47 protein-coding genes and 1 pseudogene (2 of these 48 running past the window's edge) are annotated in these 56,393 nt (G+C 72.3%); 28 read left to right on the top strand and 20 right to left on the bottom strand.

The genetic code is table 11. The features are described from left to right. The 3 genes in view from ACRAKF_RS33100 to ACRAKF_RS33090 are tightly spaced (at most 47 nt apart) and all read left to right on the top strand, a layout consistent with a single transcriptional unit that may run on beyond the window. Window positions 1-848, top strand: partial view of an AMP-binding protein gene (locus tag ACRAKF_RS33100; protein ID WP_447041542.1) — the end only. It extends 874 nt beyond the left edge of the window; only the last 848 of its 1,722 coding nucleotides appear in the window; its start codon lies beyond the left edge, outside the window; its stop codon occupies window positions 846-848. A 24-nt stretch (window positions 849-872) separates the two neighbouring features. Beyond that, window positions 873-3,032 carry an MMPL family transporter gene (locus tag ACRAKF_RS33095; protein WP_447041541.1) on the top strand — a complete coding sequence of 720 codons (2,160 nt, stop codon included), beginning with the start codon at window positions 873-875 and terminating at the stop codon, window positions 3,030-3,032. Window positions 3,033-3,079: 47 nt separating this feature from the next. Further along, window positions 3,080-4,063 carry a class I SAM-dependent methyltransferase gene (locus ACRAKF_RS33090; protein ID WP_447041540.1) on the top strand — a complete coding sequence of 328 codons (984 nt, stop codon included), beginning with the start codon at window positions 3,080-3,082 and terminating at the stop codon, window positions 4,061-4,063. A gap of 26 nt (window positions 4,064-4,089) precedes the next feature. Here ACRAKF_RS33090 and ACRAKF_RS33085 read toward each other — a convergent pair whose 3' ends face one another. Beyond that, entirely contained in the window at window positions 4,090-5,106 is a 1,017-nt protein-coding gene (locus ACRAKF_RS33085; protein WP_447042286.1) for a multicopper oxidase domain-containing protein, read from the bottom strand. A 244-nt stretch (window positions 5,107-5,350) separates the two neighbouring features. Between ACRAKF_RS33085 and ACRAKF_RS33080 the strand changes: the two genes are divergently transcribed. Continuing rightward, a complete protein-coding gene (locus ACRAKF_RS33080; protein ID WP_447041539.1) occupies window positions 5,351-7,876 on the top strand; it encodes a ThuA domain-containing protein in 2,526 nt (841 codons plus the stop codon). A gap of 104 nt (window positions 7,877-7,980) precedes the next feature. Next, a complete protein-coding gene (locus tag ACRAKF_RS33075; protein WP_447041538.1) occupies window positions 7,981-10,131 on the top strand; it encodes an OmpL47-type beta-barrel domain-containing protein in 2,151 nt (716 codons plus the stop codon). An 85-nt stretch (window positions 10,132-10,216) separates the two neighbouring features. Here ACRAKF_RS33075 and ACRAKF_RS33070 read toward each other — a convergent pair whose 3' ends face one another. Then, on the bottom strand, window positions 10,217-10,558 hold the full coding sequence (locus ACRAKF_RS33070) for a hypothetical protein (protein WP_447041537.1): 342 nt from the start codon (window positions 10,556-10,558) through the stop codon (window positions 10,217-10,219). A 101-nt stretch (window positions 10,559-10,659) separates the two neighbouring features. Between ACRAKF_RS33070 and legP the strand changes: the two genes are divergently transcribed. Further along, window positions 10,660-12,522 carry a Dot/Icm T4SS effector Zinc-dependent metalloprotease LegP gene (legP, locus tag ACRAKF_RS33065; protein WP_447041536.1) on the top strand — a complete coding sequence of 621 codons (1,863 nt, stop codon included), beginning with the start codon at window positions 10,660-10,662 and terminating at the stop codon, window positions 12,520-12,522. Between the two features lie 26 nt (window positions 12,523-12,548). Here legP and ligD read toward each other — a convergent pair whose 3' ends face one another. Beyond that, a complete protein-coding gene (gene ligD / locus ACRAKF_RS33060) occupies window positions 12,549-13,580 on the bottom strand; it encodes a non-homologous end-joining DNA ligase (RefSeq protein ID WP_447041534.1) in 1,032 nt (343 codons plus the stop codon). 73 nt (window positions 13,581-13,653) lie between these two features. On the opposite strand from ligD, the gene ACRAKF_RS33055 reads away from it, so the two are divergent. The 3 genes from ACRAKF_RS33055 (at window position 13,654) to ACRAKF_RS33045 (ending at window position 17,638) form a co-directional block, all read left to right on the top strand. Further along, window positions 13,654-14,733, top strand: coding sequence for an ATP-dependent DNA ligase (locus tag ACRAKF_RS33055; RefSeq protein WP_447041532.1), 1,080 nt, complete (start codon window positions 13,654-13,656; stop codon window positions 14,731-14,733). 151 nt (window positions 14,734-14,884) lie between these two features. Then, window positions 14,885-16,675 carry a hydroxysqualene dehydroxylase gene (locus tag ACRAKF_RS33050; RefSeq protein ID WP_447041531.1) on the top strand — a complete coding sequence of 597 codons (1,791 nt, stop codon included), beginning with the start codon at window positions 14,885-14,887 and terminating at the stop codon, window positions 16,673-16,675. Between the two features lie 30 nt (window positions 16,676-16,705). Further along, the gene (locus tag ACRAKF_RS33045; protein WP_447041530.1) at window positions 16,706-17,638 is read left to right on the top strand and encodes a DUF3048 domain-containing protein; all 933 of its coding nucleotides are present in this window, start codon (window positions 16,706-16,708) and stop codon (window positions 17,636-17,638) included. A 15-nt stretch (window positions 17,639-17,653) separates the two neighbouring features. Here the strand turns inward: ACRAKF_RS33045 and ACRAKF_RS33040 are convergent, their stop codons facing one another. Then, window positions 17,654-18,118 carry a MarR family winged helix-turn-helix transcriptional regulator gene (locus ACRAKF_RS33040; protein WP_447041529.1) on the bottom strand — a complete coding sequence of 155 codons (465 nt, stop codon included), beginning with the start codon at window positions 18,116-18,118 and terminating at the stop codon, window positions 17,654-17,656. Window positions 18,119-18,308: 190 nt separating this feature from the next. On the opposite strand from ACRAKF_RS33040, the gene ACRAKF_RS33035 reads away from it, so the two are divergent. From ACRAKF_RS33035 to pcaD, 6 genes and pseudogenes are all read left to right on the top strand, one after another. After that, window positions 18,309-19,064 carry a CoA transferase subunit A gene (locus tag ACRAKF_RS33035; protein ID WP_447041527.1) on the top strand — a complete coding sequence of 252 codons (756 nt, stop codon included), beginning with the start codon at window positions 18,309-18,311 and terminating at the stop codon, window positions 19,062-19,064. Beyond that, window positions 19,064-19,711 (top strand): CoA transferase subunit B, encoded by a 648-nt coding sequence (locus tag ACRAKF_RS33030; RefSeq protein ID WP_447041526.1) that lies wholly within the window; start codon window positions 19,064-19,066, stop codon window positions 19,709-19,711. Before ACRAKF_RS33035 ends, ACRAKF_RS33030 begins: the two co-directional genes overlap by 1 nt. A gap of 94 nt (window positions 19,712-19,805) precedes the next feature. After that, window positions 19,806-20,591, top strand: coding sequence for a protocatechuate 3,4-dioxygenase subunit beta (pcaH, locus tag ACRAKF_RS33025; protein WP_447041525.1), 786 nt, complete (start codon window positions 19,806-19,808; stop codon window positions 20,589-20,591). After that, a complete protein-coding gene (gene pcaG / locus ACRAKF_RS33020; protein ID WP_447041523.1) occupies window positions 20,591-21,178 on the top strand; it encodes a protocatechuate 3,4-dioxygenase subunit alpha in 588 nt (195 codons plus the stop codon). Before pcaH ends, pcaG begins: the two co-directional genes overlap by 1 nt. Beyond that, window positions 21,175-22,521, top strand: a complete 1,347-nt coding sequence (gene pcaB, locus ACRAKF_RS33015) for a 3-carboxy-cis,cis-muconate cycloisomerase (RefSeq protein WP_447041521.1) — start codon at window positions 21,175-21,177, stop codon at window positions 22,519-22,521. Before pcaG ends, pcaB begins: the two co-directional genes overlap by 4 nt. Next, window positions 22,518-23,300 (top strand): annotated as a pseudogene (gene pcaD / locus ACRAKF_RS33010) (3-oxoadipate enol-lactonase); the annotation flags it as partial. The gene pcaB and the pseudogene pcaD, both read left to right, overlap by 4 nt. 28 nt (window positions 23,301-23,328) lie before the next feature. Here pcaD and ACRAKF_RS33005 read toward each other — a convergent pair. The 4 genes from ACRAKF_RS33005 to ACRAKF_RS32990 form a co-directional block, all read right to left on the bottom strand. Continuing rightward, complete coding sequence (locus ACRAKF_RS33005) at window positions 23,329-24,255, bottom strand: RNA polymerase sigma-70 factor (RefSeq protein WP_447041520.1); 927 nt, start codon at window positions 24,253-24,255, stop codon at window positions 23,329-23,331. Window positions 24,256-24,323: 68 nt separating this feature from the next. Continuing rightward, entirely contained in the window at window positions 24,324-24,797 is a 474-nt protein-coding gene (locus ACRAKF_RS33000) for a carboxymuconolactone decarboxylase family protein (protein ID WP_447041519.1), read from the bottom strand. 110 nt (window positions 24,798-24,907) lie between these two features. Further along, the gene (locus tag ACRAKF_RS32995) at window positions 24,908-25,840 is read right to left on the bottom strand and encodes an SDR family oxidoreductase (RefSeq protein WP_447041518.1); all 933 of its coding nucleotides are present in this window, start codon (window positions 25,838-25,840) and stop codon (window positions 24,908-24,910) included. Beyond that, window positions 25,837-26,625 carry an SDR family oxidoreductase gene (locus tag ACRAKF_RS32990; protein ID WP_447041516.1) on the bottom strand — a complete coding sequence of 263 codons (789 nt, stop codon included), beginning with the start codon at window positions 26,623-26,625 and terminating at the stop codon, window positions 25,837-25,839. Before ACRAKF_RS32990 ends, ACRAKF_RS32995 begins: the two co-directional genes overlap by 4 nt. Window positions 26,626-26,693: 68 nt before the next feature. Here ACRAKF_RS32990 and ACRAKF_RS32985 point away from each other — a divergent pair, with 68 nt between their 5' ends. From ACRAKF_RS32985 to ACRAKF_RS32970, 4 genes are read left to right on the top strand one after another with little or no spacing between them, the layout of a single operon-like run. Next, complete coding sequence (locus ACRAKF_RS32985) at window positions 26,694-27,449, top strand: enoyl-CoA hydratase family protein (protein WP_447041515.1); 756 nt, start codon at window positions 26,694-26,696, stop codon at window positions 27,447-27,449. Beyond that, window positions 27,446-28,366: a CoA transferase subunit A gene (locus ACRAKF_RS32980; RefSeq protein WP_447041513.1), complete on the top strand. Its 921-nt coding sequence runs from the start codon at window positions 27,446-27,448 to the stop codon at window positions 28,364-28,366. The genes ACRAKF_RS32985 and ACRAKF_RS32980 overlap by 4 nt, the downstream gene beginning before the upstream one ends. Beyond that, complete coding sequence (locus ACRAKF_RS32975; protein ID WP_447041511.1) at window positions 28,363-29,142, top strand: CoA-transferase subunit beta; 780 nt, start codon at window positions 28,363-28,365, stop codon at window positions 29,140-29,142. The genes ACRAKF_RS32980 and ACRAKF_RS32975 overlap by 4 nt, the downstream gene beginning before the upstream one ends. 17 nt (window positions 29,143-29,159) lie before the next feature. Next, window positions 29,160-30,233: an NAD(P)H-dependent flavin oxidoreductase gene (locus ACRAKF_RS32970; RefSeq protein ID WP_447042285.1), complete on the top strand. Its 1,074-nt coding sequence runs from the start codon at window positions 29,160-29,162 to the stop codon at window positions 30,231-30,233. Between the two features lie 40 nt (window positions 30,234-30,273). Here the strand turns inward: ACRAKF_RS32970 and ACRAKF_RS32965 are convergent, their stop codons facing one another. From ACRAKF_RS32965 to ACRAKF_RS32950, 4 genes are all read right to left on the bottom strand, one after another. Further along, on the bottom strand, window positions 30,274-32,922 hold the full coding sequence (locus ACRAKF_RS32965) for an ATP-binding protein (protein ID WP_447041509.1): 2,649 nt from the start codon (window positions 32,920-32,922) through the stop codon (window positions 30,274-30,276). A 146-nt stretch (window positions 32,923-33,068) separates the two neighbouring features. Further along, window positions 33,069-34,226, bottom strand: a complete 1,158-nt coding sequence (locus ACRAKF_RS32960; protein ID WP_447041508.1) for an acetyl-CoA C-acetyltransferase — start codon at window positions 34,224-34,226, stop codon at window positions 33,069-33,071. 47 nt (window positions 34,227-34,273) lie between these two features. Beyond that, window positions 34,274-34,861 carry a TetR/AcrR family transcriptional regulator gene (locus tag ACRAKF_RS32955; RefSeq protein WP_447042284.1) on the bottom strand — a complete coding sequence of 196 codons (588 nt, stop codon included), beginning with the start codon at window positions 34,859-34,861 and terminating at the stop codon, window positions 34,274-34,276. Window positions 34,862-34,999: 138 nt separating this feature from the next. Next, complete coding sequence (locus ACRAKF_RS32950; protein WP_447041507.1) at window positions 35,000-35,803, bottom strand: SDR family oxidoreductase; 804 nt, start codon at window positions 35,801-35,803, stop codon at window positions 35,000-35,002. 152 nt (window positions 35,804-35,955) lie between these two features. On the opposite strand from ACRAKF_RS32950, the gene ACRAKF_RS32945 reads away from it, so the two are divergent. From ACRAKF_RS32945 to ACRAKF_RS32930, 4 genes are all read left to right on the top strand, one after another. Further along, on the top strand, window positions 35,956-37,242 hold the full coding sequence (locus ACRAKF_RS32945; RefSeq protein ID WP_447041506.1) for an acyl-CoA dehydrogenase family protein: 1,287 nt from the start codon (window positions 35,956-35,958) through the stop codon (window positions 37,240-37,242). After that, window positions 37,242-38,228, top strand: coding sequence for an acyl-CoA dehydrogenase family protein (locus ACRAKF_RS32940; RefSeq protein ID WP_447041504.1), 987 nt, complete (start codon window positions 37,242-37,244; stop codon window positions 38,226-38,228). Before ACRAKF_RS32945 ends, ACRAKF_RS32940 begins: the two co-directional genes overlap by 1 nt. A gap of 213 nt (window positions 38,229-38,441) precedes the next feature. Continuing rightward, a complete protein-coding gene (locus tag ACRAKF_RS32935) occupies window positions 38,442-39,626 on the top strand; it encodes an anhydro-N-acetylmuramic acid kinase (protein ID WP_447041503.1) in 1,185 nt (394 codons plus the stop codon). 142 nt (window positions 39,627-39,768) lie between these two features. Continuing rightward, window positions 39,769-40,773, top strand: a complete 1,005-nt coding sequence (locus ACRAKF_RS32930; RefSeq protein ID WP_447041501.1) for a DUF2510 domain-containing protein — start codon at window positions 39,769-39,771, stop codon at window positions 40,771-40,773. A gap of 182 nt (window positions 40,774-40,955) precedes the next feature. On the opposite strand, the gene ACRAKF_RS32925 is transcribed toward ACRAKF_RS32930, so the two are convergent. Further along, entirely contained in the window at window positions 40,956-41,540 is a 585-nt protein-coding gene (locus tag ACRAKF_RS32925; RefSeq protein ID WP_447041500.1) for a TetR/AcrR family transcriptional regulator C-terminal ligand-binding domain-containing protein, read from the bottom strand. 161 nt (window positions 41,541-41,701) lie between these two features. Between ACRAKF_RS32925 and ACRAKF_RS32920 the strand changes: the two genes are divergently transcribed. Further along, window positions 41,702-42,613, top strand: coding sequence for a phosphatase PAP2 family protein (locus ACRAKF_RS32920; RefSeq protein WP_447041499.1), 912 nt, complete (start codon window positions 41,702-41,704; stop codon window positions 42,611-42,613). Then, window positions 42,610-43,536: a DMT family transporter gene (locus ACRAKF_RS32915; RefSeq protein WP_447041498.1), complete on the top strand. Its 927-nt coding sequence runs from the start codon at window positions 42,610-42,612 to the stop codon at window positions 43,534-43,536. The genes ACRAKF_RS32920 and ACRAKF_RS32915 overlap by 4 nt, the downstream gene beginning before the upstream one ends. A 77-nt stretch (window positions 43,537-43,613) precedes the next feature. On the opposite strand, the gene ACRAKF_RS32910 is transcribed toward ACRAKF_RS32915, so the two are convergent. From ACRAKF_RS32910 to ACRAKF_RS32900, 3 genes are all read right to left on the bottom strand, one after another. Then, window positions 43,614-44,435: a phospholipid scramblase-related protein gene (locus ACRAKF_RS32910; RefSeq protein WP_447041496.1), complete on the bottom strand. Its 822-nt coding sequence runs from the start codon at window positions 44,433-44,435 to the stop codon at window positions 43,614-43,616. Between the two features lie 62 nt (window positions 44,436-44,497). Beyond that, window positions 44,498-47,080: a valine--tRNA ligase gene (valS, locus tag ACRAKF_RS32905; protein WP_447041494.1), complete on the bottom strand. Its 2,583-nt coding sequence runs from the start codon at window positions 47,078-47,080 to the stop codon at window positions 44,498-44,500. A 107-nt stretch (window positions 47,081-47,187) separates the two neighbouring features. Then, on the bottom strand, window positions 47,188-49,245 hold the full coding sequence (locus ACRAKF_RS32900; RefSeq protein WP_447041492.1) for a phosphocholine-specific phospholipase C: 2,058 nt from the start codon (window positions 49,243-49,245) through the stop codon (window positions 47,188-47,190). A gap of 349 nt (window positions 49,246-49,594) precedes the next feature. Between ACRAKF_RS32900 and ACRAKF_RS32895 the strand changes: the two genes are divergently transcribed. Then, entirely contained in the window at window positions 49,595-50,809 is a 1,215-nt protein-coding gene (locus ACRAKF_RS32895; RefSeq protein WP_447041490.1) for a serine hydrolase domain-containing protein, read from the top strand. 40 nt (window positions 50,810-50,849) lie between these two features. Here ACRAKF_RS32895 and ACRAKF_RS32890 read toward each other — a convergent pair whose 3' ends face one another. Both ACRAKF_RS32890 and ACRAKF_RS32885 read right to left on the bottom strand, forming a co-directional pair. After that, window positions 50,850-51,239, bottom strand: coding sequence for a (2Fe-2S) ferredoxin domain-containing protein (locus tag ACRAKF_RS32890; protein ID WP_447041489.1), 390 nt, complete (start codon window positions 51,237-51,239; stop codon window positions 50,850-50,852). 50 nt (window positions 51,240-51,289) lie between these two features. After that, entirely contained in the window at window positions 51,290-52,633 is a 1,344-nt protein-coding gene (locus ACRAKF_RS32885; RefSeq protein WP_447041487.1) for a 6-phospho-beta-glucosidase, read from the bottom strand. A 95-nt stretch (window positions 52,634-52,728) separates the two neighbouring features. Between ACRAKF_RS32885 and ACRAKF_RS32880 the strand changes: the two genes are divergently transcribed. Further along, entirely contained in the window at window positions 52,729-53,589 is an 861-nt protein-coding gene (locus tag ACRAKF_RS32880) for a hypothetical protein (protein WP_447041486.1), read from the top strand. An 84-nt stretch (window positions 53,590-53,673) separates the two neighbouring features. Further along, window positions 53,674-54,969, top strand: coding sequence for an MFS transporter (locus tag ACRAKF_RS32875; protein WP_447041485.1), 1,296 nt, complete (start codon window positions 53,674-53,676; stop codon window positions 54,967-54,969). A gap of 21 nt (window positions 54,970-54,990) precedes the next feature. On the opposite strand, the gene ACRAKF_RS32870 is transcribed toward ACRAKF_RS32875, so the two are convergent. Together ACRAKF_RS32870 and ACRAKF_RS32865 are read right to left on the bottom strand one after the other, a co-directional pair. Further along, window positions 54,991-55,476 (bottom strand): thioesterase family protein, encoded by a 486-nt coding sequence (locus tag ACRAKF_RS32870; protein ID WP_447041483.1) that lies wholly within the window; start codon window positions 55,474-55,476, stop codon window positions 54,991-54,993. Continuing rightward, window positions 55,473-56,393, bottom strand: the 3' portion of a protein-coding gene (locus ACRAKF_RS32865; protein ID WP_447041482.1) for a 3-hydroxyacyl-CoA dehydrogenase NAD-binding domain-containing protein. Its footprint extends 45 nt past the window's final position; the window shows 921 of its 966 coding nt (coding positions 46-966); the start codon falls outside the window, past its right edge; it ends in the stop codon at window positions 55,473-55,475. The genes ACRAKF_RS32870 and ACRAKF_RS32865 overlap by 4 nt, the downstream gene beginning before the upstream one ends.

Genomic DNA, 56,393 nt, shown 5'->3' with positions numbered 1-56,393 from the left:
GCTTCCACCGCACCTACACCCCCTACGGGCTCGGCGACGGCAGCCTGATCTGTAGCTACGGCATGGCCGAGTCGACGCTGGCCAGCTCCATGTGGGTGCCGGGCGAGACACCGCGCTACGTGGTCGTCGACCCCGTCGGCCTGGAGAGCGGCACCTCACTGCGGCTCCTCGGCGAGGGGCTGCTCGGCGAGGAGCCACCCGCGGGCGGAGGCATCCCGGTGTTCTCCGTGGGGCGGGCGCTGGACGGGCTGACGGCCACGCTGGTCGACGAGGAGGGCGGGCCGGTCGAGGAGGAGGGCGTCCTCGGCGAGATCATCCTGCGCGGGACGAGCGTGTCCGTCGGCCGTCTCGATCCCGTGACCGGCGTCCCCGAGCCCTTCCCCGGAGGGCTGCTGCCCACCGGTGACCTGGGCTTCCTCCACCGTGGCGAACTGTTCGTCCTGGAGCGCCGCAAGCACGTGATCATCCGGCAGGGCCGCAACCACCTCGCCACGCTCCTGGAGGAGCAGGTCTCCCGCATCCTGGACCATCCCGCCCACGAGATCATCGTCCTGGAAGCGGACATCCACGATCCGGCCGGCGAGATCGTCGCCCTCCTCGAACACGACCGGGGCGGCCGTGAAGTGGCCGCGGAGCAGGCGGCGGCGCTGCGCCTGCTCGACCTGCCGATCGACACCGTCCTGTTCGCGCGCCGCCGCGTGATACCCCGTACGACCAGCGGCAAGAAGCGCTACCACACCACCCGTCAGCGGCTGGCCGACGGGACCCTGAAGGCCGACCGGACGGTACGGACCCTTCCCGCGCCGACGGCGCCGACGGTCCCGCGAGAGCCGTCGTACCGGACATGACGTACACGAGATGAGGACGTTCCCTTGCCCGACGCACCCCGTGGCCCCTCCCCCCTGTACCGCTGGGGCGGGCTCATGGCCCGGCACCGCGTTCCGGTGCTCGCCGCCTGGCTCTGCCTGCTGATCGCGTCGGCGCTGTTCTATCCGAGCGTGGAGTCACGGCTGGCCGCTCCCGACTACACGGTGCAGAGCTCCGAGTCCGGGAAGGCGCAGCGGCTCATGGAGCGGCACTTCCCGGAGTCGGGGGCGGAGCACGGCGTGGTCGTGTTCCGCTCGGCGCGGCTGACCGCCGACGACCCGGCCTACCGGCGATCGGTCGCCCACGTCCTCGCCGCGCTGCCCCCGGACACGGCACGGCCGACCGGGCCCTACGACGCCGGGGGACAGGTATCGCCGGACGGCCATGCCGCGGTGGCGACGTTCCCGATGACGGGCAGCCTCTCCGACCGCTCCGACCAGGCCGCGGAGGTCCAGCGCCACATCCGGGACGCGGCCGAGGGCCGGCCGGTGGAGGCGTATCTGACCGGGCCCTCGGCGCTCACCGACGACCTCTCCGACGTCGAACTGCGCGACCAGTCCGTCGCCGAGGCCATCGGCATCCCGGTCGCGCTGCTCGCCCTGCTGCTCTCGTTCGGTGTGCTCGTCTCCGCCCTGGTGCCGGTGGCGATGGCGGTGAGCGCGGTGCTTGTGTGCACGGCGCTGCTCGGGTTGCTGGCGGAGCCGCTGAGCCTGGACCGGTTCGTGACGGTCGTCGCGACCATCATCGGCATCGGGATCGGGATCGACTACGCGCTGTTCGTGATCAGCCGGTTCCGCGAGGAGCTGGCCCGGCGCGGGGACGACCGGGCGGCGGTGCACACGTCGGTGTCGGTCGCCCTGCGCACCTCGGGCAGGACCGTGCTGACGGCGGGTCTGATCGTCGCGGTCGCGCTCTGCTCGATGGTGCTCATCCGGGGCCACATCTTCATGGAGATCGCGGTGGCGTCGGGGCTGATGGTCGTCTGCTGCCTCGTCACCTCCCTCACCGCGCTGCCCGCGCTGCTCGCCGTCCTTGGCCCGCGGGTGAACAAGGGCAGGCTGCCGCGCCGGCTGCGGAGGGTGGCACAGGACAGCACCCGGTGGGCGCGGTGGGCGTCGACCGTGCTGCGCCACCCCTACCGCCTCGGCGTGCCGGCGCTGTGCGTGCTGGTGTTGCTCGCGACCCCGCTGGCCTCGGTCAAACTGGGCGTCGACTGGGGGCTCGCCTCCCTGACCGGCACCCCGTCGGGCAAGGGGCAGCAGATCGTCGCCTCGTCCTTCGGTCCGGGCGCGGTGGGCCCGGTGCAGGTCGTCGCCTGCGGGCCGGCCGCCGATGCGGGGGTACGCCGGGTGGCGGCCGACGTCAGGGACGACGAGCAGGTCGCGCGGTTGCTGCCCGCCGAACGGTCGGCGGACTGCGCGAGCGTGCAGATCGTCACGACGGAGCGCGTCGACTCGCCCGAGGCCAGCACGTTCGTCCGCGACCTGAGGTCGGGGCCGGTGGACGACGCCTTCGCCGGTTCCGGCACCGAGGTGCGCGTCGGCGGGCTCAGCGCGGAGTACGTCGACCTGGCCGACGAGACCTCGGGCAAGCTGCCGCTGGTCGTACTGGTCATCCTCGTGCTGTCGTTCTGCTATCTGCTGGTGGTCTTCCGCAGCGTGCTGGTGCCGCTCAAGGCGGTGCTGCTGAACCTGGTGGCGACGGCGGCCGCGCTCGGCACCACCACCGTGGTCTTCCAGTTCGGCTGGGGCGAGCAGATCTTCGGCTTCACCAGCTCGGGCACGCTCCAGGCGTACCTTCCCGTCGCCCTGTTCGCGGTGCTGTTCGGGCTGTCCATGGACTACGAGATCTTCCTCGTCAGCCGGATCATGGAGGAGCGGGCGCGCACCGGCAGCGACATGGAGGCCGTCCCTGCGGGACTGGCGCGCACGGCCCTTCAGATCACCACGGCCGCCGCCATCATGGTGATCGTCTTCGGCAGCCTGCTCTTCGCCCGCGTCCTCGAACTGAAGCAGTTCGGTTTCGGCCTGGCCTTCGCGATCCTGCTCGACGCCACCGTCGTACGGCTGCTGCTCGTCCCCGCGGTGATGGCCGTCGCGGGCGGCGCCAACTGGTGGCTGCCCGCCCGTCTCGAACGGCGGCTGCCGACCGTGTGGAAGGAATGACCGTCGCCGGGCCCGCCCGGCGCGCTCCCTATCGAGAGGTGGACAGCATGTCCCGTTCCAACGGCTATCGCGGCGTCTCCCGCACGGCCGCGGCCAAGCACTACGACGTCTCCGACGCGTTCTTCCGCATCTGGCTCGGCCCGAGTCTGGCGTACGCCGCCGCACTGTGGGACGGCGACGACGACACGCTGGAGAAGGCCCAGCTCCGCAAGACCGACTACCTCCTCGACCAGGCGGGCGTGCGGCCGGGCAGCCGGGTGCTCGACGTGGGCTGCGGCTACGGCGGGGAGATGCGGCGGATGGTCGAGGAGTACGACGTCGAGTCCGTCATGGGCATCACGCTGAGCAAGGCCGCGGTCGACTGGACGCGGAACCTGGCGATCCCCCGTACCGACGTGCGGTTCGAGAATTGGGCGGACCACCGGCCCGCCCAGCCGTACGACGCGATCATCAGCGTGGAGGCGATGGAGCACTTCGCCCGACCCGGGATGTCCGGCCGGGCCAAGATCCGCGGCTACCGGGAGTTCTTCACGCGCGCCCGCGACTGGCTCGCGCCGGAGGGCCGCCTCGTCGTGCAGACGATCACGTGGGGGCACCGCTTCCCGATGGACCCGGAGCTGCTGCGCGGCCTGTATCTGGCGAGCCGCGTCTACCCCGAATGCAACCCCTCCTACCTGAGTGAACTACAGGCGGCCAGTGACGGCCTGTTCGACCTGACCGCGCTGCGCAACGACTTCGGCCATTACGGACGTACGCTGCAAAGCTGGCTGGCCAACCTGGACGCGGAGCACGACCGTGCGGTGGAGCTGGTCGGACGGCAGCGTGCGGACGACTTCCGGACGTGCATGACGACCGCCGTACGCGTCTTCCAGGAAGGGTGGTTCTATCTGCACCGGCTGACGTTCCGCCCGGTGCCTCGCCCGGTCGGCCCGGCCCGCCACTTCCTGGTGAACAACGTCATCGGCCGCGAGTCCCTGCCGACCCCGAAGTTCCTGCGCCGCCCGCCCGGCAAGGGGCAGCCGAGCCAGTGATGCCCCCCCCGGCCGCCCCGTCTCCCCTAGTGGTGATGCCCGGACGCCTCGTCCCCGCCGGAACCCTTCGTCTCCCCCGCGGCCTTGCCCGCGTGATGCGGCTCGTAGTCCGGGATCGTGCCGTCCTTCTTCTTCACCAGGAACAGGCCCGCCATCCCCATGTCCGAGTGGCTCTGGACGTGGCAGTGGTACATCCAGGCCCCGGCCCCCACGCCCTCGCCCGCGATGACCTGGAAGCCGAAGGAGTCACCCGGCCCGGTGATCTTGTCGTCGAGGATCTGGCTGGGGTCGTCGGGGCCCGTCAGCATGCCGGTGCGGTTGTCGGCCCAGCGGTGACCGTGCACGTGGAACGTGTGGTAGTACTCGCCGTGGGTGATCGACACGAACTCGACCCGGTCGCCCACCGTGGCCTCGAAGTTCGGGCTGTCGTGGCCCGACTTGTTGTTGATCGTCATGTCGTTGAAGACGATCGTGAAGGTCTTGTCGGGCAGCAGATCGCCCTTGCGCCGCACGATCAGCGCCCCGTAGAGGCCCTTGCGCACACCGCCCGTTCCGTGGTCCGTGCCGACCACGTGGTCGTGGTAGTGCCAGTAGCCCGCGGTCCCGGGCCGCCACGTGCCGTCCTTGCGGCGCCCCGGGGCGTGCGTGCGCCAGGTGTAGGTGCGCTTGCCGCCCGGCTCGACATGGCTGCCGGTGTGGCGGGTGCCGTCGCTGGAGATCTCGTAGTCCATGCCGTGGACGTGCAGGCTGGCGTCGACGTCGGTGGCGTTCTCGAACTCGATGTGCAGGGTGTCGCCCTCGTTGAGCTCGATGAGCGGGCCGGGGATCGACGCCTTGCCCTTCTCCAGGCCGTACCCCAACTGCCCGTCGGGGAGCTTCTCGGCGTACATCGTGATGCGCTTGACGTCGCCGCCGGCGGGGGCGGTCCTCGGCACCTCGGCGGTGCTCGCCTCGGGCGCGTTCACCAGAGACAACGATGTCACCCCGGCCGCCGCGACCGCGCCGCCCGCGAGCATCTTCTTGTTGAAGCTCCGCCTGTCCATGCGGAACGTGGCCGAGCGGAATCTGTCCATGCCGCGTCCACCCATGCTGAACTCCCCACTGCCCTACGGAGACTGACGGGGCGCGGGAGGCCCCGGGGACGGCCATACGGTAACCACCACACCTTCGTTTATCCACACTCAGGACAAAGTTGGTGCTATCCCGGTCATACCTATTGGCGAGCCGCGAAAAGAGGTCTAGCTTCGTCGGCGCTGTTGCTGTGACCGACGAGGGGTGGGTGTACTCATGCGGCTCTCACCGCATCAAGGGCCCTTGGCCGTACGAGGATTGGGCAGAGCACGACGCAGACCGAAACGCTCGCGCCGGGCCTGGGCGGCCGCGCTGCTCTCAGGAGCCATGGTCACCGGGGCACTCTCGGCACAGGCCGCCTCCGCGCGGCCGTACCCGGAACCGCCCATGACAACGATGTCCCTTCCGTCGCCGCCCGGCGGCGCCAACGTCAAGGTGCTCGTCTTCCACGGTTCGGCGGCGGGCGGCGACGAGTCTCCCGTCGTCAACGCCGGCATCGAGGCCATCGAGAAGATCGGCCTCACGGGCCCCGAGGCCCAGCGGTTCACGATCGTGGCGACGGACGACGCGTCCGTCTTCACCAACGAGAAGAAGCTCGGCAGGTTCAACGCCGTCGCGTTCCTCACCGGCGGCGGCGACGTCCTGGATGCCGAGCAGGAGGCGGGCCTCGAGGCCTACATGGAGGCCGGCGGCGGCTTCCTCGGCATCCATGACGCGGCCCGCGCCGAGCCGTACTCCTCGTGGTTCACCGGGCTGATCGGCGCCCGTCCCGCGGACGCGAGCCCCACGAACGTCCAGCGCGCCACCGTCGAGGTGGGTGACCGCGAGAACCCGGCCACCAAGGACCTGCCGCTGGAGTGGAAGCGCCCCGACCGGTGGCTGAACTGGTCGAAGAACCCCTCGGGGGACGTGCATACGGTCGCCCGCGTACGGGAGTCGACCTACCAGCCGGGTGCGGGCAAGAACGGCTGGGACCACCCGGTGTCGTGGTGCCGTGACTACGACGGCGGCCGCTCCTTCTACACCGGCATGGGCGGCACCGCGGCGTCGTACGACGAGACGGACTTCCGCGGCCATCTGCGCGGCGCCCTGCTGTGGACCACCCGCATCGCACGGGCCGACTGCCAGTCGACGATCAACGCCAACTACCGGGCGGAGCGCCTCACCCAGGCCAACCAGCCGGGCAAGAACGACCAGATCGGCGAACCGCACGGCCTGGTCACCGCGCCCGACGGCAAGGTCTTCCACATCGGTCGCGGCGGCGCGGACTCCTCGCAGCCGGTGGTCACCGACTGGAACGACCCCGACGTCGGCAAGGGCACGGGCGAGATCCACGTCTACGACCCCAAGACCAAGAAGTCGACGCTCGCGGGGGCGCTCACCGTCTTCGGCAACAAGGGCGGCGGCGACGAGCTGATCAAGGTCGAGGAGGGGCTCCTCGGCATCGAGCTCGACCCGAAGTTCGAGCAGAACGGGTGGGTGTACCTGCACTACACGCCCCACTCGAAGATCAACCGCGAGACGCACATGGCCGAGCGGTACGTCTCCCGGTTCACGCTCGACCGCAGCACGGACAAGCTGGACATGGGCAGCGAGAAGGTGCTGCTCAAGTGGCCGGTGCAGATCCACAGCTGCTGCCACTCGGGCGGCGGGATGGCCTGGGACTCCAAGAACAACCTCTACATCGCGACGGGTGACAACAACTCCTCGCAGTTCTCGGACGGTTACTCGGGCAACAACCCGCAGCCGAACTTCAAGGGTGTCTCGTTCGCCGACGCGCGCCGCACCGCCGGCAACACCAACAACCTCAACGGCAAGATCCTGCGCATCCACCCGGAGGCCGACGGGACGTACACGCTCCCCGACGGCAACCTCTTCACCGGCAAGGAGCAGGCCGAGGGCGGCGGCAAGACGCGCGGCGAGATCTATGTGATGGGCGTCAGGAACCCGGCGCGCATCTCCATCGACAAGAAGACCGACACGCTGTACGCGGGCTGGGTCGGCCCGGACGCCGGCGCGCCGTCGACGACGTGGGGCCCGGCCAAGTACGACACGTTCGCGGCGATCACCCACGCCTCCAACCGCGGCTGGCCGTACTGCATGGGCAACAACCAGCCCTACCGCGACCGCAACCTGCCGGACCCGACGAAGCCGCTGGGCTGGTACGACTGCAAGAACCTCAAGAACGAGTCGCCGAACAACGACGGCCTGGTGAACATCCCGCCGGCCGAGCCGAACAACATCTGGTACTCCCCGCAGGGCGGCGGCGTCGACTACCCGCGCGACGCCAAGGGCGTGCCGAGCTACAAGACGTCGGAGCAGAAGACGCTCCTGCCGTGGCTCAAGGGCGGCGGCCAGGCCACGATGAACGGCCCGGTCTACCGCTACGACGCGGCGAGCACGAGCGCCGACAAGTGGCCCTCGTACTGGGACGGCAAGTGGTTCGTCGGTGACTTCTACGACGCCGACCAGCCCCGGCACGCCGTGGTGACCGACCCGAAGACGGCCGGTGGCGGCGGCCTCCCGGTGCACGCCGAATCGCTGAAGAAGATCATTCCGATCGGCAACGACGGCATCAAGAACCTCATGGACTGGAAGTTCGCGCCGGACGGTTCGCTGTACGTCCTGGACTACGGCCGCGGCTTCTTCACCTCGGACTCCAAGTCGGCGCTGTGGCGCGTGACCTACAAGGGCAAGGCGGCGACCCCGGCCGCCGGCGACCTGGCCAGGAAGGCGGGATGATGCGTACTCCGACGCGGCGGACCACGCGGACCGTACGGTCCGCACGGTCCCTACGATCCACCCGGAAACGAAGACTGTATACGGCGCTGTTCGCTTCGCTCCTGATGGTGCTCGGCCTCACCTCGACGGCGGCCGTGGCGCGCCCCGACAACACCGGGCTCTCCACGCGGGCGCAGACCCTCACGTGGACCGCCGACAACGACATCGCCAAGTACAAGACGGCGCCCACGACGGCCGTGGCGGGCCCGACGACGATCGTCTTCGAGAACAGCGAGGCGACCGGCAACACGACCGGCATGCCGCACACGCTGACGTTCGACGTCTCCGACCCGGAGTACAACAACGACGTCCCGCTGAACATCCTCGCCAACCCCGCCGACGACCAGGGCGGCAAGCACACCGCCGAGGTCACGCTCTCCCCGGGCCGCTACCGCTACCACTGCACGATCCCGGGCCACGCGTCGATGCAGGGCATCCTGGTGGTGACCGAGGGCGGCGGCGAGGACACGACCGCTCCCGAGGTCTCCGCGAAGGTCGAGGGGCAGACCAACGCCGACGGCGCCTACGTCGGTTCGGCGTCGGTGGCGCTGACCGCGACGGACGAGGGCTCCGGCGTCGACAAGATCGAGTACGCGGTCGGCGCGGACGGCACCTGGCAGCCGTACACCGCGCCCGTGGTCGTCGACCAGGTCGGCAGCCACAAGGTCCGCTACCGGGCCTCCGACAAGGCGGGCAACGTCGCGGCCGAGAAGTCCACCGACTTCAAGGTGGTCGCACCGGACACGGACGACAAGACGCCCCCGGAGACCTCGGCCACGGTGACGGGCGAGAAGAACGACCAGGGGCAGTACCTCGCGATGGCGACGGTCACGGTGACGGCGTCCGACACGGGTTCCGGTGTCAACAAGATCGAGTACGCGGTCGGTGACGGCGCCTGGACCACGTACGGCGCCCCGGTCATGGTGCACGAGACGGGCACCCACAAAGTCCGCTACCGCGCCTCCGACAAGGCGGGCAACCAGGCGGCGGAGAAGTCCGTCGAGTTCACCGTGGTCGCCCCGCCGGTGCAGGACAAGACGCCGCCCCAGACGTCGGCGAAGGTCGAAGGGACCAAGAACTCCGACGGCGCCTACATCGGCAGGGCGAAGGTGACGGTCACCGCGACCGACGCCGACTCGGGCGTCGACAAGGTCGAGTACTCGCTGGACGGCGGTCCCTACCTCGCGTACGAGGCACCGGTCACCGTCGACCGCGCGGGCCGGCACACGGTGGCGTACCGCGCGAGCGACAAGGCGGGCAACACCGCGGCGGCCAAGGATGTCTCGTTCACCGTCGCGCAGGGCGGCGGAGTGCCCGCCCCGAACTGCCCGGAGTTCGACGAGCGGTTGACGGTCATCGTCGGCACCGTCGACACGGGCGTCCCCAACCGGGTCACCAACAGCCGCTGCCGCATCAACGAGCTGATCGAGGACGAGAAGGAGTGGACGTCCCACGCCCTCTTCCTGAAGCACGTCAAGACCGTCACCGACAAGCTCAAGAAGGACGGTGAGATCGACAAGCGCGAGTACAACAAGATCAACCGCGCCGCCAAGGAGTCCGGCATCGGCACGCCGGGCCAGACGGACGGCTACCGCAAGATCTTCGACGGCACCCAGGCGTCCCTGGACAAGTGGGAGCAGGTCGGCGGCGGCAAGTTCGGCCTCAACGAGGACGGCTCGATCACCAGCAGCACCAGCGTCGACGGCATGGGCATGCTCTGGTTCCCCGAGCGCAAGTACGGCGACTTCTCGCTGAAGCTCCAGTGGCGGGACGACGCCCCGGGCAACGGCAACGCCAACGGCGGTGTCTTCGTGCGCTTCCCGCAGGTCCACGACCACCCGGAGGAGTCACGTCCGGAGTGGGTCGCCATCAAGTACGGGCACGAGATCCAGGCGCTCGACAGGCCTGACGGCGACATGTACAAGACGGGGTCGATCTACGGCTTCGACCGGGTGGGTCTCGCCGGCGCCGGCGTGACCCCGAAGGGCACGTGGAACGACTACGAGGTCCGGGTGGTGGACCAGCACTACTCGGTCTACCGCAACGGTGTCCTGATCAACGAGTTCGACAACACGGGCGGCCAGGCCTTCACGCCGCCGCGCGGCGACGACCCGGGCACGGACGGGCGGCGCTACTCGTCCGGCTATGTCGGCGTCCAGGTGCACGGGGTCACGGACGTGATCTCGTACCGCGACATCAGGGTCAAGGAGCTCTAGGCCCGGGATTCCTGCACCGCTTCGGCGCCCTCGCCCCCACCCCGGGGCGGGGGCGCTGTTGCGTTCGCGGTGGACTCCGTGCCGTTCAGCCGGCCGGCCTCACCTCCACCGCGATCGTGTCGGGGCCGCCGTGGGCCGCCACCGGGTTGCCGCGCACCGAGACGAAGTCCTCCGGGGCCACCGATCCCGAGCCGTCGACGTCGGCGTGGACGCGGACGGTGTAGCGCGCCCGCGGGTCCGGCGGCGGGACCTCCAGCGTCAGCCGGGGGGCCGCGGTGAGATCGACGCCGCTCTCCGCCGTGCGGGAGACCACCCGGGCGGGCGCGTCCGCCGCGGTGATCTCCTCGACCCGTGCGCGCAGGGTCACGGTCCCTCGCGGCGGCGGTGTGCCCGGCGCGATACGGACAGCGATTTCTACGTACCGCATACGCTCGCCCATCCCTTGTTGGTCGTGCCGTACCCCACTATTTTCCGCAAAATAGCGCCCTTTACGGCAGGGCGGGAAGTAAGAACCGAGGGGAGACACGGATGGCTGCTTCCGAGTCGCGAGTTGCGGGTGAGGGACACGGGGAGTTCCGCTCCTCCCGGGACAAGAAAACCGGTCTGATCGACGGCATCAGCTTCCAGACGAAACCCGTGCAGTACGTGGACATCGACGGTCTCGCCGTATTCGAGGGCGACATCGTGCTCGGGACGGTCGCGGAGGTCGAGCGCCGTACCGTTGAATTGCAGGCGGAGTCCGAGGGAAAGGCGCCGCAGTCGGCGGTCGTCATTTCCGGGAAACAGTTCCGCTGGCCGAACGCGCTCGTGCCCTTCGAGATCGACGGCGGCCTGCCGAACCAGCAGCGCGTGACCGACGCGATCGCGCACTGGCACTCCCGCACCCGGATGCGCTTCGTGCGGCGCACCCCGGCGAACCAGGCGCAGTTCCCCGACTTCGTGCGCTTCGTGCCGGGCGGCGGCTGCTCGTCGTTCGTGGGTCGGCAGGGCGGGGCGCAGAACCTCACGCTGGCCGCCGGCTGCTCGACGGGCAACTGCATCCATGAGATCGGGCACGCGATCGGCCTGTGGCACGAGCAGAGCCGTGCGGACCGCGACCAGTTCGTCACGATCGTCTGGGCCAACATCACGCAGGGCTTCGAGCACAACTTCGACCAGCACATCACGGACGGCGACGACGTGGGGCCGTACGACTACGGCTCGATCATGCACTACCCGCGGAGCGCCTTCTCGGGCAACGGCCAGGACACGATCGTGCCGACCGTGCAGGGCGTCACCATCGGCCAGCGCAGCGGTCTCAGCACGGACGACGTCGCCGCCGTGCACGCGATGTACGGACCTTCGCCCGCCTCGGGGCCCGTGGTGTCGTGGGAGTCGGACCGCCTCGACGTCTTCGGCATCGGCACCGACTCCGCGCTCTTCCACAAGTGGTGGGACGGCAAGGCGTGGGGGCCGGACATCAAGGGCTGGGAATCCCTCGGCGGCGTCTGCAAGAGCCCGCCGACGGCGCTCGCGTGGGCGCACGACCGGCTGGACCTCTTCGTGGTGGGCACGGACTCGGCGCTTTTCCACAAGTGGTGGAACGGGAACGCGTGGGGCCCCGGCGTCAAGGACTGGGAATCCCTCGGCGGAACGTGCGCCGGCGCACCGGAAGCGATTTCCTGGGGCCCGGACCGGCTCGATCTCTTCGTGACCGGAACCGATTCGGCGACGTACCACAAATGGTGGAACGGAAGTGCATGGGGGCCGAGCGTCAAAGGCTGGGAATCCCTCGGCGGTATTTCCATGAGCAAGCCGAAAGCGGTGTCCTGGGGCGCGAACCGGCTCGACCTCTTCGTGGTCGGTACGGATTCCGCACTCCACCACAAGTGGTGGGACGGAAACGCGTGGGGCCCCAGCGTCAAGGGCTGGGAATCCCTCGGCGGCATCTGCATGAGTGAGCCCGTCGCCGTCTCCTGGGGCCAGAACAGGCTGGACCTCTTCGTGATCGGCACGGACTCCGCGCTCCACCACAAATGGTGGGACGGAAACGCGTGGGGCCCCAGCGTCAAGGGCTGGGAATCCCTCGGCGGAGTGTGCGCGGGCACGCCGGCCGCCGTCTCCTGGGGCGCGGACCGCCTGGACCTCTTCGTCATCGGGACCGACTCCGCGCTGCACCACAAGTGGTGGGACGGCACGGCGTGGGGCCCGAGCGTGAAGGGCTTCGAGTCGCTCGGGGGCATCTGCACGAGCTCGCCGAACGCGGTCGCCTGGGAGCAGAACCGGCTCGACGTGTTCGTGCGCGGCACGGACTCCGCGCTCCACCACAAGTGGTGGGACGGCAAGGCGTGGGGGCCGAGCGTGAAGGGCTTCGAGTCGCTCGGCGGGGTCCTGACCCGCTTCACGGACTGAGCCTCACACGGTGAGCACCGGCCGGGTCAGTCGTCGTGTCTGGCCCGGCTCGGCTGTACCCGCTTGGGTTCGCCCGGCATCTTCGGGTACTCCGGCGGATACGGCAGATCGCCGAGGCCGTGCTCGCGCTCGTCCTTGTTCGCGAGGTCGAGCAGGGCGTCGAGCGAATGGGCCTGGTCGTCCATGCCGGCGTGGACGTCGCCGGCCTCGGCGAACCGCGCCGGCATCGTGGCGATGTCGAAGTCCTCGGGGCGGGCGTCCTCGACCTCCTCCCACCGCAGCGGCGCCGAGACCGGGGCGTGCGGGCGGGCGCGGACCGAGTAGGCGGAGGCGATGGTGCGGTCCCTGGCCGTCTGGTTGTAGTCCACGAAGATCTTCGCGCCGCGCTCCTCCTTCCACCAGGCGGTGGTGACCGCGTCCGGCATCCGGCGCTCCAGCTCCCGCCCGACGGCGATGGCGGCGCGCCGCACCTGGGTGAAGGTCCAGCGCGGCTCGATCGGCACGAAGACATGCAGTCCACGCCCACCGGAGGTCTTGGGCCAGCCCACGAGTCCGCCGAACTCGTCGAGGACGGTCCGCAGTTCGTGCGCGGCCCGCACCGCGTCGGCGTAGTCGGTGCCGGGCTGCGGGTCGAGGTCGATGCGGAGCTCGTCGGGGTGGTCGAGGTCGCCGCGCCGGACCGGCCAGGGGTGGAAGGTGAGGGCGTTGTACTGGACGGCCCAGATGACGGCGGCCAGCTCGGTCGGGCACATCTCGTCGGCGGTACGGCCGCTGGGGAAGGCGATGGTGGCGGTGGGAATCCACTCGGGGTGGTTCTTGGGAACCCGCTTCTGGTAGAAGAACTCCCCGGCGGCTCCCTCCGGGTAGCGCTGGAGGGTCGTGGGGCGGTTCCGCAGCGCGCGCAGGATGCCGGGGCCGACGGCCACGAAGTACCGGGCGACGTCCAGCTTGGTGAACCCGCGCTCGGCGAAGACGACGCGATCGGGACTGGAGAGCCGCACTTTCCGCTCCCCGGTGTCGATCTCCACGGCCGCGCTCCTGCCCTTCGCTTCACCCATGGGGCCACGCTAAGCGGGGCGGACATTCACCGCACACCGGGCGGTATGCGTGGACCCCTCGTACGTTTGGACCATGGATCTGCCGGTGATGCCGCCCGTGAAACCCATGCTCGCCAAGCCCGTGGCGAAGATTCCGCCGGGCATGCAGTACGAGGCCAAGTGGGACGGGTTCCGCGCCATCGTGTTCCGGGACGGGGACGAGCTGGAGGTCGGCAGCCGGACAGGGAAGCCGCTGACCCGCTACTTCCCCGAGCTGGTGGCGGCTCTGCGGGAGCGGCTGCCCGCGCGCTGCGTCCTGGACGGCGAGGTCGTGATCGCGCGGGAGGGGCACCTCGACTTCGACGCGCTCAGCGAGCGCATCCACCCGGCGGCCTCGCGCGTCGCGACGCTCGCCGAGCGCACGCCCGCCTCCTTCGTCGCCTTCGACCTGCTGGCGCTGGGGGACGAGGGCCTGCTCGACACGCGGATGGCAGACCGCCGCGCCCGCCTCGTCGGGGCACTGGACGGGGTGACGCCGCCGGTCCACGTGGCGCCGGCGACCACCGACATCGACGTGGCGCGGCGCTGGTTCGACCAGTTCGAGGGCGCGGGCCTGGACGGCGTCATCGCCAAGCCGCTCGACCTGCGCTACCGCCAGAACGAACGCTCCATGTTCAAGATCAAACATGAGCGCACGGCGGACTGCGTGGTCGCCGGTTACCGCTTCCACAAGAGCGGGCCCGTCGTCGGCTCGCTCCTTCTCGGACTGTACGACGACACCGGCACCCTCCAGCACGTGGGCGTCGCCGCCGCGTTCTCCATGACGCGGCGGGCGGAGCTGATCGACGAGCTGGAGCCGCTGCGGATGGAGTCCGCCGGGGACCACCCCTGGGCGGCCTGGGGCGATGAGGCGGCCCACGAGCAGGCGCGGATGCCGGGGGCGCCGAGCCGCTGGACGGGGAAGAAGGACCTGTCGTGGGTGCCGCTGCGCCCGGAGCGGGTCTGCGAGGTCGCGTACGACCACATGGAGAACGGGCGGCGCTTCCGTCACACGGCGAGGTTCCGCGCCTGGCGCCCCGACCGTGACGCGGAGAGCTGCACGTACGCCCAGTTGGAGGAGCCCCTCTCCTACTCCCTCACCGACGTGCTCGGCGGTCCCGAGAGCCACCGCTGAGCCCACCGGCCGCTTCGCGCCCCGCGGCCACCCCCGGCACCGTAATCACGCCAATGTGCGACCACGCGTCCCCGTGCCTTCCGCCCCGTCGGGCCCGACCGTATGCTCCACCGCCGGACACATCAGTTACCGATGGTAAGGGGGACGGGGCATGGGGCACAGCGGTGCCGGGGGAAGCACGAGGCGGGGGTTCGTCGCGGGGGCCGCGGCGGTCGGCGGGGCCGTGGCTCTGGGCGTGGGGCCCGGCGCGGCGCCCGCGGCGGCGAAGGCGGGCGCCGCGGAGGCGAAGCAGTCCGTGGCCGTGCTCGGCGGCGGGGTCGCGGGGCTCACGGCCGCCCATGAACTGGCCGAGCGCGGCTTCGACGTCACGGTCTACGAACGCAGGGCGCTCGGCGGCAAGGCCCGCAGCATGGACGTGCCGGACAGCGCGAGGGGCGGGCGGAAACCGCTGCCCGGCGAGCACGGCTTCCGCTTCATTCCCGGGATCTATCACAACCTTCCGGACACCATGCGGCGCATCCCCTTCCCCGGGAACGCCCACGGCGTCTGGGACAACCTCGTCGCCCCGCGCGAGATGTCGTTCGCGCGCACAGGCCGCGAGGATCTGCGGATGCCCATTCCGTGGCCGGGTTCCGAGCCGGAGCGGCTCACCCTGGACGACATCGCGCGGGCCCTGACCGCCCTGCTCGACACGGCCTTCCATCTGCCGGGCCACGAGATCGCGTACTTCGTGAACCGCGCCCTGGTCTTCCTCACGAGCTGCGACGAGCGCAGGGACAACGACTGGGAGTCGACGCCCTGGTGGGACTTCGTGCGGGCCGAGCGGATGTCGAAGGACTACCAGCGCATCCTGGCGATCGGCGTCACCCGCAACATCGTGGCGACCAAGGCCGAGGTGGCGAGCACCCGCACCGTCGGCACGCTCGGCGAGGCCTTCGTCCTCAACGCGCTCGGCCAGGGCGCGGACGGCCCGCCGGACCGGCTGCTCAACGCCCCCACGAACGAGGCCTGGATCGATCCGTGGGTGGAGCTTCTGACGTCTCTCGGGGTGCGGTTCCGGATCGGCTGGACCGTGCGCGAGCTGGGGTTCGGCGGCGGCCGGATCACCAAGGCCGTCATCGAGGACCCGGACGGCGTACGGCGTGACGTCACCGCCGACCACTACGTCCAGGCCATGCCGGTGGAGCACGCGCGCAGGACGTGGGGCGCCGCCCTGAAGGCGGCGGACCCGCAGCTCGCGCGCTGCGACAAGCTCCAGACGGACTGGATGACCGGCATCCAGTTCTATCTGACCGAGCGGCCGCCGGTGGTGAAGGGCCACTTCAACTGCATCGACTCGCCCTGGTCACTGACCGGCATCGCGCAGGCGGGCCACTGGCCGGGCCGTGACTTCGCCGCCGACTACGGCGACGGCGTCGCGGTCGAGTGCCTGTCGGTGGACATCTCCGAGTGGGACAAGCCGGGCATGCTCTACGGCAGGACGGCCAAGCAGTGCACCAGGGACGAGGTCGCCAAGGAGGTGTGGGCGCAGCTCAAGGCCGCGCTGAACGAGACGGGCAAGACGGTGCTGAGCGACGGCAAGCTGCACTCGTGGTTCCTCGACCCGGGCGTCGACGGCCTCGGCACGCCGCACCCCACCAACGAGGACGAACTCCTCATCCACCCCGTCGGCACCTTCCACAACCGCCCCTCGGCGGCGACGAGGATCCCCAACCTCTTCCTCGCCGGCGACTACGTCTCCGTCGACATCGACCTCGCGACGATGGAGGGCGCCAACGCCGCGGCGCGCCAGGCGGTCAACGCCCTTCTGCGGCAGTCCGGTTCGGACCAGAAGCCGTGCACGGTGACGCCGCTGTTCCGGCCCCCGGCGCTCGAGCTCGCCAAGCGTCACGACCGCACCCGCCACCGGCTGGGTCTGCGCAACGCGCTCGACCTGGGCTGAGACCGGCACCGTATGGGGTAAGACGTACGCATGAGACGGTGGGCGCGGACGCGGGCAGGGGCCGGGGCGGTGGCGCTCGTCGCCCTGGCCGTCGGATGCACGGTGCAGACCAACGGGAACGGGGCGGCTCCGGGTGCCCCGGGAAGCGGTGGCTCCGTGCTCGCCGTGAAGATCGACAACGTAGGCGCGGCGCGCCCGCAGACCGGCATCGACGCCGCCGACCTCGTCTACGTGGAGCAGGTGGAGGGCGGGCTCACCCGGCTGATGGCGGTGTTCGCCTCCGAGCTGCCCGCCGTGGTCGGCCCGGTGCGCAGCGCGCGCGAGACCGACCTCGAACTCCTGCGGCAGTTCGACCGTCCCGCGCTCGCCTTCTCCGGGGCGCAGTCGAAGCTCCTGCCGTTGATCGACGGCTCGCCCCTGCGGGCCCTGCCGCCGGGCAAGGCGACCGGTGGCGCCTACTACCGGGATCGCGGCAGGGCCGCGCCGCACAACCTCTTCGTACGGCCGAAGGCCCTGGACACCGACGCGCGGGCGGGAGCGCTGGAGAGCACCGGGTTCCGGTTCGGCCCCCGCCCTTCGGGGGGTACGCCGGAGACCCGGCGGACGGTGCGGTTCCCCGCGGCGCGCTTCACGTTCGACTGGGTGGAGTACGAGGGGCGCTGGCGCGTGGCCATGGACGGGACACGCGCGCGTACGTCCGGCGGCGAGGAGCTGCGCCCGTCCACGGTGGTCGTGCAGTACGTGAAGGTGCGTCCTTCCCGCTTCCACGACCGCTCGGGAAACGTCTCCCCGTTCACCGAGACGGTGGGCGAGGGCAAGGCGCGCGTCCTGCGGGACGGGCGTGGCTACGAAGCGCGCTGGCAGCGTCCGTCGGCCGGGCAGGGCACACGGTTCACGACGCCCGGCGGCGAACCGCTGCCGTTCGCCAAGGGTCAGGTGTGGGTCGTGTACGCGAAGGCCTGAGCGCTCAGGCCTTCGTCAGCGGCTCTCCCTCAGCGGCTCTCCGGGGTGGCGCAGGTCCTCCGCCGCGTCCGCGACGCGGCGGATCAGGTCGAAGAAGACGATCTGCTCGCCGGCGGAGAGCGGGCCGAGGAACACCTGGTTCATCCGGGCCGTGCGCACGGTCAGCCTGGCGTGCGTGCGCCTGCCGTCGTCGGTGAGCCGCAGCAGATAGCGGCGGCCGTCCTGCGGGTCGCGGACCTTGTCGAGCAGCTCGCGGCGGATCAGCCGGCTGATGACCTCGGCGATGGTGGAGCGGTCGAGGCCCACCCGCTCCCCCACGGTGCGCTGGTCGAGGCCGGGCTCGGCGACGAGGGCGTTGAGCACCGCGAACTGCGGCGAGGTGATCTCCTCGGAGACCATCGTGTTCCACAGGAGGTAATGCGCCTGTTGCAGGCGCCGGGCCAGGTGCCCGGGGTGGGTGGTGAGATCCACCGCGGCCATGGGTCCTCCGCTTCCGCGTCCATATTCATCCGCGTCGTCCATATTCATCGGTGCACTGAACGATACCCGCACTTCCGGCGGGTCGACCCCCCTCTTGTCAGGGAGTTCGCGCTCTCCTATCCTCACCGAAATAGTCAGTGCCCTGATTAATTTCCTGAGGGACCGGGGCCGGAAGAGAGGGGCCGCGCGGATGGACAAGGTGGTGGCCACGGCCGCCGAAGCGGTGGCCGACGCCCGTGACGGGGCGTCGTTCGCCGTCGGCGGCTTCGGCCTCAGCGGCGTGGCGAACGAACTGATACGGGCGCTGCACGCCGCCGGGGTCTCGGACCTGCGGGTGGTGTCCAACAACTGCGGGGCCATGGACTCGGGCCTCGCGGTGCTCCTGGCGGCGGGCCGCATCGCCCGCGTCACCGGCTCCTACATCGGGGCCAACAAGGAGTTCGCCCGGCAGTACCTCGGCGGTGAGCTGGAGGTCGAGATGATCCCGCAGGGCACGCTCGCCGAACGGCTGCGGGCGGGCGGCGCGGGCATCCCCGCGTTCTACACCCCGGCCGGCGTGGGCACCCAGGTCGCCGAGGGCGGTCTGCCGTGGCGCTACGACGGCGAGGGCGGCGTCGCGCTGGCGTCCCCGGCCAAGGAGACACGGGAGTTCGACGGCGCCGAGTACGTCCTGGAGCACGGCATCCGCACCGACTTCGCGCTGGTCCGCGCGGCCAGGGGCGACCGGCACGGCAACCTCGTCTTCCACAGGGCGGCCCGCAACTTCAACCCCCTCGCCGCGATGGCGGGCCGCGTCACCGTCGCGGAGGTGGAGGAGCTGGTCGAGCCCGGCGGGATCGACCCGGACGCGGTGCATCTGCCCGGCATCTTCGTGCAGCGCGTCGTCGCGCTCACCCCGGAGCAGGCGGCGGACAAGCGGATCGAGAAGCGGACGGTGAGCGGCTGATGTCCTGGACCCGTGAGCAGATGGCCGCCCGCGCCGCGCGCGAGCTGAGGGACGGCCAGTACGTGAACCTCGGCATCGGACTGCCGACGCTCATCCCCAACCACCTCCCGCCGGACGTGCACGTCGTCCTGGAGTCGGAGAACGGCATCCTCGGAGTGGGGCCCTACCCGGACGAGTCCGAGGTCGACCCGGATCTGATCAACGCGGGCAAGGAGACCGTGACCGTGCTGCCCGGCGCCTCCTACTTCGACTCCGCGCTCTCCTTCGGGATGATCCGCGGCGGCCACATCGACGTGGCCGTGCTCGGCGCCATGCAGGTCTCCGCGCGCGGGGACCTCGCCAACTGGGCCGTGCCCGGCAAGATGATCACCGGCATCGGCGGGGCGATGGACCTGGTGCACGGCGCCCGCAACGTCATCGTCGTCATGACCCACACCGCCAAGGACGGCTCCCCGAAGATCCTCGAAGAGTGCGCGCTGCCGCTGACCGGCAAGGGCTGCGTCGACCGGATCATCACCGACCTCGGCGTCCTCGACGTCACCGAGCAGGGGCTGCGGCTCGTCGAACTGGCCCCCTCCGTCACGGTCGACGAGCTGACCTCGCGGACCGCCGCCGAGATCCGCGTCCCGGAGGGGTTCCTGTCATGAGCCCGCGCGACGTCCACAAGGCCGACGCCGTCCGCATGGCCGACGCCGGCCGCATGCCGCACCTCCTCCGCCACGCCTCAGGGAGCCGCACGAGATGACGATGACCACCTCCACCCCCCAGCCCCTTCCCGAAGGGCTCACCCAGGGCGCGATAGACGCCGAGGTCGCCGAGGCGCAGGCCGCTTCGGTGCCGGGGGCGCACCATCCGCCCCGTGACTACCCGCCCTACCGCAGCAGCCACTTCCGCCACCCGAAGCAGCCGCTGGTGCCGCTGCGGGACCCCGAGGCGGTGGAGCTGAGCGGTCCCGCGTTCGGCGTCACCGACGTGACCGCCCTGGACCGCGACCTGACGCGGCAGCACCCGGGCGAACCGCTCGGCGAGCGGATCACCGTCGGCGGCCGGGTCCTCGACCGCGCCGGGCGCCCCGTGCGCGGCCAGCTCGTCGAACTCTGGCAGGCCAACGCCTCGGGGCGCTACGCGCACCAGCTCGACCAGCATCCGGCGCCGCTCGACCCGAACTTCACGGGCTTCGGCCGGTGTCTGACCGACGACGAGGGACGGTACTCCTTCACGACCGTCAAACCGGGCGCCTACCCGTGGCGCAACCACGTCAACGCCTGGCGGCCCGCACACCTCCACTTCTCGCTCTTCGGCACGGCGTTCACCCAGCGCCTCGTCACTCAGATGTACTTCCCGGGTGACCCGCTCCTGCCCTACGACCCGGTCCTGCGCTCGGTGACCGACGCCGCCGCGCGGGAGCGCCTCGTCTGCGCCTACGACCACGACCTGTCCGTCCCCGAGTGGTCGCTCGGCCACCGCTGGGACATCGTCCTTGACGGCCCCTGTGCGACCCTCTTCGAGGAAGGCGACCCCCACTGATGACCTCCCCGCCGACGACGCCGTCCGCCGCGACCGCGAACGCCCCCACACCGTCCCAGACCGTCGGACCCTTCTACGGCTACGCGCTGCCCTTCCCCGGCGGCGGCGACGTCGCGCCCGCGGGGCACCCGGAGACCATCACGCTGCACGGGTACGTGTACGACGGCGCGGGGCAGCCGGTGCCCGACGCCCTGATCGAGACGTGGCAGCCCGGTCCTGACGGCTGCCGGTCGGGCGCGCCGGGATCGCTGCGGCACGACCCCGTCACCGGGCGGGTCGTCGGCCGTGACGGCGTCGCGTTCACCGGCTTCGGCCGGGTGCCGACCGACGCGGACGGCCACTGGGCGGTACGGACGCTGCCGCCGGGAGGCGTCTCGTACATCTCGCTCGCCGTGTTCGCGCGGGGGCTGCTGCATCACCTGTACACGCGCGCGTACCTGGTGGACGAGCCGGGTGACGCGCTCCTGTCCGCCCTGGACGGACAGCGGCGTGCCACGCTCATCGCCGGGGCCGGACCGGATCGTACGTACCGCTTCGACATCCGTCTCCAAGGGCCCGGCGAAACGGTCTTCCTGGAGTTCTCATGAGCGGGTTGTTCTCCCCCGGATGGGCGGGCTCGGCAGCCGAGGAGGCGACCGGCGACGACGCCTTCCTGCGGGCCCTGCTCGACGCGGAGGCGGCCCTGACGCGCGCTCAGGCCGCGGTGGGCCTGGCCCCCCGCGAGGCCGCCGCGGCGATCACGTCGGCCGCCTCCGACACGGCCCGCTTCGACACCCGCTCGATCGCCCTGCGCGCGCGGGCGGGCGGAAACCCGGTGATCCCCCTGGTGGCCGACCTGACGGCGGCGGTACCCGCGGAGGCCGCGCCGCACGTCCACCGGGGCGCGACGAGCCAGGACATCCTCGACACGGCGCTGATGCTGGTGTCCACGCGGACCCTGGCCCCGCTCCTCGCCGACCTGACCCGCACGGAACGCGCCCTGGCCCGCCTCGCGGCGGAGCACCGCGACACGGTCCTGCCGGGCCGCACGCTCACCCAGCACGCGGTGCCGACGACGCTCGGGCTGAAGGCGGCGGGCTGGCGGTCACTGGTGCTGGACGCAAGGGACCGGTTGACGCGGGCACGGGAGGGGCTGCCGGTGCAGTTGGGGGGAGCGGCGGGGACGCTGGCCGCGTTCCGGGCGTACGCATCGCCCAAGGCGCCGTCGGCCGCGCGGGACGGGGACATCGGGCAGGCGCTGATCGCCGCCTACGCCCGTGAACTGCCGCTCGCCGAGCCGCCGTTGCCCTGGCACACGCTGCGTACCCCCGTGGCCGACCTCGCCGCCGCCCTCGCCGTCGCCGCCGGGGCGCTCGGCAAGGCCGCGGTCGATGTCCTCACGCTCTCCCGTACCGAGATCGCCGAGGTCTCCGAAGGCTCGGGGGGCGGTTCGTCCGCCATGCCGCACAAGGCCAACCCCGTGCGCGCCACGCTCATCGCCGCCGCCGCGCGCCGCGCGCCCGGCCTCGCGGCCACCCTGCTCGGCTCGCTGGTCGCCGAGGACGAGCGGCCCCCGGGTGCCTGGCACGCCGAGTGGGAGCCACTGCGTGACCTGCTCCGCCTGGTGGGCGGCGCGGCCCGCGACGCGGCCGAGCTCGCCGAGGGGCTGCGCGTCCACCCGGAGACCATGCGCGCGCACCTGGACCTGACGGACGGGCTGATCGTGTCGGAACGGATCGTGGCCGCGCTCACGCCACGGGTCGGCAGGGCGCGGGCGAAGGAGCTGGTGACGGACGCGGCCCGGCGCGCACGGGCCGGCGGACGGCCGCTCGCGGCGGTCCTGGGAGACGAGCCCGCCCTGACCGGCGTCGACCTCGCCGAACTCACCGACCCCACCCACTACACCGGCTCCGCCGGCCCCCTGACCGACCGTGCCCTGGAGCGACGTTGACCCGCGAGAACCTGCCGCATCACACCGTCGAGGGCGCCGACACCGCGCCCCCACTGCTGCTCGGCCCCTCCCTCGGCACATCGAGCCGGCTCTGGGACGGTGTCGCGCCCGCACTGTCCGCCGCCCATCGCGTCGTGCGGTGGGACCTGCCCGGCCATGGCCGCTCCCCCGCCGGGCTGATCGGGCCCGGCGCGACCGTCGCCGACCTCGCCGGGCTCGTGCTCGGCCTCGCCGACTCGCTCGGCATCGACCGCTTCGCGTACGCGGGGGTGTCGATCGGTGGCGCCGTCGGGCTGCACCTCGCGGTCCATCACCCCGAGCGGGTGACGGGCCTCGCCGCGATCTGCTCCTCCGCGCACTTCGGCGGCCGTGAGCCGTGGGAGCGGCGGGCGGCGGCCGTGCGCCGCGTGGGCCTCGCCGAGCTGGCGGACGCGGCCCCCGGGCGCTGGTTCACGCCCGGGTTCACCGTGCCCGCCCTGGTGGCGGACCACCGGGCCGCCGATGCGGGCGCGTACGCCGCGTGCTGCGACGCCCTGGCCGCGTACGACCTGCGGGAGTCCCTGGCGGCGATCAGCGCGCCGACCCTGGTGATCGCCGGGCGCGAGGACCCGGCGACCCCGCCCTCCCACGCCCGGGAGATCGCCGACGCGGTGCCCGGCGCGTCCCTCGTGGAGCTCGCGGGGGCCTCTCACCTGGCGCCCGCCGAGCGCCCGGACGCCGTGACCGCCGCCCTGCGCGCACACTTCGCGGGGCCCTCGGCGCTCGCGGAGGAGGAGCGGGTGCTCGCGGAGGAGGAGCGGCAGTAGGTCACTTCGGGGGCGTCCGGCCCGCCTTCCTCAGCTCGTGGTGGAGGGCCCACGCGTCCGCCACCGGCCCCATGTGCCCGAGCTTGTCGGGGTTGATCACCATGCGGATCGCCTGGATCCGGCCCTCGACCACGTCGAGCGCCCACGTGTGCAGGACCCTGCCGTCCCGGTCGCGGAAGACCGCGCCCGGCTGGCCGTTGACCTCGTGCGGCGCGAAGGTGATGTCGATCCAGGCCATCCGGGGTATGACGGCGGCGAGCAGCCGCGCCACGTTCTCCGTGCCGAGGACGGACCTGGCGAGCTGCGGCGCCTTGCCGCCGCCGTCGCCGACCAGCGACACGTCGGCGGCGAGCAGTTCCCGCAGCCCGTCGACGTCGCCCTCGCGCAGGGCGTCGAAGAACCGCGCCGACAGGGCCTCCCGCTCCTCGCGGTCCGCCTCGAAACGCGGGCGCCCTGCCCGCATGTGCCCCCGCGCCCGCACCAGGAGCTGCCGGCACGCCGGCTCCGAACGCCCCACCGCCGCGGCCACCTCGTCGAACCCGAAGCCGAACACCTCCCGCAGCACGAACACCGCCCGCTCCAGCGGGCTGAGCCGCTCCATGAGCAGCAGCGCGGCCATGGAGACGGAGTCCGCCAGCTCCGCCGAGCGCGCGGGGTCCTCGTACGGGTCGCTGAGCAGCGGCTCGGGGAACCAGGGGCCCACGTACTGCTCACGCCGCGCCCGCGCGGAGCGCAGCACGTCGATCGAGACGCGTGTCACCGCCGCCGACAGGAACGCCTTGGTCGACACGGGCCGGGTCGGCGAGGCGTCGAAGCGCAGCCAGGTCTCCTGGACGGCGTCCTCGGCCTCGGCGACGCTGCCGAGGACGCGGTAGGCGATGGAGAAGAGCAGCGGCCGCAGCTCCTCGAACTCCTCGATCTTGCTCACGCGTGTTCCCTTTCTCCCCGTGGCCCGGGGCCCCTTGGCGGGCCCCGGGCCGGTCGCCGCCGTCGCGGTCAGTGCACCTGTCCGACCACGTAGTCGCCCGCGGGCCGCCGGGCGATGACGTTGAGCCGGTTGGCCATGTTCATCATGGAGATCAGCACGACGAGGGTGGACAACTGCTCCTGGTCGTAGTGCCGGGCGGCGTTCTCCCAGGCCTCGTCGCCCACGCCACCGGACCCGTCCGCGACCCGGGTGCCCGCCTCCGCGAGCTCCAGCGCGGCACGCTCGGCCTCGGTGAAGACCGTGGCCTCGCGCCACGCCACCACCAGGTTCAGCCGCAGGGCGGTCTCTCCCGCGGCGGCGGCCTCCTTGGTGTGCATGTCGATGCAGGCGGCGCAGCCGTTGATCTGGCTGACGCGCAGCGCCACCAGTTCCTGGGTGGCGTCGGGCAGCGGTGACTCCTTGAGCGCCTTGTGGCACGCCATGAAGTGCTTGAAGATCTTGCCGGCGGTGGGGCTGGCGAAGTAGTCGAGTCGCGCGTCCATGGTGGTGCTCCTTGTGGTTCGTCCGTTGGCTACACCCCCGAGACGAGGCAGCCCGGCCCCCTGTGACACGGACGGACGTGAGCTGGATCACGCGTTCTCGTGTGCGGGCCTCAACGCGCCCCGTACACCGGCAGCGGCACCGGCGCGTCGGCGAGGAGTCCCAGCGCCGTCTCGCCCGCCTCGGCCGGCGTCCAGCGGGCGCCCTTGTCGGCGGTCGGGCCCGGGCGCCAGCCCTCCATGACGGTGATGCGGCCGGCCTCGACCTCGAAGACCCGTCCGGTGACGCCCGCGGACGCGGTGGAGCAGAGCCACACGACGAGCGGTGACACGTTCTCCGGTGCCATCGCGTCGAATCCGCCGTCCCGGGGCGCGGCCATGGTGGCGGCGAACGTCTGCTCGGTCATGCGGGTACGGGCGGCCGGGGCGATGGCGTTGACGCGCACTCCGTAGGGGGCCAGTTCGGCGGCGGCCACCAGGGTGAGGCCGAGGATCCCGGCCTTGGCCGCGCTGTAGTTGCCCTGGCCGACGCTGCCGAGCAGCCCCGCTCCCGAGCTGGTGTTGACCACGCACGCGTGCGGCACGCGCCCGGCCTTGGCCTCGGCCCGCCAGTGCGCCGCCGCGTGCTTCAGGGGAAGGAAGTGGCCCTTGAGGTGGACGCGCAGCACGGCGTCCCAGTCGTCCTCGTCGAGATTGACCACCATCCGGTCGCGCAGGAACCCCGCGTTGTTGACGAGCGCGTCGAGCCTGCCGTACGTGTCGAGGGCGGCCCGCACCAGCGAGGCGGCGCCCTCGGACGTGGCGATGTCACCGCCGTGCGCGACCGCTTCGCCGCCGGCCGCGCGGATCTCGTCGACCACGTCGTGGGCGGGGCCCTGGTTCTCTCCCCGGCCGCCGGGGCCTTGCGAGCCGTCGGCCCGTACCCCGAGGTCGTTGACGACGACACGGGCGCCCTCGGCGGCGTGGGCGAGGGCGTGCGCGCGGCCGAGGCCACGCCCCGCGCCCGTGACGGCCACGACGCGGCCCTCGCAGATTCCGGGCGTCATGAAACGGCTCCTCCGTACGTCTGGTGGTGGGCGGACGCGGCGTCCAGGAACGCGGGGCGCTCTCCGCCGCCGTGCAGGTGGAGCGCGGCGCCGCTGATGTATTTCGCACGGTCCGAGGCGAGGAACACGCAGGCGTCGCCGACGTCGGAGGGCTCGGCGAGGCGGCCCAGCGGCACGGTGCGGGCGACCCGCGCGACGCCCTCCTCGTCGCCGTAGTGGACGTGGGCGCTCTCGGTGCGGGCGAGGCCGAGCACGACCGTGTTGACGCGCACGGCCGGGGCCCATTCGACCGCCATGGTCCGCGCGAGGTTCTCCAGGCCGGCCTTCGCGGCGCCGTAGGCCCCGCTGCCGGGCGAGGGGCGGGTGCCGCTGACGCTGCCGATCATCGTGACGCTGCCGCCGGTGTCCTGGGCGCGCATCACCTCGTGGGCCGCGAGCGAGGCGTGGAGCGGGGCGAGCAGGTTCAGTTCGACGATCTTCGCCTGGCGGGCGGGGTCCGTGTCGGCGAGCAGGCCGTAGGGCGTGCCGCCCGCGTTGTTCACCAGGGCGTCCAGCGTGCCGTGGTCGGCGGCGACTTCGGCGAAGAAGGTGTGGGCGGCGGCCGCGTCGCGCAGGTCGAGCGGCCGGAACTGCGCGGTGGCGCCCGCGACTTCGACCGGCCGCTCGGGCGGCCTGCGCGCGCAGACGACGACGCGGGCGCCGGTGGCGAGGAAACTCCGGGCGATACCGGCGCCGACGCCGCGGGTGCCGCCGGTGACGACGACCACCTGTCGGGTGTCAGTCATCGCTGCTACCTTTCCAGCTAACAAATGTTTGGTTGAAGGCGTGTGGGTGAAAGGTAGCGGATCCTCTGATGTCTGTCTCCACCTCCGTCCCCGACGAGGGCGTGGCCGTCGTGACGGTCGACTATCCGCCGGTCAACGCCCTGCCGGTGCGGGGCTGGTATGAGCTGGCCGACGCGGTGCGCACCGCCGGGCGCGACCCCGTCGTCCGCTGCGTCGTGCTGACCGCCGAGGGGCGGGGGTTCAACGCGGGCGTGGACATCAAGGAGCTGCGGCGCGACAGCGGCCACGGCGCGCTGATCGGCGCCAACCGCGGCTGTTACGCGGCGTTCTCGGCGGTGTACGAGTGCGAGGTGCCCGTCGTCGCCGCCGTGCACGGCTTCTGCCTGGGCGGCGGCATAGGCCTCGTGGGCAACGCGGACGCGATCGTGGCGAGCGAGGACGCCACGTTCGGCCTGCCCGAGCTGGACCGGGGAGCGCTCGGCGCGGCCACCCACCTGGCCCGCCTGGTCCCGCAGCACCTGATGCGCGCCCTGTACTACACCGCGCGCACCGCGACCGCCGCCGAGCTGCACGCGCACGGTTCCGTCTGGCGGGTCGTCCGGCGCGCCGGTCTGCGCGAGGCCGCGCTCGATCTGGCCCGGGAGATCGCCCGCAAGGACGGCACCCTGCTGCGCTTCGCCAAGGCCGCTATCAACGGCATCGACCCGGTCGACGTGCACCGCAGCTACCGCTTCGAGCAGGGCTTCACCTTCGAGGCGAATCTCAGCGGCCTGGCCGACCGCGTCCGCGAGGACTTCGGCACGCGAGGGGAGGACGGGGCATGAGCGACAGGACGGCGGGAGCCGCCACGGGAGCCGCCGGGCGGGCCGCACCGGTCCGAGCGGACAAGACCATGACACCCGACGGGATCGTGGGGCGCCTGGCGAGCGGGATGACCCTCGGCATCGGCGGCTGGGGTTCGCGCCGCAAGCCGATGGCCCTGGTGAGGGCCCTGCTGCGGTCCGACGTCACGGATTTGACCCTCGTCTCGTACGGCGGCCCGGACGTCGGCCTGCTCGCCGCCGCGGGCCGCGTCCGCAAGCTCGTCACGGCCTTCACCACACTCGACTCGATCCCCCTGGAGCCGCATTTCCGGGCGGCACGCGAGCGTGGCGCCTTCGCACTCGTCGAGCTGGACGAGGCGATGTTCATGCAGGGCCTCACCGCGGGCGCCCAGCGCCTGCCGTTCCTGCCGGTCCGCGCGGGCCTCGGCTCCGACGTCCTGCGCGTCAACCCCGGCCTGCGTAAGGTCACTTCGCCCTACGAGGACGGCGAGGAGCTGGTGGCGGTGCCCGCCCTGCGGATGGACGCGGCCCTGGTGCACATGAACCGCGCCGACCGCTTCGGCAATGGTCAGTACCTCGGCCCCGACCCGTACTTCGACGACCTGTTCTGCGAGGCCGCCGACACCGCGTACGTGTCGTGCGAGCGGATCGTCGACTCCGCCGAGCTCACCGCGCACGCGGCGCCACAGACGCTGCTGGTCTCCCGGCACTCGGTGACGGGCGTGACCGAGACGCCCAAGGGCGCCCACTTCACGTCCTGCGCGCCCGACTACGCCCGGGACGAGCCCTTCCAGAGGGCCTACGCCACCGCGGCGGCGGAGCCCGGAGCCTGGGCGGCCTTCCGCGACCGCTTCCTCACCGGCACCGAGCGGGACTATCACCTGGCCGTCCAGGCGTGGCACAAGGAGCAGCGATGACACGCACCGGTCCGGCGGACGAGCGGACGACGACCCGCGCGGAGTACTGCGTGATCGCCTGCGCCGAGGCCTGGCGGGGCGACGGCGAGATCCTCGCCTCCCCCATGGGCACGGTCCCCTCCGTCGCCGCCCGCCTCGCCAAGCTGACCTTCTCCCCCGAGCTGCTGCTCACGGACGGCGAGGCCCTGCTCATCGGCGACGTCCCCGCCATCGGCGCCGCGTCGGGCGTGACGGAGGGCTGGCTGCCGTACCGCAGGCATCTGACGATGGTGATGGGCGGCCGGCGGCACGTGATGATGGGGGCGAGCCAGATCGACCGCTTCGGCAACCAGAACATCTCGTGCATCGGCGACTGGGAGCGGCCCGCACGGCAGTTGCTCGGGGTGCGCGGGGCCCCGGCCAACACCATCAACAACCCCGTGAGCTACTGGATACCGAAGCACTCGCCCCGGGTCTTCGTGGCGAAGGTCGACATGATCAGCGGCGTCGGGTACGACAGCGCCGCCGCCGCGGGGCCCGCCGCCTCCCGCTTCCACGAGCTGCGCCGCGTCGTCTCCGACCTCGGTGTCTTCGACTTCGCCACGCCCGATCACTCGATGCGGCTCGTGTCCCTGCATCCGGGGGTGACGCTCGACCGGGTGCGCGAGGCCACCGGGTTCGCCCTGGCCGTGCCCGACGACGTCCCGTACACCCGCGAGCCGACCGGCGACGAACTGCGGCTGATACGCGACGTGGTGGACCCGCGGGGGCTGCGCGAGCGCGAGGTGCGGGCGTGACGGCGGGCCCGCCGGCCATCGAGACACCGCTGACCAGGCTCGTCGGGGTGCGCCACCCCATCGTGCAGACCGGCATGGGCTGGGTGGCGGGGCCGCGCCTGGTCTCGGCCGCGGCCAACGCCGGGGCGCTCGGCATCCTGGCCTCCGCGACCATGTCGGTCGAGCGGTTGCGCGAGGCGGTGCGGGAGGTCACGTCCCGTACGGAGGCGCCCTTCGGGGTCAATCTGCGGGCCGACGCGGGTGACGCGCGGGACCGGGTCCGGGTGATCGTCGACGAGGGGGTGCGGGTCGCGTCCTTCGCGCTCGCGCCGTCCAGGGAGCTGATCGCCGAACTGAAGGACGCGGGGGTGGTGGTGATCCCCTCGGTCGGCGCGCGACGCCATGCCGAGAAGGTGGCGGCGTGGGGCGCGGACGCGGTGATCGTGCAGGGCGGCGAGGGCGGCGGCCACACCGGTGAGGTCGCCACGACGGTGCTGCTGCCGCAGGTGGTCGACGCGGTGGACATACCGGTGGTCGCGGCCGGCGGGTTCCGCGACGGCCGCGGCCTGGTCGCCGCGCTCGCCTTCGGGGCGGCGGGAGTGGCCATGGGCACGCGCTTCCTGCTCACCTCGGACTCGACGGTGCCGGCCGCCGTCAAGGCCCGCTATCTGGCGGCCTCCGTCAGGGACGTCACGGTCACCACGCGCGTGGACGGCCTCCCGCACCGCATGCTGCGGACGGAGCTGGTGGCGGCCCTGGAGAGGTCGGGCCGGGCCGCGTCCCTGGCCCGCGCGGTGCGCCACGCGGCGGCGTTCCGCAGGGTCTCGGGCCTGAGCTGGTCCCGGATGGCCCGCGACGGCCTGGCGATGCGACACGGCAGGGAGCTGACGTGGAGCCAGGTGCTGCTGGCGGCCAACACGCCGATGATGCTCAGGTCCGCGATGGTGGACGGCCGCCCCGACCTCGGGATCATGGCCTCGGGCCAGGTGGCGGGAACGATCGACGACGTCCCGTCGTGCGCGGAGCTGCTGGAGAGACTGATGCGGGAGGCGAACGAGGTACTGGGGCGGTTGGGCAAGGGGGGTGGGGCTGAGGGTGGGGGTGTGGGGTGAAATGGCCGGCCAGGGTTCGAGGCGCCCACGCCGGCGGACGTTACTGGCGGACCAGCGCCAAGTGGTCCAGAGCCCGGTCCACCAGGCCGTCCGCCCCGCAGGTGCGGGCCAGCGTGAGGCCTCGCTCCAGTTCCGGGGCCGACTCCGCCGCGATGCCGTACTCCACGCGGGCCACCGCGTGTTCGTACGCGCAGGGTGAGGCCTCCAGGTAGGTGGCCGCCTTGCGGTACAGCGCCACCGAGCGCGGGCCGCTCTCCAGGGCCGCCGCGCACCGCAGGGCCTCGCCGATCGCGGTGTCCGTGCCGAACCGCTCGGCCTGCATGCGCGCGTCGGCGACGAGGCGCGTCGCCCGCTTCGGGTCCGCGTGCGCCAGGGCGCGGGCGAGGTCGAACGCCCACGGCGCGAGCACGGTGTTGTACTGGCCGCGCGCGGTCAACGCCTTGGCCGTGGCCTCCAGTTCATTGAGCCCCTCCTCCGTGCGGCCGAGGGCGAGCAGCAGCCTGCCGCGCACCGACATGGCGTCGGGCACGTAGATCGTGGAGGCGGAGGGCGGCGCGAAGCCGTACCGGTCGGCGATCGCCCCGGCCTCCTCCACGTGCCCGCGCGCGAGGAGCGTGTCGATGAGCATGCTGGCCGCCTCCCAGTGCATGGGAAGGCCCTCCCCGACACGGTCGGCGAGGCGCAGGCTCTCGCGCAGCGAACGCTCGGCGTCGGTGAGCCGTCCGCGCCTGCGGTACACATAGCCGAGGAAGGCGTGCGAGAGCGCGAGGTGACCGCCGCTCCAGCCGGCGCACTCATAGGCCCGCACGGCTTCGGTGAACAGGCTCTCCGCCCGGTCGAGACGGTCGCAGAAGGCGTAGGACCCGGCGAGCATCAGGCGGAGTTCGAAGCTCCACTCGGTGTCGGTCCAGCCGAGCCCCGGCGCGAGGCGGCCGTTGACGAGGGCGCGGTCGCAGAGCTCGACGACCATCTCCGCGTTCTCCCCGCGGGTCATCGCGTCGAAGGCGCGCAGGATCAGCAGGGCACGCTCGGAGTTGTCCCGGCCCGAGAGCGGCCCCGCCAGTGCGGCGAGCCGCCGGGAACGCCCCGGCGAGTCCTCCTCGCCCGCGTGGATGCCCTCCCACATGTAGTGCACGGCTTGCAGGCGCAGCCGCGCGGGCCCCGGTTCGAGCCGGCTCTCCTCATCGGCGATGGCCCGAAGGCCCTCTTCGAGCTGGTCGTTGTGGACCAGGGCCTGGGAGAGGCGGCAGACCGCGTCGACGCGCAGCTCCTGGTCGAGGCCGCGCATGGAGAGCGCCTCGCGCAGGTGGGCGATGGTGGTGGAGGGCGAGGTCAGCAGGGTGGCGCACCCCAGTTCGTACAGCACGCGCGCGTGGATCTCGGGCAGCGGCGGTTCCCGCAGGGCCCGCTCCAGGCAGCGCCGGGCCGCGTCGGGCGCGCCCACCGCGAGGTGTTCGGCGGCGGCCTGGCGCATCTGCTCGACCAGTTCGGGGTCGTCGTCCGGGTGGACTTCGAGCAGGTGCCGGGAGGCCGCGGCGGCGCCGAGCCCGGACTGCGCGACGACGGAGGCGGCCCGGCCGTGCATGGCGGTGCGGATGCCACCGGAGATCGAGCGGTAGATCGTGCTCGCGAGCTGCGGGTGGACGAACTCCAGGACTTCGCCCTCGCGGAGCAGGATGCGCGCGGCGCAGAGCCGGTCCGCGCACTCCTCGGCCTTGTCGCGGGGCATCCCGGCGAGCCGGGCGGCCAGGTCCAGGGAGATGGAGGTGCCGAGGATGGCGGCCGCCCAGGCGAAGCGGGTGACGTCGGTGCCGAGGCTCTCCAGGCGGGCGACCAGGCCGTTGCCCTTGGCGGTGCGGTTGAGGGCGCGCAGGCCGTCCGCGGAGCTCTCGACCGGTTCGAGCTCGCTGTCCTGCACCTTGGCGAGGAGCTCCACCGATTCGTACGGATTGCCGCCGGTGACCGCCCAGACCTCGCGGCAGAACGGAGCGTCGGCGTGCTCGCCGAGGGTGGCGCGGGTGAGGCCCGCGGCGGCGTCCGGGGTGAGCGCGCGCAGGGTGGTGAAGGTGTGGGCCGCGGCGTCGACGGTGGCGATGTGGCGGGCGCTCACACCCTCGGCGTCGCCGGGCCGGTGGGCGACCACGACGAGCACGGGCAGTTCGTCGAGGCGACGGGCGAACGCGGCGAGCCACTGGAGCGTTTCCTGGTCGGCCCAGTGCGCGTCGTCGATGATGAGGACGAGCGGCCACTTCAGCTGGGCGAACCGCGAGACCGCCTCGACGAGGCCGTCGCAGACGGCCTTCGGGTCGGCCTGGCCGCCGCCGGGTACGGCCACGCCGAGGGCGGGGCCCGCGATGTCGTACCGGTCGCCGAGGTATTCGCGGACCTCCTCGTCCGAGAGGGCGACGAGTGCGGGTTGCAGGAGCTGGCGTACGACGTTGAAGGGGACGGAGGTCACCGTCTCGCCGCCGCGCGCCGTCCAGACGGTGGCGCGGCCCTCCGCCATGCGGCGCACCGCGGTGAGGAGCGCCGTCTTGCCGATGCCGGCCTCGCGGCTGAAGGCCAGGAGCCCGCCCGTGCTCGTGGAGTCCATGCAGAGCTCGTCGAGAGCACGGGACGCGGCGGCGAGTTCGTCCTCGCGCTCCCACAGCGGGATCCAGGCGGCTCCTCCGGGCCGTCCCTGCGTCATCGCTTCCTCCCGGATCACTCAATCGGCGTACTGAGTCGAGACTAGCCGGGTCGGGGCCGCCGTGGAGCGCCGTCCGGGCAGGTACTCCGACAGGGTGAGACGAGGTGCCGGGCGCGAGCGGCGCGGGGCGTCCGCGGCAGAGGCCCTCAGAGGCGTTCGATGATCGTCACGTTGGCCTGGCCGCCGCCCTCGCACATCGTCTGGAGGCCGAACCGGCCGCCGGTGCGCTCCAGTTCGTGCAGGAGGGTCGTCATCAGTCTGGCCCCCGTCGCGCCGAGGGGGTGGCCAAGCGCGATCGCACCGCCGTTGACGTTGACCTTCTCGGGGTCGGCGCCGGTCTCCCTCAGCCAGGCGAGGACGACCGGCGCGAACGCCTCGTTGATCTCGACCAGGTCGATGTCGCCGATGCTCATGCCGGTCTTCTTCAGGGCGTACGCGGTGGCGGGGATCGGCGCGGAGAGCATCCGGATGGGGTCCTCGCCGCGCACGGAGAGATGGTGCACGCGGGCTCGCGGCGTCAACTTGTGCTCGCGCACGGCCTTCTCGCTCGCGAGCAGCATCGCCGCGGCGCCGTCGGAGACCTGTGAGGAGCAGGCGGCGGTGAGCGTGCCGTCGGCCAGGACGGGCGCGAGGCCCGCCATCTTCTCCAGGGTGGTGTCCCGGCGCGGGCCCTCGTCGGTGGTGATGTCGTCGTACGCGACGAGTTCGCGCGCGAAGCGGCCCTCGTCGATGGCGCGGATCGCCCGCTGGTGGGAGCGGAGCGCGAACTCCTCCATGTCGCGGCGGGATATGTCCCACTTGGCGGCGATGAGCTGGGCGCCGTGGAACTGGTTGACGGGCCGGTCGCCGTACCGGGCCCGCCAGCCCTCGCTGCCCGCGTAGGGGCCGTCGGTGAGGCCGAGGGGTTCGGCGGCCCGGCGGGAGGCGAAGGCGATGGGGATCATCGACATGTTCTGTGTGCCGCCGGCCACGACGAGGTCCTGGGTGCCGGACAGGACGCCCTGCGCGGCGAAGTGCACGGCCTGCTGGGACGAACCGCACTGCCGGTCGATCGTCACGCCTGGCACCTCCTCGGGGAGCCCGGCGGCCAGCCAGCTGGTACGGGCGATGTCACCGGCCTGCGGCCCGACGGTGTCCAGACAGCCGAAGACGACGTCCTCCACGGCGGCGGGATCGACGCCGGAACGCTCGACGAGCGCCTTGAGGACATGGGCACCCAGGTCGGCGGGGTGGACCCCGGCGAGCCCCTTCCCGCGCCTGCCGACGGGGGTACGGACCGCTTCGACGATGTAGGCCTCGGCCATGGCGTGCTCTCCTCGGTCGTGGAACGCGCCGCCCTTCGGCGCGCCGCTTACGTACGTACGGAGATGCCGTCCAGGACCATCGACAGGTACTGGCGGGCGATCTCCTCGGGGCTGTGGCCTCCGCCGGGGCGGTACCAGGACGCGGCGACCCAGACGGTGTCGCGCACGAAGCGGTAGGCGAGCCGGATGTCCAGGTCGTCGCGGAAGGCGCCTTCGGCGACGCCGCGCTCCAGTGTGGTCAGCCACGCCTTCTCGAAGCGCTGCTGGGAGTCCGACAGGTACTGGAAGCGCTCCTGCGCGACCAGGTGCTTGGCCTCCTTCTGGTAGATCGCGACGGCGGCGCGGTGCCGGTCGATCTCCCGGAAGGACTCGGTGACCAGGGCCTCCAGCGTCGCCCTGGGGTCAAGCTGAGCCTGGAGCACGGTGTCGTACCCGTCCCAGAGCTCGGCGAGGAAGGTGCGCAGGATCTCTTCGAGCATCGACTCCTTGGAGTCGAAGTGGTAGTAGAGGCTGCCGGCGAGCATGCCCGCGGCGTCGGCGATCTTGCGGACCGTGGTGGCGTTGTACCCCTGCTCGGCGAAGACGTCGGCGGCGATGCCGAGCAGTTCGTGGCGCCGCTCGGGCGAGGGGCTCACCGCGGTCTTCTTCTTGCGGGCGCCCGGCCGCGGTGCGCTGGCGCTCGGTTCCGGTGCGCTGGTGCCCGGTTCCGGTGCGCTGGGGCTGGTGCGGGGGCTGGTGCTGGTCTTCGGTTTCGACACACGGTCATTCTCCGCCTAGGCGCGCTGACTGCTGACCGAGACCGTCTCACCCGTCATGTACGACGAGTAGCCACTGGCCAGGAAGACCATGACGTTGGCCATCTCCCACGGCTCCGCATACCGCCCGAACGCCTCGCGGGCCGTGAGCTCCGCGAGGAGCTCGGGCGAGGTGACCTTCGCGAGATGGGGGTGCATGGCGAGGCTCGGCGCGACCGCGTTGACGCGGATGCCGTGCGGGGCGGCCTCGACCGCGGCGCAGCGGGTGAGGGCCATGACGCCCGCCTTGGCCGCGGCATAGTGCGCCTGCCCGGCCTGGGCGCGCCAGCCGAGCACCGAGGCGTTGTTCACGATGACGCCGCCGCGCGCGGCGGCCCGCAGGCGGCGCAGGGCGGCGCGGGTACACCGGAACGTGCCGGTCAACGTCACGTCGATGACCTTGTCCCACTGCTCGTCGGTCATCTCGGTGAGCTCCGCGGTGCCGCCGAGGCCCGCGTTGTTCACCACGATGTCCAGGCGGTCGTGGCGGGCCTCCGCCAGCTCGAACAGGCTCTGCACCTGCGCCTCTTCGGTGACGTCGCACGGGATGCCGTCGACGCGGTCCGCGCCGAACTCCTCGGCGAGCGCCGCCACCGACTCCTTGGTGCGGCGCGGGTGGGCGTCGCCGATGACGACGCGTGCGCCCTCCTCGAGGAAGCGGCGGGCGGTGGCGCCGCCTATACCGGCCCCCGCGGCGGCCGTGATCACGGCGGTGCGGCCCGCGAGCAGGTCATGGCCGGGCGGACAGACGGGCACGTCCGGTGGGCGAGCGAATGCATCCATGGGCGGCCGGCCCTCCCATCCCCTGACCGCGGCGGTGCCGACCGATCCTCGGCTCTTCGCGGCTCTCGACTCTTCGACACCACACAGAGTAATCTACCAAACACTTGTTAGGGAAGAGGGAATCGACGAGAGACGAAGGGGGCGGTCCTGCGATGGACCTCGACTTCACCGCGCGGGAGCGCGAGTTCAGGCGGCGGGCGCGCGCGTGGCTGGCCGCGCACGTGCCGGTCGCGCCGCTGCCGTCCCTGGAGACCGAGGCGGGTTTCGCCGCCCACCGGGAGTGGGAGCGTGAGCTCGCGGCGGACCGCTGGTCGGTGGTCTCCTGGCCCGAGGAGTACGGCGGACAGGGCGCCGGCCTCGTCGAATGGCTGCTGTTCGAGGAGGAGTACCACGCGGCGGGAGCGCCGGGCCGGGTCTCGCAGAACGGCATCAGCCTGCTCGCGCCGACCCTCTTCGACCACGGCACCGCCGAGCAGCGCGCCCGGGTGCTGCCCGCCATGGCGACTGGCGAGGTGATCTGGGCCCAGGCCTGGTCGGAGCCCGAGGCGGGGTCGGACCTGGCGTCGCTGCGGTCCACCGCGCGGCGGACCGAGGGCGGCTGGCTGATCGGCGGCCAGAAGACGTGGTCGTCACGGGCCGCCTTCGCCGACCGCGCGTTCGGCCTGTTCCGCTGCGAGCCGTGCGGGGCCGGGGCGGGGGGCGCGCCGCCCAAGCCGCACCAGGGACTGGTGTATCTGATGTTCCCCCTCGACGCGGCCGGGGTGAGAGTCCGCCCCGTCGGGCGTCTGGACGGTAAGCCCGCCTTCGCCGAACTCTTCCTCGACGACGTCTTCGTGCCCGACGGGGACGTCATCGGCGAGCCGGGCCAGGGCTGGCGCATCGCCATGTCGACCACGGGCAACGAACGCGGTCTGACCCTGCGCTCCCCCGGCCGCTTCCTCGCCACGGCCGACCGCCTCGCGCGGCGCTGGCGGGCCCAGGGCGACCCGACGGACACGGCCCTGCGCGACCGGGTCGCCGACGCCGTCATCGGGGCACGCGCGTACGAACTGTTCACCTGGGCGAGCGCCTCGCGCTTCGCGGCCGGGGAGACGATCGGCGCCGAGTCCAGCCTGAACAAGGTCTTCTGGTCGGAACACGACATCGCCACTCATGAGACGGCGCTCGACCTGCTGGGGGCGGAGGGCGAACTGACCGCCGGGGCCGGGGCCGGGGCCGAGGACGACGCGGCCTGCGGTGGCGGGGCCGAAGGCGGCAAACCCGGCGGCGACAGGCCCGGTGGTGGCGAGCCGGGCAGTTGCCGTTCGGGTGGGGATGCGTACGACTGGGTCGAGGGGTACGTCTTTTCGCTGGCCGGGACCATCTATGCCGGGACCAATGAGATCCAGCGCGACATCATCGCCGAGCGGCTGCTCGGGCTGCCGAAGGGGCGTCGCTGATGAGGTTCCTTCTCGATGCCGAGCAGCGGGAGTTCGCGCGGTCGCTGGACGCGATGCTGACGGCGGCCGGCACGGTGGCCCCCGCGCGCGCGTGGGGCGCGGGTGACCACGCCCCGGGGCAGGCCGTGTGGACGCGGCTCGCGGACGCGGGGGTGTTCGCGTTGGCGGTCCCGCGGGAGTACGAAGGGGTCGGCCCGCTGCCCGCCGAGACGGCCGTCGCCTTCGTGGAGCTGGGCAGGCACGCCGTGCCGGGACCGGCCGTCGAGACGGTGGCCGCCTCGGCGTTGCTCTCCCGCCTGGCCGCGCTGGGCGAGCCGGGACCTGCCAAGCGGTTCCTGCCCGCGCTCGCCACGGGCAGGGCGAGCGCGACGCTGACACTCCCGGACGGCGGGCCGTATGCCGTGGACCCGCAGGTGGCGGACCTCATCCTGACGGTGGTCGAGGACGAGCTGCGGCTGGCGCCCGGCCACGCGCGCGTGCGCCGCTCCCTCGACCGCGCACGGTACCTGGCCGCTCCCCTGCCCGGCGGTGAACTGCTGGCCGCGGGCCCTGCGGTGGCCGACGCCACCCGGCACGCGACGCGGTGGGCGGCTCTCGCCACGGCCGCGCAGAGCCTCGGCGTCGGGCTCACGCTGCTCGACCGAACCGTGGTGTATGTGAAGCAGCGCTCCCAGTTCGGCGCGCCGATCGGGGCGTTCCAGGCGGTCAAGCACCGCCTGGCGGATGTCCTGGTGGCCCTGGAGTTCGCCCGGCCGCTGGTGTTCGGCGCCGCGCTGACCATGGCGCCGGCAGATGTCGCCGCCGCCAAGGTGACGGCGGCCGAGGCGGCGTACGGGGCGGCTCGCGCGGCGCTCCAGCTCCACGGGGCGATCGGGTACACCGCCGAGTTCGACCTCTCCCTGTGGCTGACCAAGGCGCGGGTGCTGCGGAGCGCCTTCGGGGGTCCGGGGGTGTGGCGCGGGCGGGTCCTCGCCGCGCGGGAGTGAGCCTGCCGTACCGCCCTTCCGCGCCCCCAGTGACTCCGCGCGCGGGGTGGCGGTGCCGGGCCCCGGAGTCAAGGGAAAGCCGCACGTCCGGCGGGCGGGCCGGCATGGCGAACGACCGCGCCCGACAATACGTTCGAGTAAGGGGGGTCACCCGCGGTCCACGGGGTGCGATGATCAAACGCATTGGCGAGCCGACCGAGAAGGAGGCCCCACGTGCGCGTGATCGGGCTCATGTCAGGGACCTCGTACGACGCGATCGACGCGGCAGCCGCCGATCTGATCCTGGACGGCGACCGTCTGACGCTCACTCCCCTGGGGTTGATCAGCCGGGGCTACGACGGGGGACTGCGTTCCCGGCTCGCCGCCGCGCTGCCTCCCGCGGCCACCACGCTCGCCGACGTCTGCCGGCTCGACACGGAGATCGGCCGGGCCTTCGCCGCCGCCGCGGTCGAGGCGGACCGCGAGCTGTGCGACGGACAGGCCGGGCTGGTCGCCTCGCACGGCCAGACCGTCTACCACTGGGTGGCGGACGGGCAGGTGCACGGCACCCTGCAGATCGGGCAGCCCGCGTGGATCGCCGAGGCGACGGGGCTGCCGGTGGTCGCCGACTTCCGCCCCCGGGACATCGCGGCGGGCGGCCAGGGCGCGCCCCTGGTCAGCCTCGTGGACCGGATGTGGCTGCGCGGCAGGCCCGGCGCCCCCGCCGCGCTGAACCTGGGCGGCATCGCCAACATCACCGCCCCCGACGGCACGGCCTTCGACACGGGCCCCGCCAACGCCCTGATCGACGCGGCGGTGAGCGAGGCCACGGGTGGCCGCCTGGCCTATGACCTGGACGGTGGCCTCGCCGCCCGCGGCACCGTCGACGAGGCCCTGCTCGCCCGGCTTCTCGCCGAGCCGTACTACGCGCTCCCCGCGCCGAAGACGACCGGCAAGGAGCTCTTCCATCTGCCCTATCTCCGTACGGCGTTGCGGGGGTACGAGACGCTGCCCCCCGAGGACGTCGCCGCCACGCTGACCCGGCTCACCGCCCGCACGGTCGCCGACGCGGTCCGCTCGGTGCGGGCCACGGAGGTCATCGCCTCCGGCGGCGGCACGCGCAACCCGGCGCTGATGGCCGCGCTGCGGACGGAGTTGGGCACCGCCGTCGCGCTGCGCACGTCCGACGAGCTGGGCATGCCGGCCGCGGCGAAGGAGGCATACGCCTTCGCCGTCCTCGGCTTCCTGACCCTGCACGGCCTGCCGGGCACCGACCCGGCGAGCACGGGGGCCCGGCACGCGAGCGTCCTGGGCTCGGTCACCCCGGGCCGCCACGGGACGCCGTGGCCGGAGCCGGTACGGGAGAAGGCGGGACCGATGCGTCTGGTCGTCAACGGGCATGGGAGCGGGGGCCGGTAGAGCGGGCCGGTAGGGCGGGCGCTCGCCTGAGGCGGGAATCAGGGGGAAACCAACGAGGCTCCGCGGGCCCGCGTGTCCGGCGAGGTCATTGAGGACCGCCCCTCTCATCCCGCTTTCACGGTGAGCTCATACTCTGGCGCCCATGACGCAGATGACTCCCCCCGGCTGGTACCCCGATCCCGGCCAGGCCGCCGGCGCCTCTCCCACCGAGCGCTGGTGGGACGGGAACGCATGGACGGATCAGGTGCGCGCCGCCGGTGGCGCGTACGCGCAGCCGACCCAGCCCAGCGGCCAGCCCAGCCAGCCCGGCGGCCATCCCGGCCACCCTGGCCAGCCCGGCCAGGTCGCCCAGCCGGCCTTTCCGGCGTATCCGGCACAGCCCCCGGCGCCGCAGCGGCGCGGCCTGCGCGTCGCGATAGCCGCGGGTGCGGTGCTCGTCGTACTCGCCGGGATCGGCGGGGGCGTGTACGCCCTCAACGCCGACGATGACGGCGACGGCGGCTCCGCGGCCGATGAGCCGTCGTCCGGGGCCCCGCGGGCGCCGCGGGACTCGGAGGCGCCCGACGCGCCCCGGGCGCCCGAATCCGGCACCCCGCGGGCCCCGCAGGAGTCCGGCTTCGCGACCGACCCGGTCAACGGCATCAAGATCCCGATACCCGACGGCTGGAAGGGCGGCACCACCCAGACGGGCGCCGGGGTGCAGACGGACCCCATCCCGTGCCCGGGCAACACCGGCGAGTCGTGCACCCGCGCCAGCGCGTTCTCCCAGTCCGCGAAGGAGCTGAAGCTCGACGCGAAGACGCCCGAGGAGGCCGCGAAGGAGGACATCAAGCAGAACGCGAAGGAGGGGTACGGCGGCAAGACCTACGGCCGGATCACCTCGCACAAGGTGCTGGCCTCCGAGGCGATCACCGTCGCGGGCCAGAAGGGCTACCACGTCCGCTGGAAGGCCGTCACGGAGAAGAGCGACGACGGGTACGTCGAGTCGCTCGCCTTCCCGTCCCCCGCCGACAAGGACAAGCTCGTCATCGTCCGCATGGGCATCGACGTGAACGACAAGGCTCCCTCGCAGTCCGCCATGGACAAGATCGCCAAGGGCATCAAGGCCGCCCCCATCGGCGGCGGAGGCACGGGTCAGGACGTCTGACCGGCGGCCGTGGGCGGTGCCCCCAAGCACCGCCCACGATCCGCCGGAACCAGCGGGCCGGCCGGGGTTCCTCGCCGCTCAGGAGGAACCCCGTCCGGCCCGGGGGTGCGCGCCGCCCCCGTCCCCACGGTGCGGCGCGGGCGGACCCGGGTCCCGTCATCCGACAGACCCGGGCCCACGATTCAGGTGAGGCCGAGCGCGGGCAGCACGCAGGCCTCGACGAAACGGGTCAGATACTCCTCGTCGGCGTGTGCGCCCTCGATGACCGGTCTGGCCCGCAGCACGCCGAAGAGCTGCACCGTGACGAACTCCACCGCCGGATGTCCCGCCGCGATCTCGCCTCGCTCGACGCCCCGCCGGATGATCGCGTCCATGGCCTGGAGCTCCGGCTCGACCAGCGTCTCACGCAGCGCCCGCTGTAGGTCGACGTCTTGCAGGACCGCGTGGCTGAGCGCCTGGACCAGCATGGTGTCCCGCCCCGACTCCTCGCCCGCGACCCGGGCCGCCGCCCGCAGGTCCCCGGCGAGGCTGCCGGTGTCGATGCCCTGGAAGCGCACACAGCGGTTGGCCCGCAGCGCCGCCGCCACGAACTGCGGCTTGGTCTTCCACTGCCGGTAGAGCGTGGACTTGCTGCACCGGGTGCTCGCGGCCACGCCCTCCATGGTCAGGGACTCGTACCCGCACTGGCGGAGCTGGTCGAGGACGGCGTCGTAGAACTCCTGCTCACGCTCCGGCGTGATCTTCGAGCGGCTCGACGTCGACGTCATGACTCTTCTCCTCGGTACGGGGGCCGAACCGGTGCCATCAGCCCCCATCGATACGCCAGTGTACCGGTACGCCTCCGTATCGGTACACTGGCGTATCGATGAGTGGGGCGATCCCTCGCTCAGGACCGCACCACCCAGTCGTCACGTAAAGGGGCCGGGGGATGAAATCCCGAACCGAGCCTGCCGAACGGGAGCCGGACACAACCGTCCGGGAGCCGGACACATCTGCCCGACCACCCCTCGTCCGCGAGCTCCTCCTCGTCATAGGACTCTTCCTCGTCTACAAGTTCGGCAGGCAGCTGGCCAACGGACACACCGCCGAGGCCTTCCGCAACGCCCACCACGTGTGGGACGCCGAGCGGACCCTGCGCCTGCCCGGCGAGGGCGCCGTGCAGGATCTCCTGCTGCACGGCGACCCGCTGATCCACGTCGCGAACACCTACTACGCGACCGTGCACTTCCCGGCGACCCTGCTGTTCCTCGTCTGGCTCTACGCGTGCCGCCCCCGGCACTACGTCTGGGCGCGCCGGGCGCTCGCCGCGCTGACCGCCGCCGCGCTCGTGCTGCACCTGGGGTTCCCGCTCGCGCCGCCGCGGATGCTGGACGCCGCCCACCTCGTGGACACGGCACAGGTGTACGGGCCCTCGGTGTACGCCGCCAAGCCCGCGACGGACACCATGGCCAACCAGTTCGCGGCCATGCCCTCGCTGCACTTCGGCTGGGCCCTGATGGTCGCCGTCGGCATGATCGTCGCGACCTCGACGCGGTGGCGCTGGCTGTGGCTGCTGCATCCGCTCCTGACCCTGCTCGTGGTCGTCGGCACGGCGAACCACTACTGGCTGGACGCGATCATGGCGACCGTCCTGCTCGGCGCCGCGCTCGCGGTGATCCGCCTGCCGCGCCCCAAGCGGTCCGTGGTCGTGGGGCACTCCTCCGGTACGGCGCATGAGGCACCGGCGTACGAGCCTCCGGCGCATGAGGCACCGACGCATGAGGCTCCGGGGCATGAGGCTCCGGCGTACGAGCCCGCGGCGGGCACGCCCGAGCTGATCGCTTCGGGGGCCGGACGGTGAACGCCACGCTGGTCGCGGTCGCGCTCTCCCTCGTCTCGGCCGCCGCGTACGCGGCGGCGGCCGTGGCCCAGGAGCGGCTCGCCGCCCGGGTCACCGAGGGCGAGAGCGGGGCCCTGCGGATGCTCGGCAGCGGCGTCTGGTGGTCGTCGGTCGGCCTCAACGCGGCCGCCGCGCTGCTGCACGTGGCCGCCCTGAAGTACGGCCCGCTCACGCTGGTCCAACCCCTCGGAGCGCTCACCCTGGTCGCCGCCGTACCCCTCGGCGCGCGCCTCGCGGGGCGCCGGGTCACGCGCCTGGAGTGGCGCGGCACCGGGCTCACGCTCATCGGCCTCGGCGCGCTGCTCCTGACCGCCTCGGGTCCGGCGCCGGACGACACCCTGACCGTGCCGGAGGCGCTGGTGGTGGCCGCCGGGACCATGGTCGCCATCGGGGTGCTCTCGCGGCCCGGCACGCGGCCGGGGCTGCGGCACGCGACCGCGTCGGGCTTCGCGTCCGGCGTCGCGTCGGCGCTCACGCAGACCGTCACGGTCGCCGTCACCGACCGCTCGGGGCCGCTGCTCAGCCCGAAGGTCGTGATCGTGGCGCTGCTGGTGGCCGCGTTCGCCGCCGGCGGCCTGCTGCTCTCGCAGACCGCCTACCGCGGCGGCCTCGGCGCCCCGCTCGCCGTGGTGACGCTCTCCAACCCGGTCGCGGCCTCGGTCATCGGGGTGGCGCTGCTCGGGGAACGGCTCCAGGGCGGCGTCGTGGGCATCCTGCTCGCGGTGGCGGGCGCCGCGGTGGCCGCGTACGGGGTGGTCGTGCTCACGCGCTCGCCGCGGGCGGTCCCGGATGTTCCGGTCCCGGATGTTCCGGTGCCGGAGTACCTGCCGTCGGTCCCGGGCCGGCCGGTGGAACCGGCGGCGCTGCACCTGTCGCGCTCCTGACGGCGCAGCGACGAAAACGGCGTCGGCCGCACCCCCGGCAGGGGACGCGGCCGACGCCGTCGCCGTGTGCGGTCCGGTCACCCGAAGCCGCGGGAATCCTGCTTGAGGGCCGTGTCGACGGTCAGGGCGGTCGCCACGACCAGGCTCAGGAGCGGCTCGGGGAGCTGGTAGTGGATCTGTAGGACGTAGTTGTCCGCGGTGGTGAACATGGTCTTCGCGAGGCCTTCCCAGGTCTTCGTGATCCGGGCGACCTCGTTGTCCGCGTGGTCGACGATCGCGAAGTTCCACGCGCGCCAGTTCTCCGCCTTGATCGCGCCGACCTGCCGGCCGTCCACCATCATGCCGAAGTTGATCTTGCCGATCATGTTCTGCTGGACGATCTCGCCGATCGGCTGTCCGTCCGGGCGCTCGACGACGACCCGTGACTTCATGAACTTCGCCGGGCGGGTCAGCAGCATCTGCGGCTGACCGTAGGCGTCGCGGATCTCCAGCTTGTGCGTCAGGAACTGGTCGACGCTGGAGACGAAGCGCGCGACCTTCTTGAGCGTGCTCTGGCCCACCTGCACGACCGTGCCGAGCGTGTTGCCCGACTGGTCCATGACGCTGTACTCGTTGGTCAGCTCGATGAGCTTGGCCTTCTGGTTCACCACGAGGACCGGCTCGGTGAAGAGCGTGCCGCCGCCCTGCCCGCTCGGCACCACGCCCGCCTGCTGCTGCACCTGGCGCTGCACCTTCGCCGGGTCGGCGGCCACGGGCGCGGCCTGGACCTGCGCCTGGCCGGCCTGCTGGCCGGGGCTGGTGTGCTCGGTCCACTGGGACCCGTCCCACCAGCGCAGCAGCTGAGCCGCGCCCTGAGGGTCCGCGTACCAGCCTTCAGGAGTGTTCGAATGCGTCGTCACCCGCCAGACCCTACCTTCCAGCCACACACATCCCGCCAGCCCCGTGCACAAGACCCTTCCCGCTAGAAACCGGCGTCGAGCCGCAGCGCCCCCGGCTCCTCCCGCAACTCCACCACCGCGATGCGGCCCGCCGCACGCACGTCGCCCTCGGCCAGCGCGAACCGGTCGAGGACCGCGCGGGGCGCCGACACCGTGGCCCGCGCGACCTCGGCCCGCATGGACAGCTTCGCCCGGGACTTGGCCCTGCGGACGGCCGCGATGGCCTCCGACGCCGTACCGAGCAGCGCCTCATCACCCGCGTACCGGCGCAGCTCCTCGCCGCTCGGCCAGGCGGCACGGTGCACGGACCCGTCCCGCCACCACGACCAGACCTCCTCCGTGACGAACGGCAGGACCGGCGCGAAGAGCCGCAGCAGAACGTCGAGCGCGGTGCGCAGGGCGGCCCGTGCCGACTCCGTGGCCGCGGTGTCGCCGTGGTCGCCGTACGCCCTGGCCTTGACCAGCTCCACGTAGTCGTCGCAGAAGCGCCAGAAGAGCTGTTCCGTACGGTCGAGGGCGCGCGCGTAGTCGAAGGCGTCGAAGGCGGCGGTGGCCTCCTCCACGGTCGACGCGAGCGCGGCGAGCAGCGCCCGGTCCAGCGGCTCGGTGACGGCACCGGTGTCGGCACCCGTGTCGGCCTCGCCGAGGCCCAGGCCCAGGCCCAGGCCCAGGCCCAAGACGAATTTGCCGACGTTGAGCAGCTTCGTGGCGAGGCGCCGCCCGATCTTCATCTGCCCGACGTCGAACGCCGTGTCCGTCCCGGGCCGCCCGCTCGCCGCCCAGTAACGGACGGCGTCCGCACCGTGCCGGTCGAGGAGGTGGTCCGGGGTGACCACGTTGCCCCGCGACTTCGACATCTTCTTGCGGTCGGGGTCGAGGATCCAGCCGGAGATCGCCGCGTGCTTCCAGGGCAGCGAGCCGTGCCCGGTGTGGGCGCGCACGACGGTCGAGAACAGCCAGGTGCGGATGATCTCGTGGGACTGGGGCCGCAGGTCCATGGGGAAGACCCGCGCGAACAGATCGGGGTCCGTACGCCACTTGCCCGCGATCTGCGGGGTGAGCGAGGACGTCGCCCAGGTGTCCATGACGTCGGGGTCGCCGGTGAAGCCGTGCGGTTCGCCCCGCTGGTCGGCCGTGTGACCCGGCGGGGTCTCGGCGCTCGGGTCGACGGGCAGGGCCGTCCGGTCGGGGACGATGGGGCGGGAGTGGTCCGGCTGTCCGGCGCCGTCCAGGGGGTACCAGACGGGGATCGGAACGCCGAAGAACCGCTGGCGGCTGATCAGCCAGTCGCCGTTGAGGCCGCCGACCCAGTTCTCGTAGCGGACCCGCATGTGCGGCGGATGCCACTCGACCTCCGACCCGCGCGCGAGGAGCCGCTCGCGCAGTCCGGTGTCACGGCCGCCGTTGCGGACGTACCACTGGCGGGTGGTGACGATCTCCAGGGGCTTGTCGCCCTTCTCGAAGAACTTGACGGCGTGTGTGACGGGGCGCGGCTCGCCGAGCAGGTCGCCGCTCCGGCCCAGCAGCTCGACGACGCGTTCGCGCGCGGTGTGCGCCGTGGCTCCCGAGAGCCGCGCGTACGCGGCGACGGAGTCCGGAGTCTCGACGCCGCTCGGCGGTTCGGCGAGGAAGCGGCCGTCCCAGCCGATGACCGGCCGGGTGGCGAGCCGCAGCTCACGCCACCACGTGACGTCGGTGGTGTCGCCGAACGTGCAGACCATCGCGATGCCCGTGCCTTTGTCCGGCGCCGCGAGGTGGTGCGCCACGACCGGGACCTCGACCCCGAAGAGGGGGGTGCGGACGGTGGTGCCGAACAGCTCCCGGTAGCGCTCGTCGTCCGGGTGGGCCACCAGCGCGACGCAGGCGGGCAGCAGCTCGGGGCGGGTCGTCTCGATCTCGACCGTGCCGCCGTCCGCGCCCCGGAAGGCGAGCCGGTGGTAGGCGGCGGGCCGCTCCCGGTCCTCCAGCTCGGCCTGGGCGACCGCCGTGCGGAACGTGACGTCCCACAGCGTGGGCGCCTCGGCGACGTACGCCTCGCCGCGCGCGAGGTTGTCGAGGAAGGCGAGCTGGGAGGCGGCACGGGCGTCGGCGTCGATGGTCTGGTAGGTGTGCGACCAGTCGACGGAGAGGCCCAGTTTGCGCCAGAGCGCCTCGAACGCCTTCTCGTCCTCGGCGGTGAGCCGCTCGCACAGCTCGATGAAGTTCCGCCGGGAGACCGGCAGTGGGTGCTTTCCGGGAAGCTCCGGCGGCGTGAAGCCGGGGTCGTAGGGGAGTGAGGGGTCGCAGCGGACGCCGAAGTGGTTCTGGACGCGCCGCTCGGTCGGCAGCCCGTTGTCGTCCCACCCCATGGGGTAGAAGACTTCCTTGCCGCGCATGCGCTGGTAGCGGGCGACGGTGTCGGTGTGCGTGTACGAGAAGACGTGGCCGACGTGGAGCGAACCGCTGACCGTGGGCGGCGGGGTGTCGATGGAGAAGATCTCGTCCCGTGTCTTCGAGCGGTCGAAGGTGAATACGCCCGACTCGTCCCATCGCCTGGACCACTTGTCTTCGAGCCCGTCGAGAACGGGCTTGTCCGGGACGCCTGCGCGGCGATGGGTGAATGCCATGCCAACGCATGCTAGCCAGGGCCGACGGCCTGCGGCTTCTCCTTTTCTCCGGCCGCCGCTCCCCCGCCCGTGCGGCGAGGGAAGCGGGGGCGGCGGCGCGCAGTGGGTCAGGGGGTGGTCAGGGCCGGGTCGCTGGTGCTCGGGGTGCCGGTTTCCACGTGGCCGGCGTAGCGCCGCAGGAAGTGGGCGTCGGCGTCGGACGTCACCGTCAGGTCGTACCAGCGCTTGGTGTGGCGCAGTTCGACGGTGTGCCGCACGGTGGCGCCCGCCTTGACCTTGAAGGTCTGGGCGGCGCCGCCGTAGGCGTTGGTCAGCCTGAGGTGCACGTCGGTGCTGCCCGCGTTCTCGAAGGTCAGCTTGATGTTGCCGGTCGTGCCGTCGTGGCGGGCGGTGACCTCGGGGCCCGCCTTCTTGTTCGGTCCCCGGAAGGTACGCAGGAACCCGTTGGGCCCGTAGACGGAGAGGTCGTAGGAGCCGTTCGAGTACGCCGAGTTCCAGGTGTCGGAGAGGGTCCTGCCCGCCCCGGTGGTGTACGTCCAGGGGCCGTCGGTGCGGTTGCCGGAGCGGACGTGGAAGCAGACGCCCGCCTTGTCGCCGCCGCCGAAGGTCAGCGTGAACTTCCCCGCGGCGACGTCGGCGGCGCCGTCCACCAGCGGGACGTACGGCAGGGCGCGCGCGGGCCGCGAGCCGCGCTCCTGCTGGGGCAGCGCCGGATCGGCGGGTGCCTTGGGGACGTAGTCGGGGTGGCGGTCGTTGTCCGGCGGCTCGTAGGCCGCGGTGTCGGGCAGCCCGGCCGGCTCGGTGTCCTTGCCGCTGAAGTCGAAGGCGGAGGTCAGGTCGCCGCAGATGGCGCGGCGCCACGGCGAGATGTGGGGCTCCTCGACGCCGAAGCGGCGCTCCATGAACCGGATGATCGACGTGTGGTCGAAGACCTCGGAGTTCACGAAGCCGCCGGTGCTCCACGGCGAGACGACGATCATCGGCACGCGCTGGCCGAGGCCGTAGTGGCCAGCCGCGTAGGAGGCGTTGCCCGGGAAGTAGTCGAGGGTGGTGTCGACGGTGGACTTGCCCTGGTTCGCGTCCTTCGGGACGTACGGCGGGACGATGTGGTCGAAGTAGCCGTCGTTCTCGTCGTACGTGACGAACAGCGCCGTCTTGGCCCACACCTCGGGGTTCGACGTGAGCGCGTCGATGACCTGCGCGATGTACCAGGCGCCGTAGTTCACCGGCCAGTTGGGGTGCTCGGTGAAGGCCTCGGGGCAGGCGATGTAGGAGACCTGAGGGAGCCTGTCCGCCTTCACGTCGGCCGTGAGGATGTCGAAGTAGCCGTCCCCCGCCTTGGCGTCGGTGCCGGTGCGGGCCTTGTCGTACAGCGGGTCGCCGGGCTTGGCGTTGCGGTACTTGTTGAAGTAGAGGAGCGAGTTGTCGCCGTAGTTGCCGCGGTAAGCGTCGTCGATCCAGCCCCAGTGGCCGCCGGCGTCCAGGCCATCGCCGATGTCCTGGTAGACCTTCCAGCTCACGCCCGCCCGCTCCAGGCGCTCCGCGTACGTCGTCCAGTCGTAGCCGAGCTCCTGGTTGCCGAGGACCGGGCCGCCGCCCTTGCCGTCGTTGCCGACGTGACCGGTGAGCATGTAGTAGCGGTTGGGGTCGGTGGCCCCGATGAACGAGCAGTGGTAGGCGTCGCAGACCGTGAAGGCGTCGGCGAGCGCGTAGTGGAAGGGGATGTCGTCCCGTTCCAGGTAGGCCATCGTCCGCTCGGACTTCGCGGGGATCCACTGGTCGTACGCGCCGTTGTTGAACGCCTTGTGGCCGCCCGCCCAGTCGTGGTCGAGGCCCGCGATGAACTGCATGCCCAGGTCCTCGGCGTCCGGGTGGAAGGGCAGGACCTCCTTGGCGCCGTTCGGCTGGTTCCAGACCGGCTTGCCGCCCGGCAGCGTCACCGGACGCGGGTCGCCGAAGCCGCGTACGCCCTTCATCGTCCCGAAGTAGTGGTCGAAGCTGCGGTTCTCCTGCATCAGGACCACGACGTGCTCGACATCCTTGATGGTGCCGGTGGCGCGCTTCGCGGGCAGCGAGGCGGCGCGCGCGATGCTCTGGTTGAGCATGGCGTAGGCCGCGGTGCCGCCGGTCAGCTGCATGAAGCGGCGCCGATTGAGTTCAGGCATGAATATTCCGACCTCGTGTGGTGTGGGGGATGCGAGCGGGTGAAGTGTGCCAAGGGGAGCAAGCGTTACGGAAGGGTCGGTGACGGGGGTGTGAAGAGAAGTCCAACCTCTGACGCGGGGGACACAAGGACCGCCGTGCCGGGACGTCCGACCCCGGCTGCGCGTCATGCCGGGCCCGGGCACCGCGACGCCCCCGGTCCGGTGTGGGCGGTCCCCCGCCTCCTCGCCGGGCGGCTCTTTCACGGCACCCTCACAATCGGGGACGAGGGAGACGGCTTCCGGGGGTAGGTGCCGGAGGCAACCATGCGGGACGATGCAGTCCGGCCCGGCCCACCGCCAAGGAGAGTCCATGTCCGTACGCGTCCACGGCACCTGCGCCCCCGGCTTCGAACCCGTCCGCGAGGAGTTCACCAGGAACTTCGCCGAGCGAGGCGACCTGGGAGCCGCCGTCGCCGTGTACGTCGACGGGGAGCCCGTCGTCGACCTGTGGGGTGGCGACGCGGACCGCACGGGCACCCGCCCCTGGGAGCGCGACACGCTGGTGAACACCTACTCCATGACGAAGGGCCTGACGGCGCTCTGCGCCCATCTGCTCGTGCGGCGCGGTGAACTGGACCTGGACGCTCCGGTCGCCCGCTACTGGCCGGAGTTCGCACAGGCGGGCAAGGCCGGCATCCCCGTGCGCTGGCTGCTGAGCCACCGCGCCGGGCTGATCGCACCGAGCGAGCCGATGCCGTCCGACGCCGTGTACGACTGGGAGAAGGTCACCGAGGCGCTCGCGGCCACCGAACCGTGGTGGCGCCCCGGCACCGCGCAGGGCTACCACGCGGTGACCTTCGGCTTCCTGGTCGGCGAAGTGGTGCGGCGGATCAGCGGGGTCTCGCTCGGCACGTTCCTGCGGGCGGAGGTGACCGGGCCGCTGGGCGCCGACGTCTGGGTCGGCACGCCGGACAGCGAGCACGGGCGGTGCGCGGACATGGAACGCCCCGCGGGGGCGGCGCCGGGCGCCACCGTCTTCGGCGACGCCCCGAAGCCGCCGGTCGGCGGGCTCGACGAGCATCCGATGGCGCCGCTCACGCTGGCCCTGCGGTACCTGCCGCTCGGCGACGTGAACGGCCCGGCCTACCGCCGCGCGGAGATACCCTCCGCCAACGGCCACGCCACCGCCCGCGGCATGGCCGCCGTCTACGCGGAACTGGCGTGCGGGCGGCTGCTGACCGCCGGGGCGGTGGAGCGGCTGCGCACCTCGCAGAGCACGGGCGACGAACCGGACCTGGTGCTCGCCGCGGGCAGCCCGTTCGGCGCGGCCTGGCCCTGGGGCCTCGGCTACATGCTCAACCAGTACGGGCAGGCCGGCCCCAACCCCCGCGCGTTCGGGCACGGCGGCGCGGGCGGCAGTTACGGCTTCGCGGACCCGGAGAACCGTGTCGCCTACGCGTACGTGATGAACCGCATGGGCGCCGGGACGTCCGGCGAGGACCTGCGCAGCTACCACCTCGTGGACGCGCTGTACCAGGCGTTGCGCGAGCGGGGCGAGGTGGCGGGAAGCCCCCAGGACACCTGATACCTGATACCTGCCAGCAGGTATCAGGTAGGTGAGGGAGCTACACCTGCCGTGGGTCCACCATTTGCAGTTCCAGCGCCGGCGACGGCTTCGCGAGGCCGGGGCCGCCCGCTTCGGCCCAGGTGAGCACTCCGTCGAGCGACTCCTCGTCCGTGACGAAGCCGATCCAGGCCGCCCGGCCGCCTCTTCTGCGGCCCTCGTGGGAGGGCTGGACGACGACGATGTTGGCCTGGCCGCACGGGCCGAGGCAGTCGCTCGTGCGGACCGTGAAACGGCCCCGCGAGGCGGCCGCCGCGGAGCGCAGCCGCTCCAGCTGCCAGGCGTGGTCGATGCCGGGATTCTTGCGGGCGTCGCCGCAGCAGCAGCCACGGCACACGACGAGCGTGCAGGGGCGGCGGGCGGCGGCACCGATGGAGACGACGGGACTCATCCTGTGATCATCGCAGGCCGCGCCCGCTGCCCGAGGGCCAGGTCCGTCCGTCAGGCGCGCAGGTACGCGAGGCCCGGATGCGCCTCCCGGTAGCCCTCGACCAGGCGGCGCGCCACCGCCACCGAGTCGACCAGGGGGTGCAGTGCGAACGCCTTGACGGCCGTGGCCCGCGACCCGCTGTCCGCCGCGGCCAGCACTTCCCGCTCCACCGCCTTGACCGAGCAGACCAGGCCCGTGGCGTGGCCGGGCAGCGGGCTCACCGCCATGGGGTGGGCGCCGTTGGCGTCGACGGAGCACGGCACCTCGATGACGGCGTCCGCGTCCAGGGCGGCCAGGGTCGTGCCGTTGCGCACGTTGAGGATCAGCGTGGCCCGCTCGTCGCGCGCGATGGCCCGCATCAGCGCGAGGGCGACCTGCTCGTACCCGCCGGACTCCAGGTCCTCCTCGGCCCGCTCCCCCACACCCGCCGCTTCCCTGTTCTCCGCCATGTACGTCGCCTCGCGCTCGGCGCGGGTGGCGTCCCACGTCTTGAGCGCCGGGGCTCCGGGGCGCCCCATCTCGGCGTAGAACCGGGCCTGTTGGTCGCGGAGGAAGGCGCCGCGGGTCTGCTCGGCCGCCTGGTAGGCGGCCACGGCCTCGCGGTTGAAGTAGTAGTAGTGCAGGTATTCGTTGGGGATCGCGCCGAGTGACCGGAGCCATTCGGTGCCGAAGAGGCGGCCCTCCTCGAAGGAGCCGAGGAGAGCCGGGTCGGCCAGCAGGCGCGGCAGTTCGTCCCGGCCCGCGATGCGCAGCCCGCGCAGCCAGCCGAGGTGGTTGAGCCCCACGTAGTCGATGAACGCCTCGTCGGGGTTGCCGCCGAGCACCCGGGCGACCCTGCGGCCGAGGCCGACGGGCGAGTCGCAGATGCCGATGACGCGGTTGCCGAGGTGCCGGGACATGGCCTCGGTGACGAGTCCCGCCGGGTTGGTGAAGTTGATGACCCAGGCGTCGGGGGCGAGCCGGGCGACGCGGCGCGCGATGTCCACCGCGACGGGCACGGTCCGCAGCCCGTACGCGATGCCGCCCGCGCCCACCGTCTCCTGCCCGAGGACGCCCTCGGCCAGGGCGACCTGTTCGTCGGCGGCGCGCCCCTCCAGGCCGCCGACGCGGATGGCGGAGAAGACGAAGTCGGCGCCGCGCAGCGCCTCGTCGAGGTCGGTGGTCGCGGTGACGACGGGCGCGTCGGGGACCCCGGCGGCCTGCTCGTCGAGGACGCGGGCGACGGCGTCGAGCCGCCCCGCGTCCAGGTCGTGCAGGACGACTTGGGTGACGCGGCCCTCGGCACGGTCGCCGAGGAGCGCCCCGTACACGAGCGGCACGCGGAACCCTCCCCCGCCCAGGATGGTGAGCTGCACGTCTGAACCGCCTTCCGTCGGACCGGTATCGCCGGGGCTCACGTTACGTACGATGACGCCGCAGCGTTTCGACCCCCCACGGAGGTAGCGCCCCGATGACCCTTTGGAAGGCATCAACCGCCCTGTTCGGCGCCGTCGCACTGGCGGTGATGACGGGCGGCGGCGCATCCGCCGCCCCCGCGTCACCCGGCGGCTGGCAGGAGTCGGGCACCGCGCAGGTCGGCTCACTCACCGGCGGCCAGGGCCTGGCGAGCAAGGCGGACGGCGGCCTGCTCTACAGAGGCCTCGCCTCGATACCCCTGGACCTGCGCCTCAAGGGCTGGGGCCACATAGGCGATCCGGACATCGCCGAGGGCCACACCTTCGACGCCTACCAGGGCGGTGAGGACGCCAGATCGAAGATGTACGCCGTCACCACACCGGGCGGCAAGCGCTACCTCTACGAGCATCCGCTCGACGCGGGCGAGAAGCTCAACAACTCCTTCGCGGCCGTCTCGCCCGACGCGCGGTGGCTGGTCTCCGGCGAGTGGGGCGACCAGAACCGTCTCCAGGTCTTCCCCGCGCCGCTGCTCAACCCCGCCACGCCGCCCACCGGCGGCACCCTCGCCCAGGCCGGGCAGATCACGCTCGACAAGCCGGTGCGGGACATCCAGGGCTGCGACTTCGTCTCGGCGACGCGTCTGGTGTGCGCGTCCAACGACGCGTCGAAGCAGCTCTTCCCCGTGGACCGGCCCGTCCTCCAGGTCGACCTGGACCGCGCGCTCGACGGCAGGCCCGTGACCGGCCGCGTCTCCAGCCTCTTCGCGTCGCCGCAGCGCAGCGTCTGCTCCGGTTCGTTCGAGACGGAGGGCGTGGACTACGACTCCGCGCGCCGGACGCTGCGGGTGGAGGTGGTGCCGCCGGCGCCGTGCCTGGTGACGACGACGGTGTACGCGTACAAGCCGACGACCGGCTGACCCTCCGCCCCCCTCCGCCCGACGGGCGGTCCGTCTGCCGGACGGTACGTGTGGGGCGCCGCCGATGCGGGGATGGTCGTGATCATGACACAGCACGTCCAACAGGTGACCACCGCCGACCCCGCCCCGCGGCGCCCCGTACGGCAGCTCCTCGCCGCCTCGGTCGGCAACGCGGTGGAGTGGTACGACTGGTACGCGTACACCTTCCTCGCCACGTACATCGCCGGCCAGGTCTTCCCCAAGAGCTCGGGCAACTCCCTGGTGCCGCTGCTCTCCACCTTCGCCGTCTTCGCGGTCGGCTTCTTCATGCGGCCCGTCGGCGGGCTGCTCATGGGCGCGGTCGCCGACCGGCGCGGCAGGCGCGCGGCGCTGACCGTCACCATCCTGCTGATGGGCGGCAGCAGCCTGCTGGTCGGCCTGACCCCGACGTACGCCTCCGTGGGCGTGCTCGCCCCGGTGATCCTCGTCCTCGCGCGACTGCTCCAAGGGCTCTCCGTGGGCGGCGAGTTCGCCGCCTCCACGACGTTCCTCGTGGAGTCGGCGGGCCCCGGCAGGCGTGGCCTCTTCTCCAGCTTCCAGTACGTCTCCACCAGCGTGGGCCAGCTCGCCGCCTCCGGCGTCGCCGCCCTCCTCGTCGCCACGCTCTCCGACGGGCAGATGGACGGCTGGGGCTGGCGGCTGCCGTTCGTCCTCGGCGCGCTGCTGAGCCTGGTGGGGTTCTGGATCCGGCAGGGCGCGCACGAGACGCACCGGCCGCCCGCCGACGAGGCCGAGCGGCCGGGGCTCTTCGACGCGCTGCGGCACCATCCGCGCCAGTCCCTGCTGATCTGCGGCATCACCGCGGGCGGCACCCTCGCGTACTACACGTGGACGTCGTACCTGCCGACGTACGCCGAGCTGAACACCGACATCAGCAAGAGCCAGGCGCTCCTCGCAGGCACGCTGTCGCTCGCGTTCTTCACCGTGCTCCAGCCCGTCGGCGGGCTGCTCTCCGACCGGGTCGGGCGGCGCCCGCTGCTGCTCTTCTTCGGCGTCGGCTTCGCCGTCCTGAGCGTGCCGCTGCTCTCCCTGCTCGACGGTTCGTTCGCCTCGCTGCTGCTCGTGCAGTGCGCGGGCATGGTGCTGCTCACCGGCTTCACGTCGGTCTCGGCCGCCGTGAACGCGGAGGTCTTTCCCGCGCGGGTCCGGGCGGCCGGGATCGGGTTTCCCTACTCGTTGACCGTGGCGGTGTTCGGCGGCACGGCCCCGTACGTGGGAACCCTGTTCAAGGAGATCGGGTCTCCGGGGCTGTTTCCCTGGTACGTGGCCGTGCTCTGCCTCGCTTCGTCCGCCGTCTACCTGCGGCTTCCGGAGACCGCGCACAAGGAGCTCGACCGGTAGCGTGTCACGGCCCCGCGCTCCTCACGCGACCTTCGGTACCGCCGCTATCGAGCGGCCCGCCCACTCCGGCGCCGCCTCCGCCAGGCCCGTCAGGCGGTCGCGGACCTCGGCCGGGAACGGGACCGCGCGGCCCGCATTCTGGTCGACGTGCAGGGCCAGCAGCTCCGTGGTCGCCGCGGGGGCCGCGTCCGGGGCCGGTTCAGCGCCGGTCTCCTCCACCACGTACATCTCGTGCGTGAACCGCGCCTTCTTCGCGTCGGCCCCCAGGACGCGTGTGCGGACGGCGAGGTGGGCGCCCTCGGGGACGTCGCTGAGGTAGCGGAGGTGTGCCTCGACCGTGTAGAGCGAGCAGCCCGTGGACTCGCGGTACCCCGCGTGCAGGCCGGTCTCGATCATCATGGTGTCGGTCGCGTAGCCGAAGACGAGGACGTAGAAGGCCTCGCTCATGTGGCCGTTGTAGTCGATCCACTCGGCGCGGACGTCGCGGTGGAGCAGGGGCAGGGTCACTTCGCCTCCTTGTGCCGCTGGGGCAGCCGGCCCGTGGCGCGCAGGACGTCGATGACGCCCTGGTCGCGCTCGGCGACCAGGTCCGCGATGGTGCGGCCCGCCGCCTCCTCGTCGCATCCGGCGACCACGGCGTCGTACAGCTTCTTGTCGAGTTCAGGGGCTTCCAGGCGCGTCCAGGGGGACTTCAGGGACGGGCCGAAGTGATCGAGCATGTGGGCCATGCCGCCCTCGCCGCCCGCGAGCGCGAAGGTGAGCATGGGGCCCATGAACGCCCAGCGCAGGCCGGGGCCCTCGGTGATCGAGTCGTCGATCTCCTGGACGGTGGCCTCGCCGTTCGCGACCATGTGCAGCGCCTCGCGCCACAGGGCTTCCTGGAGGCGGTTGGCGATGAAGCCCGGCACCTCGCTCTTCATGGTGATCACGGACTTGCCCGCGACCTCGTAGAAGCGGGACGCCCACGCGACGGCTCCGGCGTCGGTCCGCTCGCCGCCGACGACCTCGACGAGCGGGATGAGGTAGGGCGGGTTGAAGGGATGGCCGACGACGAGGCGCCCGGGGGTGGCCGCCTCGGTCTGCATGTCGGTCATCGGGTAGCCGGAGGTGGAGGAGGCGATGACGGTCCCGGCGGGGGCGGCGGCGTCCAGCTTCGCGAGCAGGTCGCGCTTGAGCTCCAGCTTCTCGGGGGCGCTCTCCTGCACGAACTCGGCGTCGGCGACGGCCTCTTCGAGGGTGGCAGCGACCGTGAGGCGGTCCTGCGAGGCGCCTTCGGCGAGGCCCAGCTGAGTCAGCGCGGGCCATGCGGCCCCGACGAGCCGGCGCAGCCGGGACTCGGCGTCGGGCGCGGGGTCCCAGGCGGTGACGTCATAGCCGCGCGCCAGGAAGTGCGCGACCCAGCCGCCGCCTATGACGCCGGCGCC

Source organism: Streptomyces sp. DSM 118878 (assembly GCF_052936595.1).
The sequence above is the reverse complement of the archived record's forward strand: the minus strand, read 5'-3'. Positions and strand labels throughout refer to the sequence as shown.

What these genes read in the sequence shown, in the direction of transcription:
- ACRAKF_RS33090 (WP_447041540.1), top strand. Translation starts at nt 3,080, where the DNA reads ATGTCCCGTTCCAACGGCTATCGCGGCGTCTCCCGCACGGCCGCGGCC.
- ACRAKF_RS33085 (WP_447042286.1), bottom strand. Translation starts at nt 5,106, where the DNA reads ATGGACAGGCGGAGCTTCAACAAGAAGATGCTCGCGGGCGGCGCGGTC.
- ACRAKF_RS33080 (WP_447041539.1), top strand. Translation starts at nt 5,351, where the DNA reads ATGCGGCTCTCACCGCATCAAGGGCCCTTGGCCGTACGAGGATTGGGC.
- ACRAKF_RS33075 (WP_447041538.1), top strand. Translation starts at nt 7,981, where the DNA reads ATGGTGCTCGGCCTCACCTCGACGGCGGCCGTGGCGCGCCCCGACAAC.
- ACRAKF_RS33070 (WP_447041537.1), bottom strand. Translation starts at nt 10,558, where the DNA reads ATGCGGTACGTAGAAATCGCTGTCCGTATCGCGCCGGGCACACCGCCG.
- legP (WP_447041536.1), top strand. Translation starts at nt 10,660, where the DNA reads ATGGCTGCTTCCGAGTCGCGAGTTGCGGGTGAGGGACACGGGGAGTTC.
- ligD (WP_447041534.1), bottom strand. Translation starts at nt 13,580, where the DNA reads ATGGGTGAAGCGAAGGGCAGGAGCGCGGCCGTGGAGATCGACACCGGG.
- ACRAKF_RS33055 (WP_447041532.1), top strand. Translation starts at nt 13,654, where the DNA reads ATGGATCTGCCGGTGATGCCGCCCGTGAAACCCATGCTCGCCAAGCCC.
- ACRAKF_RS33050 (WP_447041531.1), top strand. Translation starts at nt 14,885, where the DNA reads ATGGGGCACAGCGGTGCCGGGGGAAGCACGAGGCGGGGGTTCGTCGCG.
- ACRAKF_RS33045 (WP_447041530.1), top strand. Translation starts at nt 16,706, where the DNA reads ATGAGACGGTGGGCGCGGACGCGGGCAGGGGCCGGGGCGGTGGCGCTC.
- ACRAKF_RS33040 (WP_447041529.1), bottom strand. Translation starts at nt 18,118, where the DNA reads ATGGCCGCGGTGGATCTCACCACCCACCCCGGGCACCTGGCCCGGCGC.
- ACRAKF_RS33035 (WP_447041527.1), top strand. Translation starts at nt 18,309, where the DNA reads ATGGACAAGGTGGTGGCCACGGCCGCCGAAGCGGTGGCCGACGCCCGT.
- ACRAKF_RS33030 (WP_447041526.1), top strand. Translation starts at nt 19,064, where the DNA reads ATGTCCTGGACCCGTGAGCAGATGGCCGCCCGCGCCGCGCGCGAGCTG.
- pcaH (WP_447041525.1), top strand. Translation starts at nt 19,806, where the DNA reads ATGACGATGACCACCTCCACCCCCCAGCCCCTTCCCGAAGGGCTCACC.
- pcaG (WP_447041523.1), top strand. Translation starts at nt 20,591, where the DNA reads ATGACCTCCCCGCCGACGACGCCGTCCGCCGCGACCGCGAACGCCCCC.
- pcaB (WP_447041521.1), top strand. Translation starts at nt 21,175, where the DNA reads ATGAGCGGGTTGTTCTCCCCCGGATGGGCGGGCTCGGCAGCCGAGGAG.
- ACRAKF_RS33000 (WP_447041519.1), bottom strand. Translation starts at nt 24,797, where the DNA reads ATGGACGCGCGACTCGACTACTTCGCCAGCCCCACCGCCGGCAAGATC.
- ACRAKF_RS32995 (WP_447041518.1), bottom strand. Translation starts at nt 25,840, where the DNA reads ATGACGCCCGGAATCTGCGAGGGCCGCGTCGTGGCCGTCACGGGCGCG.
- ACRAKF_RS32990 (WP_447041516.1), bottom strand. Translation starts at nt 26,625, where the DNA reads ATGACTGACACCCGACAGGTGGTCGTCGTCACCGGCGGCACCCGCGGC.
- ACRAKF_RS32985 (WP_447041515.1), top strand. Translation starts at nt 26,694, where the DNA reads ATGTCTGTCTCCACCTCCGTCCCCGACGAGGGCGTGGCCGTCGTGACG.
- ACRAKF_RS32980 (WP_447041513.1), top strand. Translation starts at nt 27,446, where the DNA reads ATGAGCGACAGGACGGCGGGAGCCGCCACGGGAGCCGCCGGGCGGGCC.
- ACRAKF_RS32975 (WP_447041511.1), top strand. Translation starts at nt 28,363, where the DNA reads ATGACACGCACCGGTCCGGCGGACGAGCGGACGACGACCCGCGCGGAG.
- ACRAKF_RS32965 (WP_447041509.1), bottom strand. Translation starts at nt 32,922, where the DNA reads ATGACGCAGGGACGGCCCGGAGGAGCCGCCTGGATCCCGCTGTGGGAG.
- ACRAKF_RS32960 (WP_447041508.1), bottom strand. Translation starts at nt 34,226, where the DNA reads ATGGCCGAGGCCTACATCGTCGAAGCGGTCCGTACCCCCGTCGGCAGG.
- ACRAKF_RS32950 (WP_447041507.1), bottom strand. Translation starts at nt 35,803, where the DNA reads ATGGATGCATTCGCTCGCCCACCGGACGTGCCCGTCTGTCCGCCCGGC.
- ACRAKF_RS32945 (WP_447041506.1), top strand. Translation starts at nt 35,956, where the DNA reads ATGGACCTCGACTTCACCGCGCGGGAGCGCGAGTTCAGGCGGCGGGCG.
- ACRAKF_RS32940 (WP_447041504.1), top strand. Translation starts at nt 37,242, where the DNA reads ATGAGGTTCCTTCTCGATGCCGAGCAGCGGGAGTTCGCGCGGTCGCTG.
- ACRAKF_RS32930 (WP_447041501.1), top strand. Translation starts at nt 39,769, where the DNA reads ATGACGCAGATGACTCCCCCCGGCTGGTACCCCGATCCCGGCCAGGCC.
- ACRAKF_RS32925 (WP_447041500.1), bottom strand. Translation starts at nt 41,540, where the DNA reads ATGACGTCGACGTCGAGCCGCTCGAAGATCACGCCGGAGCGTGAGCAG.
- ACRAKF_RS32920 (WP_447041499.1), top strand. Translation starts at nt 41,702, where the DNA reads ATGAAATCCCGAACCGAGCCTGCCGAACGGGAGCCGGACACAACCGTC.
- valS (WP_447041494.1), bottom strand. Translation starts at nt 47,080, where the DNA reads ATGGCATTCACCCATCGCCGCGCAGGCGTCCCGGACAAGCCCGTTCTC.
- ACRAKF_RS32900 (WP_447041492.1), bottom strand. Translation starts at nt 49,245, where the DNA reads ATGCCTGAACTCAATCGGCGCCGCTTCATGCAGCTGACCGGCGGCACC.
- ACRAKF_RS32895 (WP_447041490.1), top strand. Translation starts at nt 49,595, where the DNA reads ATGTCCGTACGCGTCCACGGCACCTGCGCCCCCGGCTTCGAACCCGTC.
- ACRAKF_RS32890 (WP_447041489.1), bottom strand. Translation starts at nt 51,239, where the DNA reads ATGAGTCCCGTCGTCTCCATCGGTGCCGCCGCCCGCCGCCCCTGCACG.
- ACRAKF_RS32880 (WP_447041486.1), top strand. Translation starts at nt 52,729, where the DNA reads ATGACCCTTTGGAAGGCATCAACCGCCCTGTTCGGCGCCGTCGCACTG.
- ACRAKF_RS32875 (WP_447041485.1), top strand. Translation starts at nt 53,674, where the DNA reads ATGACACAGCACGTCCAACAGGTGACCACCGCCGACCCCGCCCCGCGG.